This window comes from Methylobacterium sp. 285MFTsu5.1 (assembly GCF_000383455.1).
GTDB lineage: Bacteria > Pseudomonadota > Alphaproteobacteria > Rhizobiales > Beijerinckiaceae > Methylobacterium.
The window spans coordinates 225,137-279,086 of the sequence record NZ_KB911272.1 but is presented as its reverse complement, the minus strand read 5'-3'; the positions used below and the strand labels follow the sequence as shown (position 1 = coordinate 279,086).

The window sequence follows — 53,950 nt, the reverse complement described above, 5'->3', positions numbered from 1 at the left end:
CAGCACCATGGCGAGCGGCATGGCCGCGAGGAGCGCGCCGCCCGCCGCGTACATGCGGCCGGCCGCTCTCATGGACGACCTCTCACGGCGATCCGCCCCCGGGAGCGGCTGCCCTCACTGCATCTGGTGTCCGCGCTTGCCCATCTCGGCACGGACGCGGACCATGACGTATTCGGAGACGTCCTGCGTCCAGTCCTGCATCTCCTGCACCATCTCGTCGAGGAGCTGCGGCTGCGCCTCGACGTAGTGCTTGCCGGCGGGCGAGCGGAAGAAGGTTGCGATCTCCTTCAACTCGGTTTCCGAGAACTTCGACGCGTAGGTGCGCGCCGCGATGTCGATCATGCGCTGCTTCTGCAGTTCCATCTCCGGCTGCAGGGAGGCCAGGACCTCCTCGAGGTCCTTGGACAGCTCGGGACGGGTGACCGCCTGCTTGCGGATCTGGTCGGCGAAGGCCGGCAGCACCGAGTCGAACGACCGGGCGATGCCGGAGCTGAGCATCACCTCGCGGGCCAGGGCGAGGTGGGCCGGCGTGTAGGTGGCCGCGGCCGGGCTGTTGGCCGCGGGGGCGCCGGCGGCCGGCTGCGCCGCCGGCTTGGCCTGCGCGGCCTTCTGCGGCTGCGCGACCGCCGCGTGGGGGAGCGCCGGGAGCGCGAGGCCGAGCGCGAGGCTGAGCGCGAGGCCTGGCACGGCGGTGAGGCGACGGGACATGCTGGACTTTCTTGCGAGGATGGCCGGCGATGGAGGGCGGCGCCTCAGGTGAGGCTGCCGAGAACGGTGACCTCGGCCTGCCCGTCCCGCGCCGCCGCCAGGATCGCGGCGTCGGCGATGCCGAGGAACAGACCGTGCTCGACGACGCCCGGCACGGCCCAGAGGGCGGCGCCGAGGGCCTCCGGATCAGGAATCGCTCCGAGGCGCGCGTCGAGGATGTAATGGCCTCCGTCGGTGACCAGGGGCTTGCCATCCGTCAGGGCGCGCAGCCGGACCTCGCCGGAGCAGCCGGTCCCGGCGATTGCGGCCTCGACGGCCCGGTGCGTGGCCTTGAGGCCGAAGGGATTGACCTCGATCGGGAGCGGGAAGGCGCCCAGCCGCGCCACGTGCTTGGCCGCGTCGGCGATCACCACCATGCGATGGCTCGCGCAGGCGACGATCTTCTCGCGCAGGAGTGCCGCGCCGCCGCCCTTGATCAGGCGCAGCCGGTCGTCGACCTCGTCGGCGCCGTCGATGGTCAGGTCGAGCTCGGGCTGCTCGTCCAGGGTCGCGAGGCGGATGCCCAGGCCCTCGGCCTGCGCGCGCGTGGCCTCGGAGGTCGGGACGCCGACGATGTCGAGGCCGGCGCGGACGCGCTCGCCGAGGAGCGCCACGAAGGCCGCCGCCGTGGAGCCCGTGCCGAGGCCGAGCCGCATGCCCGGTTCGACGAGGTCGAGGGCGCGGGCGGCCGCGGCCCGCCGCAGGTCCGGCCCACTCACCGGGACACGGCCCGGTCGGCGAGGGGGAGCGAGGGAGCGCGGGTCATGGGCAGCCGGTCTTTCCGTGGGCGTCGGGCGGCCCCTAGCACGGGACCGGGCCGACCGGAACGCCCCGCCCGCACGGCCGCGTCACGGACGGCCGCCCTGTGTCGGGGTGGCGCTGGCGCCCGCGCGACCCGGGGCCGGACCGGTCAGCGGCGCGTCGGACGCGCCCTCGGCGCCCGGCTTGCCCTGCTGGGTGCAGACGACCTGCTCCTTCTTCACCAGCACGAAACAGATGCTCATCTCGCCGGTGCGGTAGTTCACCCGGAAGACGCCGGCCTCGCGGGTATGCCGGCTCGCCACCAGCCCGTATTCGGACGGGGTCTGCGGCCCGGCGCCCTCTCCCGATCCGAAGCAGACCGTCTGGCCGATGCCGCCCGCCGATTCCTGGAGGCCGTACTGGCAAGAGGTCACCTCGCCGGTCACCTTGTCGACTCGGTACATCCGGTTCAGGTCGGTCTGCGGGGCGGGCACGAACTCGAAGGAGGTCGCCGCCGCCGGCAGGGCTTGCAGCGCGGCGCAGGCGGCCAGGAGGGGCAGGAAGAGTTTCATCGCGGGTCCCGGGGCTGGTACGCGCTGCCTTTCGCTGCGCTTTCGGGCGAGTCTGGGGCGCCCGGTGAGACGATCCGCGCATCCGCCGTGCTGCGCCGGTCGGCTTGCCCCGGGTGCCCGGCCCCGATAGCGACGCCGTTCGAGATCCCGCCGAGCACGGAACCGCCCAGGCATGTCTACCGAATCGACGCGCAAGCCCCCGATCGCCGTTTTCGACCTGGACGGGACGCTCGCTGAGACCGCGGGCGACCTTATCGGCACCCTCAACGTGCTGATGAAGCGCGAGGGATTGGCCGAGCTGCCCCTCTCGCAGGCGCGCGGGCTGATCGGCGCCGGCGCCCGGGCGCTGATCCGGCGGGGTTTCGAGGCCGAGGGCCGGCCACTCTCGCCGGAGGACCACGACCGGCTGTTCGACGCCTTCATTGCCCATTACGGGGCGCACCTCGCCGACACGTCCCACCTCTTCCCGGGCGTCGTCGAGGCGCTCGACGCCCTCGAGGCGGCGGGTTTCCGGCTCGCGGTCTGCACCAACAAGTACGAGGGGCAGTCGGTCGAGCTGCTGCGCCTCCTCGGCATCGGCCACCGCTTCGCGGCGATCTGCGGTCGGGACACCTTCCCGCAGTCGAAGCCCGACCCCCGCCACCTGACCGGCACCATCGCCCGCGCCGACGGCGATCCGGCCCGCGCCGTGATGGTGGGCGATTCCCGCACCGACATCGACACCGCCAAGGCCGCCGGGATCCCGGTGGTGGCGGTCACCTTCGGCTACACCGACCGCCCGGTCGCCGAGCTCGGGCCCGACCGGGTGATCGAGCACTTCTCGGAGCTGGTCGAGGCGGTCGGCGCGCTCGTGCCGGTGGCCTGACCTGTCAGCGCAGCCACGCCTTCAGGCGCCGCGCCGCCTCGCGGCACTCGGTCTCCGAGCCCGCGAAGGAGAAGCGGACGTGATGGTTGCCCACGTCCGGATCGAAATCGAGGCCCGGCGTCGCCGCGACGTGCGCCTCGTCGAGCATGCGCCGGCAGAAGTCCGAGGCGTCGTTGGTGAGGTTCGAGACGTCCGCGTAGAGGTAGAAGGCGCCGTCGGCCGGGTGGACGCGGCCGAGGCCGAGGGCCGGCAGCGCGTCCAGGAGGATCGCGCGGTTGCGTGCGTAGCCGTCGCGAACGGCGTCGAGTTCGTCCGTCGCATCGAAGGCCGCCAGGGCGCCGACCTGCGACAGGTACGGCGCCGAGATGTAGAGGTTCTGGGCCAGCCGCTCGATCGGGCGGACCAGCGCCTCCGGCACGACCATCCAGCCGACGCGCCAGCCGGTCATGCAGTGGTACTTCGAGAACGAGTTGATCACGACCGCGTCGGGGTCGAAGCGCAGGGCCGTGACGGTGGGCTCGCCGTAGCTGAGGCCGTGATAGATCTCGTCGGAGATCAGCGGCAGGCCGAGGCCGCGCGCCGCCGCGCAGAGATCCTGCAGGGCGCCCTCCGTAATGACTGTGCCGGAGGGGTTCGCCGGGCTCATCACCAGTGCCCCGGAGACTGGCGCGCGGGCGTGGGTCTCGCGCAGCAGGGCGGCGGTCGGCGCGAAGCGGTCCTCGGCGCGCAGCACCATCGGCGCCGGCACGAGGTCGAGGGCGGCCAGGATGCTGCGATAGGCGGGATAGCCGGGCTGCGGGACGGCGACCCGGGCGCCGGAGTCGAACAGGCTCATGAAGGCGAGGATGAAGCCGGCCGAGGATCCGGTGGTGATCACCACGTGCTCCGGGCTCACCGCGACGCCGTGCCGCTCCGCGTAGTCCCGGGCGATGCGGGCGCGCAGGGACGGCAGGCCCAGGGCCTCGGTGTAGGGCACGCGGCCGGTCGCGAGCGCCCCCTGCGCGGCCGCGATGACCGCCCGGGGCGCCGGCGCCGACGGCTGGCCGACCTCCATCCGCACCACGTCGCTGCCGGCCCGCGCCTTGGCGGCGGCGGCGGCCATGACATCCATCGCGAGGAACGGCTGGACGGCGGCGGCGCGCCGGGAGATCGGGATCATGGGGTCTGCTCTGAGCCGGACGACGCTGGAGCCTCCGGGGGTTAGACGCTCCCCCTTCCCGCCTCAAGCCGGCGGCGCACGCCGCCCTCGCCGCGGGAATTGACCGGACGCCGCGAAAACGCCTAACCCAGCCCCTACCGCTCGCGCCACGCGCGGGCCGCCCCGCCGCGCAAGCGAGGATCTATGCCCTTCATCCGCCCCCTGCCCGCGCTGGTCCTGGCGCTCGGCCTCGTCGCCGTCCCGGCCCTCGCGCAGACCGCGACGCCCCCCGCCGCGCCGTTCACCGACGCGCAGCGCGCCGGCATCGAGGCGATCGTCAAGGACTACCTGATCAAGCATCCCGAGGTGCTCCAGGAGGCCCTCGCCGAGGCCGAGAAGCAGCAGGCCGAGACGCAGCGCCTGGCCCAGGCCGCCGCCCTCAAGGAGTCGCGCGAGGCTCTCCACAACGGTCCCCACGACGTCGTTGCCGGCAACCCGTCGGGCGACGTCACGCTGGTCGAGTTCTTCGATTACAATTGCGGCTACTGCCGCAAGGCCCTGGGCGACATCCAGGCGCTGATCAAATCCGACCCGAAGCTGCGGGTGGTCATCAAGGACTTCCCGGTCCTCGGCCCGGAATCGCTGGAGGCCAGCCAGGTCGCCGTCGCGGTGCGCCAGCAGCTGAAGGGCGACAAGCTGTTCGAGTTTCATCAGAAGCTTCTGGAGACCAAGGGCCGGGTGAACGGCGCCCGCGCGATCCAGGTCGCCAAGGACATGGGCGTCGACACGGCCAAGCTGCAGAAGGACATGGCCTCCCCCGAGGTGAAGGCCGCGCTCAGCGAGAACCGCGGCCTCGGCGACCGCCTGGGCCTGTCGGGCACGCCGGCTTTCATCATCGGCGACGAGGTGATCCCGGGCGCCGTCGGCGTCGAGCCGATGCGCAAGACCATCGCCGACGTGCGCCAGTGCGGCCACGCCTCCTGCTGAGCTGACGGATCGGGCCGAGGAACCCCGAAGGCGGTCCGCGCAGCCTTGTCGCGCCGGGGCGCCTTCGTCTAAGAGCCGCCAGCCGCAGGGCCGCGGTGGGGTCCAGGGCCGAGCCCGGATGTACGCACCGACGTGCCGCGAGACGAAGTAGGCCGGATGCCAAAGAACGACGCCATCGATCCCGAGCTCGTGCGCGAGCTCGCCAACCTCGTGACCGAGACCGGCCTGTCCGAGATCGAGGTCGAGAAGGGCGACCTGCGCATCCGCGTGGCGCGGCGGCTCGAGCCCGTGAGCGTGCAGGTCGCGGCGCCCGCGCCGCTCGCGGCCGTCGCCCCGCCTCCGGTTTCCGCGCCCGCCGCGTCGTCTCCCCTCGCCCCGGCCGAGCCGGCCCGCGCGCAGCCCGGCACCGTGCCCTCGCCGATGGTCGGGACCGCCTATCTCCGCCCCTCGCCCGACGCCAAGGCCTTCGTGGATGTCGGCTCGACGGTCGCGGTCGGCGACAAGCTGCTGCTGATCGAGGCGATGAAGACCTTCAACGAGATCGTGGCGCCCCGCGCCGGCACGATCAGCGCCATCTTCGTCGAGGACGGTCAGCCGGTCGAGTTCGGCGAGGCCCTGCTCGTCATCACCTAGGACGTCCGCCGGGCGCCCGCCGCCCAGTCCCGGACGACGCCGCAACACGAGAGGATAGAGCATCCTGCGCGGTCCGGGATCGCCAGGACGCCCTAACGGGTCCGATGTTCGACAAGATCCTGATCGCGAACCGCGGCGAGATCGCCCTGCGCATCCTGCGGGCGGCGAAGGAGCTCGGGATCGCTACCGTGGCGGTCCACTCCACCGCCGACGCGGACGCGATGCACGTGCGCCTCGCCGACGAGAGCGTCTGCATCGGGCCACCGGCCGCCCGCGACAGCTACCTCAACATCCCGTCGATCATCGCGGCCTGCGAGATCACCGGGGCCGATGCCGTGCATCCCGGCTACGGCTTCCTGTCGGAGAATGCCCGCTTCGCCGAGGTTCTGGCCCATCACCAGATCGGCTTCATCGGACCCAAGGCGCAGCACATCCGCACCATGGGCGACAAGATCGAGGCCAAGCGCACGGCGCTGAAGCTCGGCATCCCGTGCGTGCCGGGCTCCGAGGGTGGCGTCGACGACATCGACACGGCCAAGCGCGTGGCTGCCGGGATCGGCTACCCGGTGCTCGTCAAGGCGGCGGCTGGCGGCGGCGGCCGCGGCATGAAGGTCGCGCGCTCCGAGGCCGACCTCGAGCAGGCGATCGGCATGGCCAAGTCCGAGGCCAAGGCCGCCTTCGGCGACGACGCGGTCTATCTCGAGAAATACCTGGAGAAGCCCCGGCACATCGAGGTGCAGGTGCTCGGCGACGGCCGCGGCGGCGCCGTGCACCTCGCCGAGCGCGACTGCTCCCTCCAGCGCCGACACCAGAAGGTCTGGGAGGAAGGCGGCTCGCCGGCCCTCAACGAGTCGATGCGCGCCGAGATCGGCGGCATCTGCGCCAACGCCATGAAGGAGCTCGGCTACCTCGGCGCCGGAACCATCGAGTTCCTCTACGAGGACGGACGCTTCTACTTCATCGAGATGAACACCCGCATCCAGGTCGAGCATCCGGTCACCGAGATGATCACCGGGATCGACCTCGTCATCGAGCAGATCCAGGTCGCCTCGGGCGGCCCGCTGTCGGTGAGCCAGGCGGACATCAAGGTCGAGGGCCACGCCATCGAGTGCCGGATCAACGCCGAGCACCCGGAGACCTTCCGGCCGTCGCCCGGCGAGATCACCCACTACCACACGCCCGGCGGCCTCGGCGTCCGGGTCGATTCGGCCGCGTTCCAGGGCTATCGCATCCCGCCGAACTACGATTCGCTGATCGGCAAGCTGATCGTCCACGGCCGGACCCGCAACGAGTGCCTGATGCGCCTGCGGCGCGCCCTGGACGAGTTCGTCATCGACGGGATCGACACGACGCTGCCGCTGTTCCGGACGCTGGTCCGCAACCCGGACGTGCAAAACGGCCTTTACGACATTCACTGGCTGGAGCATTTCCTGGAAGACGGCGGCATGAAAGCCTGACCGGACCTGGGCGGGGCTGCGGCGAGCGCGGCGCGCGCGGGATCTGGTCTTCGCGCCGTCCGCGCGCGACATTCACGGCATGCACGACACCGCCCGCGTGGACATCACCCCTGAGATCCTGCTGAAGGCCTACGCGGCGGGCATCTTCCCGATGGCGGAGGATGCCGACGATCCCACGCTCTACTGGGTCGAACCCAAGGCGCGCGGCGTTCTGCCCCTCGACACGTTCCGCGTTCCCCGGCGCCTCGCCCGGACGGTGCGGTCCGACCAGTTCGTGGTCCGCTGCGACACCGATTTCGACGGGGTGATCGACGGCTGCGCTGCGCCCCGGCGGGACAGCGAGCGCACCTGGATCAACGGGCGGATCCGCGAGCTCTACGGCGCCCTGTTCGACATCGGCCACGTCCACACGGTCGAGGTCTACGCGGGCGCGGACGGCCGGCTCGTCGGCGGCCTGTACGGCGTCTCGCTGGGGGCGGCCTTCTTCGGCGAGAGCATGTTCCACGAGGTCCGCGACGCCTCGAAGGTCGCCCTCGTCCACCTGATGGCCCGCCTGCGCGCCGGGCGCTACCGGCTCGCCGATACCCAATTCGTCACCGACCACCTGTCGCAGTTCGGTGCCGAGGAGGTGCCGCGCCACGTCTACAAGCGCCGCCTTGCCGAGGCCCTCGATCAGGTCGCCGACTGGAACGTCTGGCCCGGCGACGGTTCGGTTCCGGGTACGCGGGTCCTCGAGGCGCTCGAAGCTCCGGATCGCCGTTAGTGCAGTGACGCGGGCCGGTGGCCGCTAGCGCCGACGCCGGTGGCGATAGCCGGTCGAGAACGAGGCGTATTGACGGCCGCGCACGGACCGGTAGCGTCGACGCCGGCTGGTGCTGGCCTCGACCGTCTCCTCCACCTGCGGGATCGGCTCGGCCATGGCCGCCGCGGGCGTTGCCGCCATGGCGACCGCCGTATCGGCCGAGGCGTAGCCCCCGGCGACGTTCTTGGCCGCCGGTCCGAACATCGCGAGACACTGGTTGTAGGCGAGGTCGTTCTTGAGACGCTCGCATTCACCGATGGAGCGCGGTGTCCCCTGCGCCAGGGCCGGCAGGGGCGCGAGCAGCACGACGAGAGCGGCCAGCGGCTTGAGGCAGAGAGTCGGGCGGTGCACGGAGGGGGTCTCGAGCGGCGACGGCAGGCTTGTGATCCCCGAGTGCGGCGAAATCGAGGGTTGGCCTCAGCGATCGGGTCGCTCCATCCACCGGATCAGCGGCATCAGTGGGAAGATCCACGCGATGCCGAGGATCGAGTAGATCACCGCCTGCACCGCCGCCGGCGTCTCCGAGATGCGGCTATCGGCCAGGGTCATCGCCAGCGGCCCGTAGAGGCAGACGAAGACCAGGATGGCGAGAGTGCCGATCAGGGTCCGGGTGCGGCGGCGCATTGCTGTGTTCCTGGACCGTGCCTTCGGACTGTGCTCCTGGTCCCGCGGGCGGCGCCGCGGGCTCGGACGGGCGACGGCTACCTTCCCGGAACCCGGTTGGCAACGCGCCCGCTGACGCGGGCTGCGGCGCCGGCGCCGTTGATGGGCGACCGGACATCCCCTAACCCGGGCACTGCGGGGGGCATCCCGGCATCCGCGGAAGGGACGTGCATGGACATGAGCGGCGCGGGCGACCGGCGGTCGGGGGCGGTGCGAACCTGGCTCTACGTGGTCGCGGCCCTGGTGGTCGCCATGGTGGCGGTCGGCGGTGCGACGCGGCTGACCGGGTCCGGCCTGTCGATCACCGAGTGGCGCCCCGTCACGGGCGCGATCCCGCCGCTGACGGAGGCAGACTGGGCGGCCGAGTTCGCCAAGTACAGGGACACGCCGCAATACAACATCCTCAACCAGGGGATGGGATTGTCCGCCTTCAAGGTGCTGTACGGCTGGGAATGGGGCCATCGCCTGCTCGGCCGGGTGATCGGCCTCGTGTTCTTCCTGCCGCTGATCGTGTTCTGGTGGCAGGGCCGGATCAGCCGGCGGCTCGGCCTCGGCCTGCTCGGTCTCGGCGCGCTCGGCGGCCTCCAGGGCGCCATCGGCTGGATCATGGTCGCCTCGGGCCTCCAGCCGGGCATGACGGCCGTGGCGCCGCTCAAGCTCGCCCTGCACCTCACCACCGCGAGCCTGATCCTGGCCGGGCTGGTCTGGCTGGCCGCGGGCCAGCGCCCCGGCGTCTTGGCGCCCGCCCCGGCGCGCCTGCGGGCCACGGCCCTGCTGCTGCCGATCCTGGTCCTGGTGCAGATCTTCCTGGGTGGCCTCGTCGCCGGCTCGCATGCCGGCCTCGTCTACAACACATGGCCGACCATGGACGGCCACCTCGTCCCGCCGCTGGACAGCCTGTTCGCGATCCGGCCGTGGATCGAGAATTTCATCGACAACCACGCCTTGGTTCAGTTCGACCACCGAGTGACGGCCTACCTCGTCTTCGTCGTGGCGGTGCTGCACGCCGTCGACGCCCGGCTCACCGGCCCGAAGAGCGCGGCTGGGCGGGCCACGGGGGTCGTCATCCTCGTCCTCGCCCAGATGGCGCTTGGGATCGCGACGCTGCTCCTCGCCGTGCCGCTCTGGGCGGCGCTCGCGCATCAGGTGCTCGCCATGGCGGTGCTCACGATGGCCACCGTCCATGCCCGCCTCGGCCGGGGATCCGGCCTGGTCGAGCCCGCAGCCGCCGAGCCGCCGCTGGGCTTCGAGGGGCTCGCCGCCGGCCGCATCTAGGCTCTCGTGCGGTGCAGCGGCCTTGCTGCGCCGCACGAGACTTTTACCGCTTTCAGTGGAACCTTGGGATAACTCCCCATCAGCAATCTGCACATGGAACGACTAATACTTCTCAAGCTTTAAGCTGCACGCGTTGCAGGAGGCTTCAAGATGTCTCTCGCGGAGGATGGTCGACCGCTCTCCCTGACCTGGCACTACACGCCGCGGGAGATCATGGCGGATGGCGTGATCCACGGTCTCGGCGTGGTGCTCGGCCTCGCCGGTGCCGTTGCCCTGGTGGCGACCGCGGTCACGGCGCATCTCGGGCTCGGCGAACGTGCGGCCGTTGTCGTGTACGCCACGGCCCTCGTCCTGATGCTCGGCGTCTCGGCCGTCTACAATCTCTACCCTGTGAGCCCGCGCAAATGGCTCCTGCGCCGCGCCGATCACGCGCTGATCTACCTGATGATCGCCGGGACCTACACGCCGCTGGTGGCCCTCGTCGGGTCGGGCCCGCGGGCCTACGCGCTCCTGGCGATGATCTGGGTCGTGGCCCTCATCGGGATCGCCGTGAAGCTGTTTCTGCCGGGCCGGTTCGACCGCCTGTCGATCGGGCTCTACCTGTTGCTCGGCTGGAGCGGGTTGTTCGCCTACGAATCAGTGATCGCGGCGCTTCAGCCGACCGCCCTGTGGCTCTTGGGAATGGGCGGAGCGCTCTATTCGATCGGCGTCGTGTTCCACATCTGGCGGACCCTGCCCTTCCAGAACGCGATCTGGCACGGCTTCGTCCTCGCCGCCACGGCCTGCCACTACGGGACGATCTGGGCCAGCCTGAACGGCTCGCCGATGACGTAGCGTTGGGATCGATTGCGATCGTGCGCGTAAAATTCCGGTTACCGTCCTGATGGAAAGGTCGAGACGCGGCGACCTGCTTTAAGTTTCCTGCGACCACGGGTGAACCACAACCTAGGGACTGATATTCCCGGGAGCTGGACCGTGGTCCCGAAGACGAACGACTCTGGCATCGCTCAGCGTTACCGGATCCTGCACGTGTTCCGCGCGCCGGTGGGCGGCTTGTTTCGGCACGTGATGGATCTCGCTCGCCTCCAGGCGGCCGCGGGGCACCATGTCGGTCTCATCTGTGATTCCAGCACCGGCGGCGACCGCGCTGCGGGCGCCCTGGCGGACTTGGTGCCCTGCCTGGACCTCGGCCTTGTCCGGCTGCCGATGCGCCGCAATCCGCATCCGTCGGACTGGTCCTGCCTCCGGGCCGTGGCGCAGAGGGCCGCGGAGGTCGGCGCGGAGGTCCTGCACGGACACGGCGCCAAGGGCGGCGCCTATGCCCGGCTCGCCGCGGCAGGTCCGGCGATCCGCGCCTACACGCCGCACGGCGGCAGCTACAATTACCGGCCAGGCAGCCCGCTGCACCGCCTCTACATGGGTGCCGAGGCGGTGCTCGCCCGCCGCACCGACGCGTTCCTGTTCGAGAGCGAGTACGTCGCCGGCCGCCATCGTAGCTTCGTCGGCGGTCCCGAGCGGGTGACGCGGATCGTGCACAACGGCATCGCCGAGGCCGAGTTCGCGCCGCTGGACCGCGTCGCCGAGCCCTTCGACCTGCTCTACGTCGGCGAGCTGCGGGAGGCCAAGGGCCTGCCCTACCTGCTCGAGGCCCTCGTCCGGCTGCGGGCCGAGGGCCGGGCGCTGCGCCTGCTCCTCGTTGGGTCGGGACCGGATGCCGAGATCCTTCGCGACACTGTGGCGCGGCTCGGCCTCGCCGACGCGGTGGCGTTCGAGCCGCCGCAGGCGATCCGCTCCGTGCTCGCCCGCGGGCGGATCCTCGTCGTCCCGTCGCTCGCGGAGTCGCTGCCCTACGTCGTGCTAGAAGCTGCCGCGGCGGCGCAGCCCCTGGTCGCCACTCGGGTCGGCGGAATCCCGGAGATCTTCGGCGCGGCCGCGCGCGACCTCGTGCCGTCGCGCGACCCGGCGGCGCTCGTGGAGGGGATCCGACGGGTCCTCGACGCCGCGCCGGAGGCCCTGGCCGAGCGGACGCAGAGTCTGAGCGCCTCGATCCGGCAGCGCTTCTCCCTGGAACGCATGGGCAGCGAGGTGATCTCCGGCTACGCCGCGGCCTTCGAGGCCCGCGCGGAGCGCCGCGATCCCGCACCGCGCGCGATCGCCGGAGCCCGGACCGCCTGACGACGAGACCATCAGCAAGAGGAACGGGGGCCTGTGCGCCGCGGTGGAAAAGGCGGCGGCGCCCGCGCTCTTAAATGTTCCCACAATGCCCCGTGCCAGGGTTTCGCCGAGGCAGCGACCGCAAGGCTCGGGGGGAGCCGATCGATGAGCGCGTTCGACATTCGCGATCTTCTTGAGGCCGCCGTCCCGATGGAGGCGTCCTCGACCCCGGCCGCGGGCAGCGTGCCCCTCGCCGAGACCGCCGTCCCCGGCCCGACGGCGATCTCGCCCGTCGTGGTGGCCGGTCTGGTGCGCGGGCTGGAATGCGCGCTCATCTTCGGCTTGGGCGCATTGCTGCACGTGCTGATGCTCCGCGGCCGCGTCCCGTTCGGACTGACCTACGCGGGCGCGATCGGCATGATCGCGGTGATCACCGTGACGCTGATCCAGGCGTCCGGCGGCTACCGGGTCGCTGCCTTCCGGAGCTTCTTCAAGACCGCCGTCCGGCTGATCGCGGCGTGGTCGATGACATTCTTGATGGTCGCCGCCGGCCTCGTGCTGGCCAAGGTCGCCGACCACTACTCGCGCCTCTGGCTCGCGACCTTCTTCGGCACCGGCCTCGCGATGCTGCTGGTCGGCCGCTTCGTCCTGTTCCGCATCATCGATGCCCAGACCCGGGCAGGACGGTTCGACCGGCGCACTGCGATCGTGGGCGGCGGACAGCCCGCGGAGGACCTGATCGCCGCCCTGGAGACGCAGAGCGAGAGCGGCATCCGCATCGTCGGGGTGTTCGACGACCGCAATGCCGATCGCTCTTCGGACGTGGTGGCGGGGCACCCGAAGCTCGGCAACGTCGACGACCTCGTCGCCTACGCGCGGCACGCCCGGCTCGACCTGATCGTCTTCACGATCCCGATCACCGCGGAGGCCCGGATCCTCCAGATGCTCGCCAAGCTCTGGGTCCTGCCGATCGACATCCGCCTCTCGGCGCACGCCGCAAAGCTGCGCCTGCGCCCGCGCAGCTACTCGTATCTGGGCTCCGTCCCGGTGCTGGACGTGTTCGACCGTCCGATCGCCGACTGGGACGTCGTGGTGAAGGCGCTGTTCGACCGCTGCGTCGGCCTGATGATGCTGCTGGCGCTATCGCCGCTCATGCTGGTCATCGCCCTCGCGGTCCGGCTGACATCGCGCGGGCCGGTGCTGTTCCGGCAGAAGCGCCACGGGTTCAACAACGAGCTGATCGAGGTCTACAAGTTCCGCTCGATGTACGTGGATCAGTGCGACGCCGGCGCGGCCAAGATGGTGACACGGGGCGATCCCCGGGTCACGCCGGTCGGGCGCTTCATCCGGAAGACCTCGCTCGACGAGCTGCCGCAGCTGTTCAACGTGCTCAAGGGCGACCTGTCGCTGGTCGGCCCGCGCCCGCACGCGTTGCAGGCCAAAGCCGCCAACACGCTCTACGACCAAGTGGTCGACGGGTACTTCGCGCGCCACAAGGTCAAGCCCGGCATCACCGGATGGGCGCAGGTCAACGGCTGGCGCGGCGAGACCGACACCTCAGAGAAGCTGCAGCGGCGCGTCGAGCACGACCTCTACTACATTGAGAACTGGTCGGTGCTGCTCGACCTGCAGATCCTGCTGACCACGCCGTTCGCGCTGTTCAAGACCGAGAACGCCTACTGAGAGGAAGGGCCGGCACCGGAGCGGTGCCGGCCGGAAGCCCACTACGGCAGCGCGCCGGCCTTCTCCTTGGCCTTCAGGATCGTGTCGCGGCAGCCCTGGGCGTCGCCGGCCTTGTCCTGCTGGCGCGCCTGGGCGACCAGCTTCTTGGCCTCCTCCACGCCCGAGGCGGTGGGCTTCACGGCGGCGTCCGACTTGGTGAGCGCTGGCGGCGTGTCGAGCGCCTTGGGCGAGTTGGAGGACGTGGTGCCGCCGGGCGGGGTCGTGCCGGTCACCGAGGCGGCGCCGGCACTGTCGAGCCGCCGCTGCAGCGTGTCGACCTCGTCGGCGCACGGGGTCGCCAGGGCCGGCGTGGCGGCCGCCAGGGCCAGGGCTGCGACGGCGAAACGGATGATCATCGAGACGAGGCTCCACGGTGTCGGGATGCGGCCGGCGCCGACCCCTCATGCGTGAGCGGGCGGTGATGCGCCGGTGCGGCTACCGGGGAGACGCCGGGCGAACGGGCCCGTTCCCGAGACAGGAGGCCGCATGCGGTAGCGCGGAAACGCGACGGGCGCCCCGCGCGGCCTTCTGGCCGCGGGAGGCGCCCGCCTCTCGACATTGCTGACGGATCAGTACTTCCGGATGATCGGCTCCGGCGACATCGGCACCGGATCGGCACCGAAGGCGTAGCGGATGCCGGCGTAGACCGAGAAGGGCTGCGCCAGGGTCGTGGTCCGCGGATCGCTGATCCGCAGGTTGCCCGCCACCGCGCCCGGCTCGGCGTAGGTGCCGAACGTGGTGTAGCGGTTGTTGGTCAGGTTGGTGATGAGGCCGAAGACCTCGAGGTTCTTCGTCACCTGATACTTCGTCTGGAAGTTCAGAACGTAGTAGGGCGGCAGCTTGCGGTTCAGGTTCGACTCGTCGCCGCGGAAATAGGACGAGGAGAAGGCCTGGAGGTAGAGGCCGAACTGCCAGTTGGGCGTGACGAAGTAGTCGAACCCGGCCTTGATCTGGTGGGTCGGCACCAGCGGCACGACGTTGCCCTTGCGGACCTGGATCGCGCCGTCATCCGCGAGCGGGTTGTTGGGCGACGACAGGGTGCCGTTGAACTGGAAGGTCGCGTCGACCAGCGCGTAGTTGGCGTAGACCCGCAGGTAATCGGCCGTGTACTCGCCGCCGACCTCGATGCCCTGCCGCTGCGTCGACGGCACGTTGACGAAGTAGGCGCGGGCGGTGTTGCCGGGGGTGGCCAGCGACAGGATGTCGTTGGCGAGATCGGTGCGGAAGGCGCCGATCTTGTAGGTGATGATGCCGCCGTCATAGGTGTTCGGCAGCTGGCCGCGGAAGCCGACCTCGTAGGTCCGCCCGGTGACCTGCTTGAGCGGCGGGTCGGCCACCAGCGAGTTCGGCAGCAGGCACGGCCGGTCCGGGTTGGCGCAGGCCAGCTCCAGCGGGGTCGGGGCGCGGTTCGATTCCGAGTAGCTGCCGTAGAGGTTCAGCGCGTCGAAGAACCGGTAGGTGAGGCCGGCGACCGGGTTGATCTTGTTGAAGTAGTGCGTGCCGGTCACGTCCGGCGAGAAGCCGGTCAGATCCTCGCTCTGGATGCGCGCGAAGTTGAGCCGCGCGCCGGCGGTCAGCGACAGCCGGTCGGTCACGTCGAGCGTGTCGAGGGTGTAGAGGCCCATGTAGAGGTTGGAGCCGTTGACCGAGCTCGGCGCGATGCCGAGCGCGCCGGCGGTCCGCAGCTGCGGTGTGCCGAGGCCCGGGACGTTGCCGTAGAACGGGTTGCTCGGGTTGGTTGTGATCGACAGATCCGGGTTGATGACGCCGAGCGTGCTGGACGACTTGAAGCCGTAATTGGCCGCGTCGATGCTGCCGCCGACCACGAAGGTGTTGGACAGGCCGAAGATCCGGTCGCGGTTGGCGGCCTGGAGCGAGCCGCCGAAGCCTGTAGCTTCCGTCCGGGTCGTGTCCAGCGTGCCGTACGGGATGCCCGCCCGGAACGGGATGCGCTGGTTCTGCTGCCCCAGGATCAGGAACTGGTTGCGGAAGGCGAGCTGCGACTGACCGGCCGCCGGGCTGAACCCGTCATCCTCGAAGCAGAGGTTGCCGCGGAAGCTGGAGCGCGTGCTGCAGTTCTCGAAGTTGCCGTCGTTGCCGTCGACGTAGGTCTGGCTGAAGCGGCGGAAATAGGCGTTGCCGGCGAGGTCCCAGGTCGGCGAGATGTCGACCCGGCCGGTCAGCTGGAGCGTGCCGACCTCGGTGGTGGTGGTCTGCGGGAAGGTGAAGATCGCCCGCGGGTCGCGGTGGGTGAAGTCCACCGGCGTGGCCGCGGCCGCGCCGAAGAAGCTGCGGGCGGCGAGCCCGATCAGGTGGAACTCCGCATCCTGCGAGCGGTAGCCGATGTCACCGTAGAGGCGGCCGATCGTGCTCGGGCTCTCGTAGCGCCAGCCGCGGTCGTTCAGGCCGTCGCCGGTGAAGTAGACGCTCCAGGGACCGGAGACCTTACCGTACTCGAGATAGCCGGCGGTGCGCGCGTCCGAGCCGCCCCAGGCCGAGATCTCGGTGCCCTGCCAGGTGAAGCCGTTCTTCATCTGGATGTTGACCGCGCCTCCGAGCGCGTTGAGGCCGAAGACCGGGTTGCCGGTGACCACGTCGATGCGCTGGATCGCCTGCGGCGGGATCAGGTCGAAGTTGACGATGTCGCCGAAGGCCTCGTTGATGCGCACGCCATTCTGATACACGGCGAGGCCCTGCGGCACGCCCTGCACGGGCGAGGCCGTGAAGCCGCGGTAGGTGATGTCGACGCGGTTGTTGTTGCCCTGCGAGTCGGAGACGTTGATGCCGGGCGTGCGCCGGGCCAGCGTCGTGGTCAGGTTGTCGCTGGCGCGATCGATCGTGATATCGCTCGCCGTGACCGATTCGACGGTGCTGGGGATCTTGTAGAGCGGCTGCTCGGAGCCGCGCAGCCGCACGCCGGTGCTCGGTCCCAGGGAGCCGGCCGGCGGCACCGGTCCGGGACCGTTGAAGATCTGCGCCTGGCTCGAATTTCCGCCGCCGGACCCGACCGGCGACGTCGAGACGACGCTGATCTCGCCGAGCGTGACCGATTGCTGAGCCTGCACCGCCGCCGGGAGAACCGTCCCGGCGAGAACCGATGCCGACGCGACCAGGCCGCTCCGAAGCGCCCGAAGTGACATCCCCAACCCCCTCAAACCCAAACACGTGCTCGTGACTGCCGAGCTTGGGTCTTTCTTGGAGGGTGCCGGGAACGCGCACAATTGGTTCAAGAACACGTGAGACGCGTTTCGGCCTCATTTCCGGCCTGCGCCGAGCGAAGCCGCCGCCACGTGGTTAAACAGCAACAGTTTCGGTAAAGATTTCAGCCACTTAAGGATATTTCGGCAATCTACCCGGGATAGTTTGGCAATGATCGCCGGCGCGTGGTCAGAGCCGTGCCTGAATCAGGCGCGCGATCTCGCCGAGCCGCTGCTCGAGCAGCTGCGGAACCTCGCAGACATAGGTCAGCGACTGGCTCCGCTCCTGAAAGATCCGGCGATCCCAGGCGAACTTCGTCTCCAGCTCGGACTGGTCTTTCGGGAGTTCCGTGGCGTCGGAGGCGCTCGGCGCGTCCTTCACCTGACTGATCTTGTCGGCCTCGTCGCGGATCCGCTCGGCCATACGGCGCTGGCCCTGCGCGTAGCGCGCGATGCCGCCGACCACCTTGTTGCGCTCGCCGTTCAGCACCTCGAACACGCCAGAGTAGACGCGGGTCAGGGCCTTGTCCTTCGCGTCCTTGTCGGAGCCGAACTTCTCCGCGAACGTGTCGAGGAGCGGGCCGACCTGCGAGAGGTCGGTGCGGCGCGACGCGATCTTCTGCGCCAGGACGGCGGCGTCGTTGTCGCTGCCCCAGTCGCCGGCGGCCTCCACGTCGGGGCCGGTCCAGAACTGGCCGGGACTGAGTGTGGCGACCTTGCGCTGGACGCAGGGCCAATCCGGATCCTGTTTCGGCTGCGCCAGGGCTGGACCGGCGAGGATCACGAGCCCGAGCGCCGGGCCGACGATGCGGGTCAGGAGGACGTTCATTGGGCGGACTCCATCAGGTGTTGTCGCCGGCCGGGCCGCCGCGCCGGGCCATGATGCCGCGGCCGGGGTCGTAGGCGACCACCGCCATGCCGAAGAAGGCGAGCCCCACGCCCAGCACCACGGCGCAGGCGACCGGCTCGAACTGGAGGTAGAGGGCGTAGCGGACGAGCTGGACCGCGTGGCTGAACGGGTTCAGCTCGCAGATCCAGTAGAGGGTCTCGGAGGATTCCCGGATCCGCCACAGGGGGTAGAGGGCCGACGAGGCGAAGAACATCGGGAAGATCACGAAGTTCATCACGCTGGCGAAGTTCTCGAGCTGGCGGACCAGCGAGGACAGGAACAGCCCGATCGCCCCCAGCATCAGCCCCGTGGCCAGGAAGGCCGGCAGGGCCGCGAGGTAGCCCAGCCACGGGATGTCGCTCTCCCAGAAATACGCCACGGCCAGGAACGCGTAGGCCTGCACGATCGACACGGCGACGCCGGCGATCAGCTTGGCGAGCAGGAGCAGCCACCGCGGATAGGGCGAGGTGAGCAGCACCTTCATCGAGCCGACCTCGCGGTCGTAGACCATGGACAGCGACGATTGCATGCCGTTGAACAGCTGGATCATCACGGCGAGGCCCGGCACCACGTAGACCTCGTAGAGCACGTAGGTCTGGTAGGGCGGCTCGATGGACACGCCGAGTGTGTTGCGGAAGCCGGCCGCGAAGATGAACAGCCAGACCAGCGGCCGGACCAGCGCCGAGAAGAACCGCTCCTTCTGATTGAAGAATCGCAGCAGCTCGCGGCGGACGATGCCGCCGAGGCAGATCAGGTAGCCGACCGCATCGAGGCGGCCGATCCGCGCGGCCTGGCCGCGCGGCGGGGCGGTGCCGATCCGGGTGGCGAGGGGCGTCGGGTTCGTCATGCCGCCGCCCTCCCCGGCTCGGCGACCAAGCGGCGGAACGCGTCGGCGAGGGCCTCGCCGGGCCTGCCGATCCCGCCGGCCCGGCCCCGGGCGACGATCCGGCCCCGGTGCAGCACCACGGCGTCGTCGTCGTCCGCGATCTCCTCGAAGATGTGGGTCGCCCAGAGCACCGACAAGCCCTCCTCCCGCACCAGGGCGCGGACGATCGCCACGATGTCGGCCCGCGACTCGAGGTCGAGGCCGACGGTGGGCTCGTCGAGGAGCAGCAGGTCCGGGCGGTGGATCAGCGAGCGGGCGATCTCGATCCGGCGCGACTGGCCGCCCGAGAGTGTGCGCACCTTGTCGTGGCGGCGGTCCGCGAGTCCGACGCGGTCGAGCAGCTCGCCCACACGGACCTTGGCGGCGCCGCGGGCGATGCCGTGCAGGCTCGCGTGGTAGAGGAGATTCTGCTCGACGGTGAGATCGGTGTCGAGGGTGCGGGCCTGGAACACGACGCCGAGCCGCGCCAGCGCCCGGGACGGCTCGCGATCCAGGGCGTGGCCGAAGATCGAAACCCGCCCGGTCTGGTTGTTGTAGAGCCGGGTGATAACCGAGAACAGCGTCGTCTTGCCGGCGCCGTTCGGCCCCAGCAGCGCGGCGAAGTGGCCACGCTCCACCGTGATCGAGACGTCGTTCAGCGCGGCGCGGGCGCCGAACTTGTGGCCGACATGCTCGATCAGGAGGGCCGCCGGCTCGGTCGCGCTCATCGGCCCAGGACCTTCCGGGCGTCGGAGACGGCGTCGAGGCACTCGTCGAACTCGCCCTCCTTCTGCTCCCGCTCGGCCACCCGCAGGGCCTCCCTGAGCTTCGGCACCGCCGTCTCGGGCGGGTTCAGGGCGAGGGCGTCGCGGATCATCGTGATGCCCTCGGCGCAGGACGAGGCGTCGTCGGCCGCGAGGGCCGGGCCGGCGGCGAGGAGGCAGGCGGAGAGGAGGAGGATGCGCATCACTTCACCGTCAGCGTGCCGGTCATGCCCTTGGACTCCAGGCCGTGCACCGACCACGTGTAGGTGCCGGGCTTGATCGCGACGAACTCGATGGCGATCTCACCGGGATCGTCGAACTCCAGGTGATCGGGTGGGCCGCCGCCGTGGATCTCCTTGTGCTCGATCACGATCTGGTTGAACCAGATGTAGCGGAAGAACTCCGGCGCGTAGAATTTGTATTCCTGGCGCCCCTTGGCGACGATCCGTAGCCGGTAGGCCTTGCCGGATTCCAGCGTGATGTCCTTGTTCTCGACCACGAAGTCGTTGCCCTGATCGTCGCCCAGGACGAGGTCGGGCAGGTTCTCCCGCTTCTTGGTCAGGTCGAGGGCACTGGCCGGTGCCGCGGCGAGCAGCCCTGCCAAGCCGAGGGCCGCCGTTCGAAACATGCGTGTCATGTCGTGTTCCACCCTAGGGCCGCGTCGCGCGCGGCCGTCCTCGCTCGGCGCCCGGAGGTCGCGCGGATCAGTTCGGCGAGATCGCCACGCCCCAAGGCAGGAGCCCGACCGGGATGCTCTTCACCACCTTCTCGGCGGCCACGTCGATCACCGAGACGTCGTTAGAGGTGCCGTTCGTGGTGAAGAGCTGCTTCTGGTCAGGCGTGAAGGCGAGCTGCCAGACCCGCTGGCCGACCGGCAGATACTTCTCGACCGCGTAGGTCTTGGCGTCGATCACGGCGACGCGGTTCGCCGGCCCGAGGGCCACGAAGGCCTTGGATCCGTCCTTGGTGATCCGGATGCCCACCGGCTGGATCGCCTCGTCGTTCACGCCCGGGATCTTGAAGGTGATCTTCCTGATCACGCGGCGCTGGGCGACGTCGATCACGCTCACCGTGCCGCCGACCTCCGCCGAGACCCACAGGAACTTGCCGTCGGCGGTGAACTCGGCGAAGCGCGGCCGGGCGTCGACCAGCACGTTGTCGATGACCTGGAATGTCTTCGTATCGATGAAGTGGGCCATGTTGGTCGTCTCGGAGGTGTTGACGAGGATCTTCCCGTCCGGCGACAGGCCCATGCCCTCCGGCTCGACGCCCACCGGTACCTCGGCGAGCACCTTGTTCTTCTCGATGTCGATGATCGTGACCTGGCTGTCGTCCTCGTTGGCCACGTAGAGCGGGTTCCCGGAGGCGTCGAGGATGAACTGCTCCGGATCCGGCCCGGAGCGCAGCGAGCGCACCACCTTTCCGGAACTGGTGTCGAGCACGTCGATCCGGTCGTCGTCGCTCGCGCAGACGAACAGCTCCTTGCCATCCTTGGAGACGGTCACACCGCGCGGGCGCCGCCCGACCTTCCACGTCGCCGTCACCGCCATCGTGTTGGTGTCGATGACGCTGACCGAGTTGCCCTTCTCGTTCGTCACGTAGGCGGTGAAGGCGGCGGCCGGCCCGCACAGGGCGAACCACGCACCGAGGGCGACCCCACTCAGACATGCCTCGACGCGGCGGCTCATACGGTTTCCTTCCCTTGCGACGGCCCGGCGCCCTGGGCGGACGTTCTCGGGGGACGTTTGTAGTGCGATTTCCGCGCGTTGCGAGGGCCTTGGCCGCTCGCCATCGCCGCAGGCCGCGGGTTCACTTGAACTTGCAGGTGGTCTCGGGGAGGTCGACGCCCAGCGTGTCGAGGGGCGTGCGCTGGTGCAGGAAACCCTGCTCCGGCGCGACGGAGACCAGCGCCTTCGGCTGTACCACGATGATCGCCTGCCGGAGCTGGTGGTCCCAGGGCCGGAAGCTCAGCGGCACGCCCTTGTAGGCCGGCAGCGTGAAGGCGGGCTCGACGAGGTACGGGGCGATCACGGCCGGGTCGTTGGTCTTCTTGGCCGTCACGGCCTCGCCCACCGTCCGCACCGCGGCCCAGACCTGATAGTCCAGCGGGCGCATCAGCCGGGAGGCGAGCCGCCGGAACCGGTTCTGGGCCTGCGCGGCGCCCCAGGTCTCCAGCACGGGGGACCAGGTCGTCGGCGTCAGCGCCTGCGTGCCGCCGACGGGGCGCGGATCGACGGTGCGGTAGGGCACGTAGTCGCCCCAGTCGCCCTCCTCGTCGGCCACGATGGCCATGTCGTAGTCGAGGCCCCGGGTGAAGACCATCGCCTCGGCGCGGGTCGGCGTGTCGCCGCGCGCCTTGGCGAGGGGGCCGAAGGTCCAGGGCTTCTCGGCGGTGATCTTCAGCGCGAACTTCCGCGCCGAGTTGCGCATCGCGTCGGCGTAGGCCTTGTCGGCGTCGGTCGGGCCGACGATCAGGAAGAGCTTCCGCCAGCGCATCACGGTCAGGTACTGCGCCAGGGCGTCGGTGAGCATCGCCCGCGACGGCAGGATGTGGAACACGTTGGCGCGGCACTCGGCGCCGCGCAGACGATCGTCGGGCGCCCCCGCGTTGAGCACGACCGCGCCCGTGTCCTTGACGGCGTCGGCCACGGCCAGAACCGCGTCGGCGGGGAGCGCCAGGACCAAGTAGCGCACGCCCTTGCCGATCAGCTCCTTGGCCGCCGCCACGGCGTCCGGCTTGTCGTCGGTCAGGGCGACTTCGTCCAGGACGTAGGTCTGCTTGGTGAAGCGGCCGGTGGTGTTGTTGTCGGCGATGCCCATCTTGGCGCCGGCCAGGCCCTCGTCCTCCGGCGCCGCCTCGGCATCGTACGAGGACGGGGCGGACTGCGGCCGGTAGATCAGGCCGACATGGGTCTCGAGCGTCTGCGGAGCGGCGGCCTGGGCCGGCTGCGCCGCCGCGGCCGGCGCCGGGTCCTCGGCCCGCGCCGCCGCCGGGGCGATGGCGAGCGCGACGGCGGCCGCGCGCAGCCAGGACGGGCGCGTCTTGTGCCGGAGGGCCGTGTCGGGTGCAGGATGGTGCATGCGCGCGGCCTCTATCAGCTTCCGCTCAGGCCGCTCAACCGCGGCGTCTCGTCCCGACGTTCACGTTACCGTCGTGGGATAGGCGGGCGCGGAAGTACATTGCCAAATTGTCCCTTCGCCCGACCTATGGCGGGAACGATGCCGCCGCCTCGGGCGGTCGAACGCCTCGAGAGGAAGCTCCCGCCGATGCGCCACACGTCTCTCCGCGCCGCGCTCGCCTGCGGCGTCGTCCTGTGGACCACCCTGCCCGGTGCGGCCGGCGCCGCCGAGAAGGCCGCCGTCTTCCCGGTCGAGCTGTTCGATCCCGGTGCCGCCTACGGATCCCGGACGCGGCCGGTGGACGCCCGGAAGCTCGCCCTCGTCACCGACGAGTTGCGCAACGCCCTGCGCGACAAGGCCGGTCTGGAGATCGTCGATACCGCGCCCAAGGCCGACGTCGTGGCCAAGGAGGGGCCGCTCTACAAATGCAACGGCTGCGCGGCCGACATCGCCAAGAGCCTGGGTGCGGACCTCGTCGTGACCGGTTATGTGGAGAAGGGGTCCGGCCAGATCTTCAACCTGAGCGTCGCGATCGCCGAAGCCGATACCGGCAAGGTGGTGCGCGGCGGGCAGGTGACGATCCGGGCCGACACCGACGATACCTGGGCGCATGCGATGCGTTGGGTGGTCAAGAACCGCCTGCTCGCCGAGCCGCTGCCCGGGAAGTCCTGAGACGGCCCGTTCAAGTTCGAGTGTTTCGTGCCCGCGTCCACCATCCAGCAAGACCCCCTGCCCCGGCTCCTCGTCAGCGTTCGCGATCCGGCCGAGGCCGAGGCAGCCCGCCTCGCCGGCGCCGACCTGATCGACGCCAAGGACCCGGAGCGCGGGGCGCTCGGCGCCCTGGACGAGGACGTCGTGCGGGAGATCGTCGCCCGCGTGTCCGGCGGTGCCGCGACGAGCGCGGTGGCCGATCCGGCGGCCGGATCCGTCGCCGCCCTGGCCCGGACCGGCGTCGACTGGGTGAAGGTCGGTCTACGTCCTGCCGAGATCCGGGACGCGGCGACGCTGGCCGATCGCGTCGCGGCCGCGCCGGGCCGGCTGATCGCCGTGCTGTTCGCCGAGGACGGGCCGGCGGCCCCGCATGTGCCCGCCCTGGCGGCGGCCGGCTTTGCCGGCGCCATGATCGACACCGCCGGCAAGACCGGCGCCCGCCTGCCCGACCTCGCCGCGCCCTCGGACCTCTCGGCCTTCACCACCGCCTGCCGGGCGAACGGCCTGATGAGCGGCCTCGCCGGGTCGCTGCGGGTCATCGACATCCCCGGCCTCTGCGCGCATCGGCCGGATTACCTCGGCTTCCGCGGCGGCCTGTGCCGGGACTTCGACCGCCGCAACGGCATCGATCCGCTGCGCGTGGCCGAGGCCCTGCGCGCCCTGCGGCCGAGCCGGCAGGACGCGGCGTGACGAGCGTCATCAAGATCGGCGGCAGCCTCGAGGCGGATCCGCATCGCCGCCGCGCCCTGCTGGAAGCGATCGGCGACGGCACGCACGGGCGCTGCATTGTGGTGCCGGGCGGCGGCGCCTTCGCGGACGCCGTCCGGGCCGCGCAGGCGCGGGAGCGCTTCGGCGACGCCGAGGCCCATCGCCGGGCGCTCGACGCCATGAGCGACGCGGCCGGCATCTTCCGCGGGATCGAGCCGCGGCTCGTGCAGAGCCTGGAGCCCTGGGCTGAGACGGCGCCCGCGCGGATTCGGGTCTGGAACCCGCGCGCTCTCCGAGCCGGCCACCCGGACATCCCGGAGACCTGGGACGTCACCTCGGACAGCCTCGCCCTCTGGCTCGCCGCGCGGGTCGGGGCGGAGCGCTGCGTCCTGGTGAAATCCGTCGATGCGCCGCCGGGCGTCGACCCCGCCGCGCTGGCGCGGGACCGGATCGTGGATGCCGCCTTCCCGGGCTTCGCGGCATGTTTCGGGGGGACGATCGAGGTCTGGGGACCGCACCGCCGCGTCGCGGTCGAGACGAGGGCCGCCGCGTGAGCACCGCCGAGCACATCGTCTTCGTCACCGGCCGCCTCGCCCGGGCGCGGCTCGAGAAGGTCGCGGCGGGGCTCCCGCAGACCCTCCACTGGAGCATCGCGGATGCCGGCGTGAAGGTCGCGGCGCTGATGACCGAGGAGATCATCCGCCGGCGGGTCGTGCTGCCCGAGGGCGCCACGCGGATCGTCCTGCCGGGCCGGTGCCGGGCCAATCCCGAGCACCTCGCGGCGCATTTCGGCGTCCCCGTGGAGCGCGGCCCCGACGAGGTGGTCGACCTGCCGGCCTGGCTCGGCCTGACCGCCCGCAAGGTCGACCTGTCCCGGCACGACCTCCGGATCTTCTCGGAGATCGTAGACGCGTCGAAGATGAGCGTCGACCAGATCCTCGCCAAGGGGCTCGATCTCGCCGGGCGCGGCGCGGACGTCATCGATCTCGGCGGTCTGCCCGATACCTCGTTCCCGCACCTCGAGGATTCCGTGCGGGCCCTGAAGGGCGCCGGCCTGAGGGTCAGCGTCGATTCCTTCTCCCGCGAGGAACTGGTCCGGGGCGCCGGCGCCGGCGCCGACTTCCTGCTGAGCCTGAACGAGGAGACCCTCGATCTCGCCTTCGAGACCGACGCGATGCCGATCCTCGTGCCGATGCGGCCGGACGACCTGCCCTCCCTCGATCGCGCGATCGAGCGCATGCTCAAGGCGGGGCGGCCGTTCCTGGCCGACCCGATCCTCGAGCCGATCCACCACGGCTTCGTCGACTCGATCGCGCGCTACCGCGACACCCGCGTCCGCTGGCCCGAGATCGACATGATGATGGGCACCGGCAACCTCACCGAGCTGACCGAGGCCGATTCCCTGGGCGTCACGGCGCTGCTCGTCGGGATGTGCTCGGAGCTGTCGATCCGCAACGTGCTGATCGTGCAGGTCTCCAACCACACCCGCCGCACCGTCGAGGAGCACGACGCCGCCCGGCGGGTCATGTACGCGGCCAAGGCCGATTCGGCGCTGCCGAAGGGCTACGGCCGGGCGCTCCTCGCCCTTCACGACAAGCGCCCGTTCGTGCAGACCGCCGACGAGATCGCCCAGGCCGCCGCCGAGGTGCGTGACCCAAATTACCGGATCGTGATCGCCGAGGACGGGATCCACCTCTACAACCGCGACATCCACAGGGTCGGCACCGACGCGATGGCCTTCTTCCCCGACCTCGACGTGGCGAGCGACGGCGCCCACGCCTTCTATCTCGGCGCCGAACTCGCCAAGGCCGAGACGGCGTGGCGGCTCGGCAAGCGCTACGTTCAGGACGAGGCCCTCGACTGGGGCTGCGCGGCCGACGCCGACATCGAGGATGCCACCGCCTTCAAGAAGGCCGGCCACACCCGCCATTCCGGACCCGACGCGCCCCCGCCCGGGACCCGCGACGCGCGCCTGGCCGGGCCCGAGGCCGGCGCGAGCCCGCCCGAGACCGTCCCGGAGGCCGCGGCGCGCGCCGCGGTCGCGCCCGAGCGCCCGCAGGATCCGCCGTCGAAGCTGGTCTGCGGGCGCCTCGTCCCCGCCGACAAGGCGTGAGGCCATGCCGCTGATTCTCGAGACCATCGTCACCACCTTGTCCCCGGCGGGCGAGCTGCACCTCGTCCCGTTCGGGCTGATCGGCGAGGATGAGGGCTACGTCCTCGCGCCGTTCCGGCCATCGCCGACGATCGTCAACCTGGAGGCCAATCCCTGCTTCGCGGCCTCGAGCCCGCGCGACATCCGGGTGATCGCCGGCGCGGTGACGGGCCGGCGCGAGTGGCCGACGCTGCCGTGCGCGGCGATCGAGGGCCGCCGCCTCGCCGACAGTTTCGGCCACGCGGAATTCGCGGTCGCCTCCGTCGAAGCCCACGAGACTCGGCCTCGCTTCCGTGGCCGGATGGTCCACAGCGCCGCGCATTCGCCGTTCATCGGCTTCAACCGCGCGCAGGCGGCGGTCCTCGAGGCCGCCATTCTTTCGACCCGGCTCCACATGCTGGAGCCCGAGAAGGTGTTGACGGAGATGGCCTACCTCGCCATCGCCATTGGCAAGACCGCGGGACCGCGCGAGCGCGAGGCCTGGGGTTGGATCGAGGACAAGGTCGCGGCGGCCCTCGGCCCCGAGGCGCGCGTCCTCGATCGCGACGACCGCTGAGGGCGGGAGGAGAAGGACAAGATGAAGAAAATCACCCTGGCCCTGGCGGCCACGGCGGCCCTGGTGGCGGCGACCGCGCAGGCCCACGGCCCGACCCGGCGCAAGATCACCGAGTCGATCGAGATCAACGCCCCCGCCGACAAGGTCTGGGCCGTGGTCGGCGACCTGAAGAATTCCGACTGGATGCAGAACGTCACCAAGACGGAGCTCAACGGCGACCCGGCCGGCAAGTTCAAGCGTGTGCTGACGCTCAAGAACGGGAATCAGATCTCCGAGACCAGCAACAAGTACAAGCCGGAGGACAAGCTGTTCTCCTACTACATCGACAAGGTCGACGTGAAGGATCTTCCGGCGAACGACTACTCGGCGACCATCACGGTCGAGCCCGAGGGCAACGCCAAGTCGAAGGTCGAGTGGAAGGCGGCGTTCTATCGCGGCTACATGAACAACGACCCGCCGCCGGATCTGAACGACGAGGCCTCCGAGAAGGGCGTCGGCGACTGGATCAAGGCGAGCCTCGCCAACCTGAAGGCCAAGGTCGAGAAGGGCTCGTGAGCCCGGCTCGGGGCCGCGCGACCCTCGTCGCCGGCCTCGTCCTCGTGGCGACCGCCTCCCGCGCCGAACCGGCCCGGGAGGCCATCGTCACCGCCCAGCTCGGCGGCGCGGTCGAGATCGTCGACCTGGCCGCCGGGAAGGTGGTGCGCCGCATCCCCGTCGACGGGGCCCCGGCTGGGATCGCCCTGTCGCCCGATCGCCGGCGGGCCTACGTCACGCGGCCGGAGGGGCACGGCCTCGCGATCCTCGACCTCGACGCCGGCAAGGTCCTGTCCGAGGTGCCGCTGCCCGGCGGCCCGCTCGGCGTCGCTTCCGACCCGCGGGGCGGCGCGGTCTACGTGGCCGACTGGTACGGGCACCGCCTGTTCGTGCTGACCGAGCGCGACGGCACCCTGGTTCCGGACGGCGAGATCGCCGTCGGCGCTTCGCCCTCGGGGATCGCCGTCAGCCCCGACGGGGCGACGCTCTACGTCGCCAACCGCGAGGCCGACACGGTCTCGGTCGTGGACGCCGCGACCCGGCGGGAGACCAAGGTCATCCCGGTGGGGCAGCATCCGTTCGGAATCACGCTCGATGCCGCGGCGGGGCGCGCCTACACGGCCAACGTGACCGGCGACGACGTCTCGGTGCTGGATCTGAAGACAGGGCGCGAGATCGGCCGCATCCCGACCGGCCGCCGGCCCTACGTCATCGCCCTCGCCGGCGGGCGCGGCTTCGTGACGGACCAGTATGCCGGCAGCGTCACGGCGTTCGACCTCGCCACGCTCAAGCCGATCGCCGATGTCGATGTCGGCGACCACCCTGAAGGGATCGCCGCGGATCCCGACGGACGCCTCTACGTCGCCAACTGGGGCGACAACACGCTGAGCGTTCTCGATTCGAAGACGCTCAAGGTGCTGGCGACCATCCCGACGGGCAACGGCCCACGCTCGTTCGGCGCGTTCCTGCGCTGAGCGTCAGCCCGGTCGGCGCTGGGGCGCCCGCCGGTAGGCCGCCCGGGCCATCAGGAGCGCACCGCCGACCTGCAGGAAGCCGGTCTCGCCGAGATCCGAGGGGGCGATATGCGCCTGGATCAGCAGCCGTGTCAGCGCGTTCAGCGCGAGCAACGTCAGGCAGAAGGCCGCGGCGGCGAGCAGGCTGGCGACGAACTCGGGCATGATCTCCCTCCCGTGTCGAACGGGGAGAGATTAGCAAGCCGCGCGCCAAGGCCAAGCTGCCGGGCCGTCCGACCTCAGCGCTTGCGTCCGGCGGGTGCCGGCGCCGGCGTCCCGGCCTGCGCGGCCGGCGTGGGCCGCGGCGTCTCGACGGCGAGCCGCTTCACCGGCCAGCCGTCGCTCCAGCGCTCCATGTCGGCGAGGCGCGGATTGTTCTTCAGCGCCGTCGCGTCCGATCCGGCGAAGGCCGCCGCGGCGGCGAGGTCGAAGGTCTTCCAGAAACCGAGATAATCGAGTGCGTCGACCCGGGCGAGGTTGATCTGCGAGACCAGGGTCTGCTGCTCGCCGGACAGCGCCATGTCGGCGGACCAGCGGAACGGCGGCGGCTTCGTCGCGTCCTTGGGCGCGTCCTTCGGCTCAGGGCCCGGCTTGATGGCGCCGCCGTCGTAGGCCGTGTCCACGCCGGCCGGGGCCGCCAGGGTCGCCGTCAGGGCCGGGAAGCCGTGATCGTCCGACAGCGCCCGCACGAAGAGCTTGCGCTCCAGCGGCACGGCACTCGCCTCGCGCAGGAGGCGCTTGGCCGCGAGATCGGCGGCCCGCGTGTCCTTGTCGCCGACCATGGTCACGATCAGCGTCGCGGGATCGATCGCCGACAGGTCGTTGAGGGCGATGCCGCGGGATTTCGGCCCGCTGGCGATGCCGCCAGGCATCACCGCGAAGATCAGCTTCGGCACCGGCAGGCCCTGGGCCTTGGCCGCGGCAGCCAGATCCATGGCGAGCGGAGCCCCGGCGAGGTGGCCGATCATCGCGACGCGGCCGAGGTCGGGCTTCGCCTCGCCGTCCGTCGCGATCTCGGCGAGGGCCGCCTTGACGAGGGATTCCGCGATGGCCGGGGCGTCGGCCGGGCGGGTCCGGTTCACCTCCTGAAATCGTGGATACAAGATGAGCCAGCCCTGGCGGGCGAGATGATCGATCCAGCCGCCGTAGCTCTGCGGATTGACCGCGCCCCACCCGTGCAGGACGATCGCGACCGGCCGGCCCTTCTCGGGGGCCGCGCCCGCGGCGTAGAACGCGTAAGTCGAGGCCGTGCCGCGCCCGAGCAGCCGCTTGGTCACCGTCGCCTTGCGGTCACCCACACCGCCCGCGCCGTCGGCGGGCTGGGCCGGCGGGGTCGCCGCCTGAACGGACGCGAGACCGGCCAGGGTCAGGATCGCGGCGGCGGTGAGCGATCCGCGAAGAACTGTGAGACGCATCCGGGACTCGACTGAGAGACGCACTGCGTCGGCAGGTCAGAATGCGCTGAATAGCAGATTCTCTCGTCTTGGCGACCCGCTGGCGCAGTCTCCTGTCAAGGTTCCGCGGCGGAAGCTAGGTCGGGCCGCAGCCCGCGGGACCCGGACGGTCGAGCTGCCGCGCCAGCGCCGCCAATTCCGCCGGCAGGTCGCGATCCGCCGTGCCGTAGACACTGAGCAGCCCCTCCCGGACCGTGTCGAGAACGGCGGATTCCGCCGAATCCCGCGAACCGGGGCGTCGGAGTGAATCGGCGTGGTTGGTTGCGACAATCTTCATGGCGGCGTCGGGGATCGGTTGTACTGCGGAAGTCCGGGCGCGGCGCGCTCCGGAGTGGCGTACAACTGTGCGGCCGCCTCAGGTTTCCAAGCCGGACGGGATTATTTTGCCGCCCGGTCCGATAACGGACGGTCCCGACCCGGCCGAGGGTCGCCCGGCCGCCTGCTCCACCCAGGCGAGGATGTCTTCGGCGCGCCACGGCTTCGGGATGAAGGTCGCCGAGACGCGCAGGTCGCTCGGCTGGTCGCCCGCGTCGCCCGAGGTCAGCAGGACCCGCACGCGCGGCCAAGTCACGCCGATGATCCGCGCGAGCTCGAAGCCGCCGATCGGTCCGGGCGTGCGGACGTCCGAGAACACGACACTGACCTCGTCCGCGCGATCGTTGAGGATCGCCAGGGCGCGATCGGCGGTCTCGGCCTCGATCACCCTGAAGCCGGTATCCTCCAGCAGCGTGGCCGCGAGGAAGCGCTCGTCGGGCTGGTCCTCCACGACGAGGATCACGGGCTTCTGGCCAGGCTGTACCGAATCGCTCATAGACCAGGACACTCTACAGGGGCTGAACGACGGTCGCTTCGATCGGTTCAACGCCCGAGCGCCGCGAAGGGCCAGACCCGCGCGGGCACAGATCCTCCTTGGATCCTTGCACGATTGTGAAGTTGTGGCCGTGTCTTGGGTAACACAGCCACCCCGGAACGCGCCCGATCGGGCGTCCTGGGCCGACTATTCAGCCGACGCCGTGCGATTTCAGGAAGGCCAGCGCGCGCTTCCAGCCGTCCTCCGCCGCCTCGCGGCGGTAGCTCGGACGATAATCCGCGTGGAAGCCGTGCGGCGCGTCCGGGTAGACCACGAGTTCGACGCTCTTGCCGGCCGCCCTGGCGCGGTCGCGCGCCTCCTCGACCGCCGCTACGGGGATGCCGGTATCGGCCCCGCCGTAGAGGGCGAGGAGCGGCGCGTGGATCTCGGCCGCCACGTCGCCGGCGGTGCGTGGCTGGATGTCGGTCCGCTCGCCACCGACCGGCCCGTACCAGGCGACGGCCGCCTTCAGGTCGCGACGATGCGCCGCGTAGAGCCACGTGGCGCGCCCGCCGCGGCACCATCCCATGACGCCGAGGCGGTTCGGGTCGCCTTTCGCCGCCGAGGCCGCCCAGGCCACCGTCGCGTCGAGATCGCCGATCCACTGCGCGTCCGGCGTCTTCGCGATGACGTCGCGGATGATCTGCTTCGGATCCGACATGGTCGAGAGGTCGCCCTGGCGGGCGTAGAGCTCGGGGGCCACGGCGCAGTAGCCAGCCTTCGCGAGCCTGCGGCAGATGTCCTTGATGTAGTCGTGGACGCCGAAGATCTCCTCGATCACCAGGACGATCGGGAACGGGCCCGCGCCCTCCGGAACCGCGCGGTAGGCCGGCATCGGCCCGTCCGCGGCCGGGATCTTCACCTCGCCGGCCTCGATGCCCGCACTGTCGGTGTGGATCACCTGGGCCTCGACGCGGGTGGTCGCGAGCGTCAGCCCGCTCATCAGGCTCGTCATCACGAAGCCCCGTCGCGACAGGGGCGGCGTGATCAACCCGTCGAGTCCGGCCCGGTCGTGATCCGCCATCGTGCTCTCTCCCTCGTTCCGAGGCTGAGGGCTATCCGCGGGCGGCCGCCCGGGTCAAATCGGCCGCCGTCGCCGGGTCCTCAGGCGCCAGCGGCCGCCAGGGCCCGGACGGGCCGCGGGCTGGCGGCGCGCGCCGGCTCGGCGATCTCGCGGGGCTTCAGCATGTCGCCCAGGCTCACGAAGGTCTCGGCGGCCGGCGAGATCACGGCGCGGATGCCGTAGCCCAGCGCGAAGGAGCGGATCAGCTCGGCGTCCCGCGGGATGCCGAACCGGTCGAGAGCGGCGAGGAACGCCTCGCGGAACAGGCTCGGCCGGCACCAGCGCTTCTCGGCCATCTGCAGCGGCCAGTCCCACAGGCCCTCCGCCCGGCGCGTCGCGAGCGCGGAGCGGGCGATGAAGTAGCCGGTCTGGCGGTGCTCGATTCCGTCCGCCTGCACCGACCAGTCGTCGTTGCCGAACAGTTCGACCTCAGCCGCGTCGCCCATCGGGTCCTCCGCCCTGAACCAGCCTTCCGGCGCGCCGGAACATTGCCGGAACACTGGAGCGGAAATCGGCGGTGGTCAAGGCGCTTGTTCCCGGTGCGTTCGCGAATCGCGCGGGCGCGCCTCAGCGGGCCTTGAACATGGCGTGCTCGATCCGGTCGCCCGGGGCGATCCCGAGCTTCGCCGCGGTGCCGGCGTTCAGCTCAAGTACCGCCACCACCGGGCCGCCCGACGGGATGATCGCCGTGGAGAGCGGCTCGGTGTCGGCGGCGATCCGGCTGATCGTCCCATCGGGCCGGATGAACACCATGTCGAGCGGCAGGTAGGTGTTCTTCATCCACATCGTGACGGGCTGGTTCTGCTCGAAGTCGAACAGCATGCCGTGGTCGGCCGCCATGTGCCGGCGGAACATGAGGCCGCGGGCGCGGGCGGCGTCGTCGCGCATCACCTCGACGTCGAAGCGCTTCGGCCCGGCCTTCGTGACGATCGTCAGCGGCTCCGACTTGGTCGCGGCGGCCCGGGCGGCCGCCTGCGCCACGACGGCGGGCGCCGGGGCGATCGCGGTCAGGGCGAGGCAGGCGATGGCGGCCGCCCGGGCGGTGCGAAGGAGGGGTCTCACAGGCTCATGCCTCTCGTGGGATGGCGCGCGGACCGTGAGGCCCGTCGCCCGGTGATAGACCAGGACATGCCGAAGGGAAATCCGGCTCCGGATTTTCCGAGCATCGGCAAGGAGATAGGACGGGGTATGCCGGGCCGGGGAAACGCGGCCTCAATGGGACGCGGGCATCGTCCCGTCGATCAGCCGCACCTCCGCCGCCATCACGCCCTTCGAGCCGTCGCCGTAGCGCACCAGGACGGAGTCGCCGGGCTTCAGCTCGGCGATCCCGTAGCGCCGCAGCGTCTCCATATGCACGAAGATGTCCGGCGTCCCGTCGCCGCGGGTCAGGAATCCGAACCCGCGCAGGCGGTTGAACCACTTCACGACGGCGGTCTCGAGCCCGCTGGTCGGCGTCACGGTGACGTGCGTGCGCGGCATCGGCAGCTCGGAGGGATGCACCGCCGTCGCCTGATCGAGGGAGATGACCCGGAAGGCCTGCCAGCCGCGGGGCCGCTCGACGGCCTCCACGACGATGCGGGCGCCCTCGCTGGCCGCCTGGTAGCCGTCGCGCCGCAGGCACGTGACGTGGAGCAGGATGTCGGGCGCACCGTCGTCGGGCACGATGAACCCGAAACCCTTGGAGACGTCGAACCACTTGATGCGGCCGGCCACCTCGACGAGGTCGAGCGCCTCATCCTCGTGCTGATCCAGTTCGCCGGTTCGGGCGACAATCCCCCGCTCGGGGTTCTCCGGCCCGGATCCGCGTTCGTCAGACATGGCCGAGCAACCTACACCGAATCACGCCGCGCGCTCTCCCAGCAAGATTAACGAAGTCCTGATGTCCGGGAAGCCCATTTGGCCGGCAGAACAGTGACGCCAAGTTGCAATCTTGGCGCAAGGAGGCGGGGCCGCAACAGTCGATCGGTCGCAGGCTCGGGCGAAACCGGCGTTTAAGCGTCGGGGCTGCCGAGGGGTTTTCCGGATGCCGGCTCTCCCTCCCGGCACTCCCGCGCACGCCGCGTCGGCGTTCACGTTTCCGAGAGCCGACGTACCCGCTTCGGGCTCGGTCGGAGCGTCCGTCGCACGGCGCGATGGAAAGGGCGGCCCCGACATGGTTTGGGTGCACCATCATGTCCGTTGACGTCACCCTCGACCGTCCCGTCGCCGCCTCCCCGGTCGCGCCCGCCTCGCAGCGGCGCCGCCTGCCGATCATCGACGCGGCGCGGGCGGCCGCCCTGCTGGCGATGGCGAGCTACCACACGCTCTGGGATCTCGGTCACCTGCGGCTGACCGCGGAGAACTACGCGCTGACGCCGACGGGGCGGCACGCCGCCGAGACGATTGCCGGCACCTTCCTGGTCCTGGTCGGCGTCGGCCTCGTGCTGATGAACGGGCGCGGGGTCCGGCTTCGACCGACGCTGCTGCGGTTCGCGCGGATCGGCGGGGCGGCGCTCCTCGTGACTCTCGGCACCTGGGTCATGTTCCCGGACGCCTTCGTGTTCTTCGGCGTGCTCCACTGCATCGCCGTCTCGAGCCTGCTCGGGCTGCCGTTCCTGTTCCTGCCGGTCCTGGTCACCGCCGTCGCGGCCGCGGCCGTGCTCGCCGCGCCGCACGTGGTGCACGCGCCCGTCCTCGACGCGCCGGCCCTGTTCTTCCTCGGCCTCGGCTCGGTGTTGCCGCGGACGAACGACTACGTGCCGCTCTTCCCCTGGTTCGGGCTGGTGCTGGCCGGCATCGTCCTGGGTCGTCTGGCCCTGCCGCGGCTCGCCCGGTCGCGGCTGGGAGCCTGGGCGCCGCGCACGCGGCTCGGCCGCGCCGCCACCTTCGCGGGCCGGCACAGCCTCGCGATCTACCTCATCCACCAGCCGCTGCTGCTGGCGCTGCTGACCGGGCTCGTCACGGTGGTCGGCGTCAATCCGCGTGCCGGGCTGCGGGCGTTCCGCGCCGATTACGTGACGATCTGCGCGCGCACCGGCGGCGAGCCGCCGCTCTGCCGCATCGCCGCCCGCTGCACCTCGGAGGCGCTGCTCCGCGAGGACCTGTTCCGGGAGGATGGCCGTCCCTTCAGCGGGACGGAGCGCCTGCGCGCGCAGGCGATCTCGCAGGGCTGCTACGCCACCCTGGAGGCCGCCACGCGATCCGCGCGCTGAACGCGGCGACCGACCTCGCAGGGTTGGTCGCCGGCGCGGACCGGATCAGTCCTTGGCGCGCTCGACGTAGGATCCGTCGGCCGTCATGACGACGACGCGGGTGCCGGCGGCGATGTGGGGCGGCACGGTCGTGCGCACGCCGTTCGACAGGGTCGCGGGCTTGTAGGACGACGAGGCGGTCTGGCCCTTCAGGACCGGCTCGGTCTCGGCGACCTCGAGCGTGACACGCTGGGGCAGCTCGATGGTCAGCGGGACGCCGTTATGGACGGAGAGCATCACCGCCATGCCCTCCTGAAGGTACGGGGCGGCGTCGCCGACCACGTCCTGCGGCACCGCGATCTGCTCGTAGTTCTCGGGGTTCATGAAATGGAACCCCTCGCCGTCGCTGTAGAGGAAGGTGTGCTCGCGATCCTCCACGAAGGCGCGCTCGACCTGCTCGGTCGTCCGGTAGCGCTCGGACACCTTCACGCCGTCCGTGATCCGGCGCATGTCGAGCTGGGTCACCGGGGTGCCCTTGCCGGGGTGGATGTTCTCGGCGAACAGGATCACGTAGAGCTTGCCGTCCTTCTCGACGACGTTGCCCTTGCGGAGCGTTGAGGCGATCACCTTCACGGAATTGCGTCCTGCATTGACATGGGGGCCGGCACGCGCCAAGCGCGGGCGCTGCATCTCGGACCCCGCCACTATCGCATCTGCGCCGCGGTTGCCAGCGGGCGGGCGCGGACCGTCGATGGCAACCGGCATCGGCCGCGGCGCGTCTCCGCGGCCCGGAGCCAGTCAGGTCCGAGGATGAGAGTGCTCCAGAACGCGACGCGTCCCGGTTGGAGCCGGCCGGTCCCGATCCGGCGCGGAGGCCGGTCGTGAGCGGACCCGCCTCCCCCTGGTGGTCGGCCGGCCGCCACGCCGACCGGCGCCCGGCGCTGCTCCTGCGCAACCGCGTCCTCGCGGCGTTCCGCGCGTGGTTCGCGGACCGCGACTTCGTCGAGGCCGAGGCCGCCTGCCTGCAGGTCTCGCCCGGCAACGAGGCGCACCTGTCCGCCTTCGCCACCGAGGCCGTCGGTGCGAGCGGCGCCCGCACGTCCCTCTACCTGCACACCTCGCCGGAATTCGCCTGCAAGAAGCTGCTGGCGGCGGGCGAGCCACGACTGTTCAGCGTCGCCCGGGTGTTCCGAAACCGCGAGCGCGGGCCGCTGCACCATCCCGAATTCACGATGCTCGAGTGGTACCGGGCCGGCGCCCCCTACACGGCGCTGATGGCGGATTGCGCCGACCTGCTCGCCGGCGCGGCCGAGACCGCCGGCGCCCGCCGCTTCACCTTCCGCGACCGGGAGACGGATCCCTTCGCCGAGCCGGAGCGCCTCACCCTGGCCGAGGCCTTCGACCGCTTCGCCGGGATCGACCTGCTGGCGAGCGTCGCGCCGGGCGGCGAGACGGACCGCGAGACTCTGGCCGCCGCCGTCGCGGCCTCCGGCCTCCGGGTCGCCCCGGACGATACCTGGGCCGACCTGTTCTCCCGCGTCCTCGTCGCGCGGATCGAGCCGCATCTCGGCCTCGGCCGCCCGACCATCCTGTGCGAGTACCCGGTCAGCGAGGCCGCCCTCGCCCGTCCGGCGCCGCACGACCCGCGGGTGGCCGAGCGGTTCGAACTCTACGCCTGCGGCGTCGAGCTGGCCAACGCGTTCGGCGAGCTGACCGACCCGGCGGAGCAGCGCCGCCGGTTCGAGGCCGAGATGGCCGAGAAGCAGCGGGTCTACGGCGAGCGCTACCCGATCGACGACGAGTTCCTCGCGGCGCTGGCCGTCATGCCGGAGGCGTCGGGAGTCGCCCTGGGCTTCGACCGCCTGGCGATGCTGGCCTGCGGGGCTACCCGGGTCGAGGACGTGATCTGGACTCCCGTGGCGGAGACGCGGCCATGAACCGGGTCCTGCGCAGCGCGGACGACCTCCTCACCGGCGGCCTGATCTCGGGGGCGGAGGCCGAGGCCCTCGGCGCCGTCCTCGCGCGCTACGCGGTCTCGGTGACGCCCGACATGGCCGAGCTGATCGACCCGCAGGACCCCGACGACCCGATCGGCCGCCAGTTCGTGCCCCGCGCCGCGGAAGCCGTGGCGACGCCGGAGGAGCGCGCCGACCCGATCGGCGACGCCGCCCACGCCCCGGTGACGGGGATCGTGCACCGCTACCCGGACCGCGTGCTGCTGAAGCCGCTCCACATCTGCCCTGTCTACTGCCGCTTCTGCTTCCGCCGGGAGATGGTCGGACCCGACGGGCTCGGGACCCTCACCGACGCCGAACTCGACGCCGCCCTCGCCTACATCGCGCAGGATCCGCGGATCTGGGAGGTGGTGCTCACCGGCGGCGACCCGTTCGCGCTCTCGCCGCGCCGCCTCGGCGCCATCGCGGAGCGCCTCGCCGCCATCCCCCATGTCCGGGTCATGCGGGTCCACACGCGCGTGCCCGTGGTGAAGCCCGATCTCGTCTCCGATGCCCTGGTCCAGGCGCTCAAGCGGTTCGGGCGGGCGGTCTTCGTCGCCGTGCACGCGAACCATCCGCGGGAATTCACCGCCGCCGCCAGCGCCGCCTGCGCCCGGCTGGTCGATGCCGGCATTCCCCTGGTCAGCCAGTCGGTGCTCCTGCGCGGCGTCAACGACGAGGCCGCGACCCTCGAGGCGCTGATGCGGATCCTCGTCGAGAACCGGATCAAACCGTACTATCTCCACCACGGCGACTTGGCCCCCGGGACGGCCCACCTGCGCACGGACGTGCCCAAGGGGCAGGCGCTGATGCGCGCCCTGCGCGGCCGCCTCTCCGGCCTCGCCCAGCCGACCTACGTGCTCGACATTCCCGGCGGCCACGGCAAGGTGCCGATCGGACCGGGCTACCTGCACGACACCCCCGACGGGGTGCGCGTGACCGATCCGGGCGGGCAGGACCACGCCTACCCGCCGAAGGCGTGACGGAGACTCTTCGATTATGCGCAGGCTTTGGGGCCGCCTCACCTCGGTGAACGTGCAGAAGGCGGTGTGGGGACTCGACGAGACGGGCCTGCCGTACGAGCGGGTCGAGGCCGGCGGCGCCCACGGGGTCGTCGACGACCCCGGCTACCGCGCGATGAACCCGAACGGCCTCGTCCCGACCTTGGAGGAGGACGGCTTCGTCCTGTGGGAATCCAACGCGATCCTCCGCTACCTGGCGGCGGTGAGCCCGGCCCTGGCCCTGCCGGCTGACCCCCGGGCGCGCGCCCACGCGGAGCAGTGGCTCGACTGGCAGGCCACGAGCTTCACGCCGGCCATGCGCGACGCCTTCTGGCAGCTCTACCGCGCGGCCGATCCGGACCGCGGCCTGATCGCCGCATCGCTGAAGAAGAGCGAGGCCATGGCGGAGATCCTCGACCGCCATCTCGCGGACCGGACCTACGCGGTCGGCGACAGCTTCGGCATCGCTGACATCGCCCTCGGCTGCGCGGCGCATCGCTGGCTGAACCTTCCGGCCGAGCGGATCGAGCGCCCGGCGCTGCGGCGCTGGTACGACCGGATCGCCGTCCGGCCCGGTGCCGCCCGGGCGCTCGGCGAGCCCATCGCCTGACGGCCGCCGCGGGCGCCCGGAGCCTTGCCGGCACGCCCGCGCGATCCACCTTCCCCGACCGCGCCGCCCGGACCGGGACCGGCCTTTCACGGAGCCCCCGATGGCGATCGACCCAACCCTGCGCGACGCGCTCTCCGCCGTGACACCGGCGAGCCTCGCCCGCGCCCTTGCGCGGGCCGGGGTGAAGGCCTGCACGCCACACGGGCTCTCGGCGCGGGGGAGCGGAACCGTGGTCGGGCCCGCCTACACGATGCGGATGATCCCGGCCCGCGACGACGCCGCGGGCGATCTCGCCGCGGCCATCGATGCCGTCCCCGAAGGCGCTGTGGTCGTGATCGATGCCGCGGCCTCCGCCCTCGCCCTGCCATTCGGAGCGATCCTGGCGGCACGCCTCGCCCAGCGCGGCGCCGTCGGTCTGATCACCGACGCGGCCCTGCCCGAGGAGATCGGCCTCCCCGCCTGGTGCCGGCCGGCCGCGGCCACAGGGGCCCTGGCCCTGGTCGGCACGCAGGAGCGCGTCGCCTGCGGCGGCGCCGCCATCCATCCCGGCGATATCCTGGTCGGCGACTCGAGCGGCCTCGTCGCCGTGCCGGCGGCGCTCGCCGAGCGGGTCGCCCTGGAGGCCGTCGAGCAGCAGCGCCTCGATCTCTGGATCCAGCGCGAGGTCGAGCGCGGCGCCGACCTCGCGAGTCTCCTTCCGCCGGACGCCGCGGCGCTCGCCCGGTTCGAGGCCGAGACGAAGCCGGCCTGAGCACCGTGTTCTTCCCCGTCTCGAAGGTGATCTTCTTCCTGATCACCCCGTCGAACTTCTGCATCTTCGCGATCCTGCTCGGGATCGCCGTCGCGGCGGTGACGCGGTGGCGGAGGGCCGGCCTCGGTCTGGCGCTGCTCGGCACCCTGCTGCTCGGCGCGGCCGGGCTGGCGCCCCTGTCGGACGTGGCCCTGATCCCCCTCGAGCAGCGCTTCCCCGCCTATCCGGATGACGGGCCGGCCCCGGCCGGGATCATCGTGCTGGGCGGCGGCATCGAGACGGGCCTCTCGGAGGCGCGTCGCCAGATCGTCGTCAACGATGCCGGCGAGCGGCCGATCTATCTCGCCGACCTCGCCCGGCGCTACCCGGCGGCGCGGCTGGTCTTCTCCGGCGGCAGCGGCTTCATCGCGGGCGGCATGGCCGAAGCCGACATCGTGAGCCGGCAGGCGGACGTGATCGGCGTTCCGCGGACGCGCCTTATCCTGGAGAACCGCTCGCGCAACACCCACGAGAACGCCGCCTTCTCGGCGGCCCTGGTGCAGCCGAAGCCCGGCGAGCGCTGGCTGCTCGTGACCTCGGCCTGGCACATGCCCCGGGCGGTCGGCTGCTTCCGCCAGGCCGGATTCGCGGTGGACGCGTTCCCGGTGGATTACCGGACCCGCGGCTGGGGCGACGTCGCGCATTTCCACGGCTTCGCGTCGGACGGGCTGCTCCAGTTCGACCTGGCCGTGAAGGAGTGGATCGGCCTCGTCGCCTATCGCCTGTCCGGCTACACGCCGGACTGGCTGCCGGGACCGGATTCCAGGGGGGCTTCCGAGGCCGCATCGGAGGTCGGCAGCGACAGGCGGTAGATCCCGCGGAAATCGTCCGGGTCGACGGGCTTCCCCTTCCGCAGGATCGCGATCCGCCCGGCATGGGCGAGCCGCACCGCGACCCGGCGCACAGGCTGCATCAGCGGGCCCCAGCCGTCCGGGTGCGGGCCGCCGAGGGCGCGGGCGACCTCCGAGGGGCAGACGGTCTTGTCGGCGCCGCGCTCGGCCACGAGGCGCAGCATCGCCGTCTCGATCGCGGCGTCGTCGGGTCGTGGGTCGGTCATGTGCGGGCCTCTTCGGCGGGCGACAGGAGCGGCGCCTCGAGCGGTCCCTCGTGGGGCCCCTCCCCGGCTTCGAGGAGAGCCTTGCGGATCTCCGAGGCAAACTGGCGGCGCCACATGATGATCACGACGGCCGTCGTCGAGACGAACAGCACGTAGGGGCTGATGAACCAGCCGAGATAGGCCAGCGCGAAAAAGAACGCGCGCTGACCGCGGGCGAAGTGCCGCCCGGCGCTGACGTTCATGGCCGCGAGCCGCCGCACCGCCCGCAGCATCTCGACGTCGCTCGTGCCGGACCCCTTGTGCGGCACGGCGCCCAGCAGGATCGCCGTGTAATTGAACAGCCTGTAGGCCCAGGCGAATTTGAAGAACGCGTAGACGAAGATCAGCGCGAGGCCGGCGACCTTCAGCTCCCAGGTCAGGCGATTGGCCACCGTCCCGAAGGGCAGCGTGGCGAACAGGTTCAGGACGTCGTCCCCGGAGCGCGACAGGGTCAGGACGGAACCCAGCGCGATGAGCGAAGTCGAGGCGAAGAAGGCCGTACCGTTCTGCAGCGAGGCGTTGATCTGCGTGTCGACCACCCGGTTGTCGCGGCCGATGACCTGGCGCGCCCAGTTGGCCCGGTGGCCGTTCATGATCTGGCTGAGGGAGACCATCCTGCCGCGCAGCCGGCCGACGGACAGGCCGTAGGCGATCCAGGCGAGGACGAAGTAGAGCAGCGCCGCGAGATCGAGATGCGAGAAGGCGGCGCTGCCGGCGGACAGGTCGGTCATGGTCTCCGGATGGCGGATACGCGAAGGGGCCGTCCGCCATACCAGTCCGCGGGCGCGCGCTGAACCCGCCGCGGCGATCTCAGTCGCGCAGGATCCGGAATTCGCCGTCGCGCGGCACGTCGCCGCCGTCCCGCGCGGCCACGTCGGTCACGCGCGCACCCGGCGGACCCGACCGGCACAGGGCCGCCATCTCCGCCACGGCCTCCGGCGCGCCGCTGAAGACCGCCTCGACCGTGCCGTCGTCGCGGTTGCGCACGGAGCCGGCGAGGCCGCGGGCGCGGGCCTCGGACTGCGTCCAGGCCCGGTAGGACACGCCCTGGACGCGACCGGTGACGATGACGGAGATCGTCCGGGTCTCGCTCATGCGGGCGCGGTCTCGCCTGGATGGGCCCGCGCCGGCGGCGCGGGCCGGGATGGCCTCACTCGGCCGCGATCGGGCGACGCATGCCGGCACCGAGGGCCGGGGTCCGCGTCGCGCCGGTGCGGACATGCGTGGAGTAGAGCATCAGGCCCGTGAAGGCGATGCCGCCCACGATGTTCCCGATCAGCGTCGGGATCTCGTTCCAGAGCAGGTAGTCCATCACCGTGAGGTGGCCGCCCATGAGGATCGCCGACGGGAACAGGAACATGTTCACCACCGAGTGCTCGAAGGTCATGAAGAAGAACACCGTGATCGGCATCCACATCGCGATGACCTTGCCGGGCACCGAGGTCGACAGCATGGCGCCGATGACGCCGGTCGAGACCATCCAGTTGCACAGCATGGCGCGGACGAAGAGCGTCAGCATCCCCGAGGCGCCGTACTTCTCGTAGCCGAGGGTGCGCGCCTCGCCGATCCCGGCGATGAGCTTGCCGACGGCGTTCGGCTCGGTGGCGAAGCCGAAGGTGAAGACGATCGACATCATCACCGCGGTGGTCAGGGCGCCCGCGAAGTTGCCGAAGAAGACCAGCACCCAGTTGCGGGCGACGCCGGCCACGGTGACGCCGGGGCGCTTGTCGATGAGGGCGAGCGGCGTGAGCACGCAGACGCCGGTGAACAGGTCGTAGCCGAGCAGGTACAGCATCGAGAAGCCGACCGGGAACAGCAGCGCCGCGACCAGCGGCTGGCCGGTCGCCTGGTTGACGCTCACCGCGAAGGCGGCGGCGAGCGCCAGGATCGCGCCGGCCATGTAGGCCCGGATGAACGTGTCCTTGGTAGCCATGAAGACCTTCGCCTCACCGGCATCGACGGCCTTCTTCACGAAATCGGCGGGCGCCAGATACGACATGCACAACTCTCCCTCGCGAACGCACGCCGATCGTCGTTGACCGACGGGCGCGCCGCGCAATCACGGATGGCCGGACGGGCGCGGTGCTGCCGCTCGCCCTCCAGCTCGCTCGTGGGCAAGCATGTCGCGTACCAACTGCGCGACGCTCAAGCGGGCAGGCCGCGGGTCCAGGTGCCGAGTTCCCGAAGATAGGCGGGCGGCAGCTGCGCCGCGCGCGCCGCCGCGACGACCGCCTCCAGGTACCCGGGCCTCGGACGCCCGGGCGCGGTCGAGCATCCGCGATAGATCAGGGCGCGCTTGACGCCCTCCCCGGTGCGGATCGGCAGCGCCGCCTTGGTGTAGAGCCCCCCGGCGACGCCCTCGTAGCGGTCGAGGGCCGGGATGTCGTCGGGAGCGAGTTCCCACAGGACGCCCCAGACGGTGCGCCTTCGATCGGGCACGACCGACGCGTAGCCCTCGCGCATGATGATGAAGCGGTGGTTCGGCAGATGTCCGCCGCCGATCAGCCGCGAAACCGGGCAGCGCAGCGCCATCGCGGCGGCATCCATGTTGGCGCCGTAGGCGAAATAGAGGGGCATGCCGGAGCTGTGAGAGCCTACTCGCCCGCTGGGGGATCGAGGCGCTGCGCGGCCCGCTCGTTCGCGCGCACGGCCGCGTAGGCGATCGCCAGCGTGATCGCCGGAATGCCGAACGTTACGAAGATCCAGTCGTAGTTCACGGCTTCAGGCTCCGGAGGGCACGCCTCGCACCGTAACAGTACTGCGCAGCCGGTCCCCAGCCAAACGAGCGTGAAGATCGCGTTCTCGACGCGCAGCGCCGGTGCACTCGGCACACCGAAGCTCGCGGCCGTCATCGGCGTGACGAAGCCGATGACGACGTAGGCAACCGCGATGTTGTTCAGCGCCGTCGCCAGCAGCTTGGTCTGCTCATTGTGAACCGTAGTCACGGCCGCGAGCGCGACGCGTGCCCCGCGATCAGGCGAATTCCAGGATCACCGCGTCGACCGCGAGGCTGTCGCCCTCCTTGGCGTGGATCTTCCCCACCGTCGCGTCGCGCTCGGCGCGGAGGACGTTCTCCATCTTCATGGCCTCGACGACCGCGATCGGCTCGCCGTTCTTCACCTCCTGGCCCTCGGTGACGAGGATCTGCTTCACGAGGCCGGGCATCGGGCAGAGCACCTGCTTGCCCGAGCCGGCCTGCTCCTTCACCGGCATCAGGGCGGCGAGCTCCGCCTCGCGGCGGGTGTAGACCCGGGCCTCGGCGGCCGCGCCGGCGTGCTGCAGGAACACGCCGTTGAGCAGGCTGCGCACCTGGATCGCCACGCGCTCCGAGCCGATCGTGCCGATCCAGACCGGCTCGCCCGGGCGCCAGGCGCTCGCCACCGTGAGCGCCGTGCCGTCGTCGCGGGTGACGAGGATGTCCTCGCCCTCCGGCTCGACCGTCACCGGGAAGGATTGACCCGCCAGGATCACCACGCGCTCACGCTCGAAGGCGAAGAGGCCGGGCGCGCGCATCTGCCCGGAGATGCCGCGCTTGCGCTGGTTGAGCTTGTGGTCGATCGCCGCCGCCGCCGCCATCATGCGGATCGCCACCGGGCCGGCGGGCTCCGGAGCCGTGAAACCCTCGGGGAATTCCTCGGCGATGAAGCCTGTGGACAGCCGACCCTCCTGCCAGCGCGGATGGGCCATCAGCGCCGAGAGGAACGGGATGTTGTGGCGGATGCCGTCGATGGCGAAGGCGTCGAGGGCCTCGCCCTGCGCGGCGATCGCCTCGGCCCGGGTCGGCGCCCAGGAGACCAGCTTGGCGATCATCGGGTCGTAGTGGATGGCGATCTCGCCGCCCTCCTCCACGCCGGTATCGTTGCGGATGATCGCCGTGCCCTGCTGGCCCTCCTCCGGCGGACGGTAGGTGGTCAGCCGACCGATCGAGGGCAGGAAGTTGCGGGTCGGGTCCTCGGCGTAGACGCGGCTCTCGACCGCCCAGCCGTTCAGCTTCACGTCGTCCTGGGTGATCGGCAGCTTCTCGCCGGCCGCGACGCGGATCATCAGCTCGACGAGGTCGAGGCCGGTGATCATCTCGGTGACCGGATGCTCGACCTGCAGACGGGTGTTCATCTCCAGGAAGTAGAAGGACTTGTCCTGCCCGGCGACGAACTCGACCGTGCCGGCCGAATCGTAGTTCACCGCCTTGGCGAGCGCGACGGCCTGCTCGCCCATCTTGCGGCGGGTCTTCTTGTCGAGGAGCGGCGACGGCGCCTCCTCGATCACTTTCTGGTTACGGCGCTGGATCGAGCACTCGCGCTCGCCGAGGTAGACGACGTTGCCGTGCTTGTCGCCGATCAGCTGGATCTCGATGTGGCGCGGGTCGGTGATGAACTTCTCGATGAAGACGCGGTCGTCGCCGAAGGAGGAGGCCGCCTCCGACTTGGCGCGGGCGAAGCCCTCCGCCACTTCCTCGCCCGAGTAGGCGATGCGCATCCCCTTGCCGCCGCCGCCCGCGGAGGCCTTGATCATCACCGGGTAACCGATCTCGTCGGCGATCTTCCTGGCGTGCTCGGGTGATTCGATCACGCCGAGGAAGCCCGGAACCGTCGAGACCTCGGCGGCGGCCGCCGCCTTCTTCGACTCGATCTTGTCGCCCATGGCGGCGATGGCCCCCGGGTTGGGGCCGATGAACACGATGCCGGCGGCCTCGAGCGCCTTCGGGAAGGCCTCGCGCTCGGAGAGGAAGCCGTATCCCGGATGGACGGCCTGGGCGCCGGTCTTCTTGCAGGCCTCGACGATCTTCTCGATCACGAGGTACGATTCGGAGGCGGCAGCGGGCCCGATATGCACGGCCTCGTCGGCCATGGCGACGTGCACGGCGTCGCGATCGGCATCCGAGTAGACCGCTACGGTCTTGATGCCCATCCTCCGGGCCGTCTTGATCACCCGGCAGGCGATCTCACCCCGGTTGGCAATCAGGATCTTGTCGAACATCGCTGGCGCACTGCTTTCGAGATCGCCGGATTGCGCACCGGCTTGACTGTCCCGATAGATCAGTTGCGCCGCCGACGGAAGCTGCGCCTTGGTCTGAGGCTCAGGCGGCCAGGGCGAAGGTCATGCGCGGGGCCTGGACCGTGTCGCGGGCGCGACGGTTGGCCTCGAGGGCGAAGGCCACCAGTGATTCGGCGCTGCTCTCGGCCTCGCGGACGACTTCCATGGCGATCCGGGCACCCACCGCGCTCGGGCCGTCGCGGCCGCTGAGCGAGGCGGCGAGCCACGCGGCGACGTCGCGGTCGATGTAGCCGGTCGGGCGCGAGCCCCACACGGCGAAGTCGACGACCGAGGCGACCAGGAAGTCGGCGAAGGCGTCGGAACCGATCACCGCCCGCTCGAGGGCGATCAGGAGGTCGGCCTCCTCGCGGTTCATGAGGCCGTCCGGGAGAACCTCGCGCTTCAGGACGAGCAGGTCCTCGTCGCTGATCGTGCCGGCCGAGACAGCATGGTTGCAGAACTGTTGAACGGAAATGGTGGTCATGATCGCCTGCCTCCCCGACCTTTGTTGCGGTCGGCTCTAGTCCCTGTGTGTCTTCAACTTACGGGACCGCTCCCCTTCCAGAGGTTAATGGCGAGATCTGAACGGAAGTTCAGGTAAACACCCCCCGAGCAAGCAGGCTTATTGGGACGTTGACCGGTTGCGTTACCGGACGATGACCGTGGCTCCCACGGGCACCCGGTTGTAGAGGTCGACCACGTCGATGTTGCGCATTCGGATGCAGCCCGAGGAGACCGCCTGGCCGATCTTCTCGGGCTCGTTCGTGCCGTGGATCCGGTAGAGCGTGTCCCGACCGCGATCCGACAGGTACAGGGCGCGGGCGCCGAGCGGGTTCATCGGGCCGCCCTGCATGGCGTGGACGTGCGGCCAGCGCCGGATCATCTCGGCCGGCGGGTTCCAGGCCGGCCACTCCGCCTTGCGGTCGATCCGGGCCGTGCCGGTCCAGCCATACGCCTCGTCGCCCACCGACACGCCGTAGCGCATCGCCCGGCCGTTCGGCAGGACGAGGTAGAGCTGGCGCTCCTTGGTCTCGACGACGATCGTGCCGGGCGCTTCCCGGGTCGGGTCGGCGATCTCGTAGCGGGCGAAGTGCGGATCGAACTCGGCCTCGGGCACCAGGGCCATGTACTCGGCGTCGCGGGCCGAGAGCGCCGGATCGGGCACGCCCTTGAAGGTGCAGCCCGCCAGCAGCAGGGCGCAGCCGAGTCCCGAGATAATGCGCATATCCCCGCCTCGAAGGTCGTCGCGGCCGCGGACGGGGCGCGCGGATCGCCGATCCGGGTCCGTCCCGTGGAAGAATCACGCAACCATAAGGGGGCAACGGCACCCCGCCGTAGTCCGCGCGTTGGGCCCGTGGCACATTGCCGGCTCCTGTTGCCGGTGCGCGACAGGCGAGCATCCCGGGAGCGACCCTCGTGACCACCCTGTACGTGAGCCATCCCGCCAGCTTCGATCACGAGGTCCCCGAGGGGCATCCGGAGCGACCGGCCCGGATGCGCGCGGTGGAGCGGGCCCTGGAGGACGAGCGCTTCGCGGGCCTCGTGCGGGCCACGGCGCCCCGGGGCGAGATCGAGGCCGTCACCCTCGCGCACCCGCGCGAGTACGTGGACGCGCTGGTGGCGGCGGTGCCCGAGCACGGCATGGTCGGCATCGATTCCGACACGATCCTGTCGGCGGGCAGCCTCGAGGCGACGCTGCGGGCCGTGGGCGGCGGGATGCACGCCGTCGACGCCGTCGTCGGCGGCGAGTGCCGCAACGCCTTCGTGGCCATGCGCCCGCCCGGCCACCACGCGGAGCGGACCCGCGCGATGGGCTTCTGCCTGTTCAACCACGCCGCCATCGCGGCCCTGCACGCCCGGAAGAAGCACGGCGCCGAGCGGGTGGCGCTCGTGGACTGGGACGTCCACCACGGCAACGGCAGCCAGGACATCTTCTGGAACGACGCCTCGGTGCTCTACTGCTCGACCCACCAGATGCCGCTCTATCCCGGGACCGGATCGCCGTCCGAGCGGGGCGAGAAGGACACGATCGTCAACGTGCCGCTGCGGCCGAACGACGACGGCGAGGTGTTCCGCGAGGCGTTCGAGACCGGCATCCTCTCCCGCCTGGAGGCGTTCCGGCCGGACGTGATCGTGATCTCCGCCGGCTTCGACGCGCACCGGCTGGACCCGCTCGCCAATCTGCGGCTGGAGGCCGAGGATTTCGGCTGGGCGACCCGCCGCCTGATGGACCTGGCCGAGCGCTGCGCGGGCGGCCGGGTCGTCTCGATCCTCGAGGGCGGCTACAGCCTCGAGGGCCTCGGCAAGTCGGTGGCCGCCCACGTCGACGCGCTGATGGGCCGCTGACGGCGGCTGCGTTGCGGTCGTCCGGCGGCAGGCGATAATCGGCGTCTCGGAGGAGATCGCCGCCATGCCGCCACGGAGCCGTCTGCGCCCACCCCTGCGGAGCATTCCCGTCCCGGCCGCGGGCACCGCTCGATGACGCTCGCGGGCTTCCTGACCTACGCGCTGGCCCTCGGGGTCGCTGCCGCGATCCCCGGGCCCGGCGTCGTCGCCCTCGTCGCCCGGGCCCTGGGCGCCGGTTTCGGCGCCGCGATGGCCTTCTCGCTCGGCCTGATCCTCGGCGACCTGACCTATCTCGCCGCCGCGATCTTCGGCCTGTCGCTGATCGCAGAGGCGCTCGGGGCGGTCTTCGTCGTCGTCCGCTACGGCGCGGCGCTCTACCTGGCCTACCTGGCGTTCCGGCTCTGGCGCGCGGCCGGAGCCGCAGCCCGGGTCGAGGGGGAATCGCGGGACCGGCCGTGGACCAGCTTCGTCGCCGGGCTGACCATCACCTTGGGCAATCCGAAGACGATCGTCTTCTACCTCGCGATCCTGCCAACGCTCGTCGATCTGCGGGGCGTGACGGCGGCGGATTGCGTCACCCTCGTCGTCATCACGGCCGCGATCCTCTTCGCCGTGATGACGCCCTACGCGGCGCTGGCGGCGCGGGCGCGCGAGTCTCTCCGGCGGCCGGCCTTTCGCGCGCGGCTGAACCGCGGCGCCGCGGCGATCATGGCCGGCGCGGCTTTCTGGACCGTCCTGCGCCGCGCCTGACCGGGGCGCTCTTCCGGGCCTCAGCCCTCCAGGGGCTCGTCGCCGAGGAGCTCGATACCGAAGCCCGAGAGGCCGACATAGGAGCGGGACGAGGTGGCGAGGTTGCGGATCGAGACCACGCCGAGATCGCGCAGGATCTGGGCGCCGAGCCCGACCTCGCGCCACTGCCGCGCCCGCAGCGCCTCCGTTCCCTCGTCGGTGACGCTCTTGACCGGGACACCCGCGGTGCCGTCGCGGAGATAGACCAGCACGCCGCGCCCGGCCGCCGCGAAGCGCTTGAGCACGGCGTCGATCTGCTTGCCGCCGCCGATCACGTCGGCAGCGACGTTGGAGCGGTGCAGGCGCACCAGCACGTCGCGGCCGTCGCCGATCTCGCCCATCACGAACGCGAATTGCTGGATCGACTCGAAGGGCGTCGAGAAGACGTAAGCGTTCAGGTCGCCGTGGTTCGAGCGCACCGGGAAGTGTCCGACCCGCTCCACCAGACGATCGCGGGCCTGCCGATAGGCGATCAGGTCAGCCACCGAGACCTGCTTGAGGCCGTGCTTCTCGGCGAAGGTCTCGATCTGCGGCCCCTTCATGACGGTGCCGTCGTCGTTGGCGAGCTCGCAGATCACGCCTACGGGCGGCAGCTCGGCGAGGCGGCACAGGTCGACGGCGGCCTCGGTGTGGCCCGAGCGCATGAGCACGCCGCCGTCGCGGGCGATCAGCGGGAAGACGTGGCCGGGCCGCACGAAGTCGCCGGCGCCCATGTTGCCGTTGGCCAGCGCCCGCACGGTGTTGCAGCGCTGCTCCGCCGAGATGCCGGTCGTCAGCCCGTGCTTGACGTCGACCGTGACCGTGAAGGCGGTGCCCAGCGGTGCGTCGTTCGACGCCACCATCGGCGCGAGGTGCAGGCGCCGGGCCTCGGCCTGCGTGATCGGCGCGCAGACGATGCCGCAGGTGTTGCGGATGATGAACGCCATCTTCTCCGGCGTGCAGAGCGAGGCGGCGACGACGAGGTCGCCCTCGTTCTCGCGGTCGTCGTCGTCGGTGACGACCACGATCTCGCCGCGGGCGAAGGCCGCGATGGCCTCGGTGACGGTGCAGTGGGGCACGGGCATTCTCGAATCGTTGGGACGGGCCCGGATCAGGGCTGGGATCCGACCTGTCCGCGATGGCGCAGATAGTGATCAGCCAGCACGCAGGCCATCATGGCCTCCGCGACCGGCACGGCGCGGATGCCGACACAGGGATCGTGCCGGCCCTTGGTGACGAGATCGACCTCGCCGCCGTCGCGGGTGACGGAGCGGCGCGGGGTCAGGATCGAGGAGGTCGGCTTCACGGCGAACCGCACCACGACCGGCTCGCCGTTGGAGATGCCGCCCAGGATGCCGCCCGCGTGGTTCGCCAGGAAGCGCGGCCGGCCGCCGTTGCCGGCCCGCATCTCGTCCGCGTTGTCCTCGCCGCGCAGGGCCGCCGCCGCGAACCCGTCGCCGATCTCGACGCCCTTCACGGCGTTGATCGACATCATCGCGGCGGCCAGGTCCGCGTCCAGCTTGCCGTAGACCGGTGCGCCGAGACCGGGCGGCACGCCCTCGGCGACGACCTCGATGACAGCGCCGACCGACGAGCCGTCCTTCCGGAGCCCGTCGAGATAGGTCTCGTAGAAGGACGCCGTCTCGGCATCGGGGCAGAAGAACGGGTTGTTGCCGACCGCGTCCCAGTCCCAGCGGGACCGGTCGATGGCGTGCGGGCCCATCTGCACGAGGGCCGCCCGAATAGTCACGCCCGGGATGACCTTGCGCGCCACCGCGCCGGCCGCGACCCGCGCGGCGGTCTCCCGCGCCGAGGACCGGCCGCCGCCGCGGTAGTCGCGGATGCCGTACTTCACGTCGTAGGTGTAGTCGGCGTGGCCGGGGCGGTAGCTGTCGCGGATCTCCGAGTAGTCCTTCGAGCGCTGATCCGTGTTCTCGATCATCAGCGCGATCGGGGTGCCGGTGGTGAGCTGGCGGCCGCCGGTGCGGTCGTCCGCGAAGACGCCGGACAGGATCTTGACCTGATCGGGCTCGCGGCGCTGCGTCGTGAAGCGCGACTGGCCGGGCTTCCGGCGATCCAGCTCGGCCTGGATCTCCTCGGCCTCCAGGGGCAGGCCGGGCGGGCAGCCGTCGACGACGCAGCCGAGCGCGATCCCGTGGCTCTCGCCGAAGGTCGTGACGCGGAACAGGTGGCCGAAGGTGTTGTGCGACATGGCGCGGCTGCCTTAGCGCGGGAGCGGCGGGGGCACAAACGCGGCCCGTGCAGGGCGGCCGGGCAGACCCGCGCGCGGTGACGGGTCGGAGCGCCCGGCAGCCTCACCGGGCCTTCGGCGAACAGGGCAGATCGAGCCCGCCCCGCGCCTTGAGCGCCCGGTACGCCGCGACCGCCGCCGCGAGATCCCGGCGCAGCCGGCGCTCGTCGCCGAGATCGGCGAGGGCGTAGGTGAGGCCGAGGATGTGGGCGGCCTCGTAGCCCTCCGGCAATTCGCCCGCGCTGCCGAGGGCGATCGCCGCGTTCGGCAGCGCGTCGGCGAAGTCCGACAGCCGAGTCCTGAGCGCGGCGCCGCTGGCGCGAAGATGGGCACCGGCCGCCGGACCGTGGCTGCGGATCGCCGCCACCGTTCCCTGCGCCAGCGACAGGTGCACCGCCTCGCGGTTCGCCGGAAACAGGTAGACGAGGTAGTAGCCCCGCGTGGCGCTGGTGGTGACGGCGGGATCGAACACGGCGATCCAGGGGATCGCGGCCCAGTGGCTCCCGCGCCCCGGGCTGCCCTTCACCAGGAACGGCCCGTCGATCGGCTCCAGGGCGGCGCGCAGCTCGTCCGGCGCACCCCTGCGGATGACGGCGGCGAGCGGGTGGCCGGCCGGCGGGTCGAGCCGGGCGAGCGGGTATTCCTCGACGATCCGCCGGAGGGCGTAGCCGAGGCTCACGGCCGCGCCAGCACCCCGCCGGTGATGGCCTCGCGTACCCCGGTGGTCGCCGGGAAGGTGATCGGCAGGCCCTTGAGCGAGCGCACCGCGAGGTACGCGAAGGCCTGCGCCTCCAGATAGGCGGAGGACCAGCCGATCGCGTCCGCGGTCGTGATCTCGGCGCGCAGGTGGTAGTTCAGGAGCCGCACCAGCTCGCCGTTGCGGGCGCCGCCGCCGGCCACGATCCAGCGGGTCGGGACCTCCGGGGCGTGGTCAAGGGCGCGGGCCACGGCCCGGGCCGTGAAGGCCGTGAGCGTCGCGGCGCCGTCCTCGGTCGAGAGTTGCCCGGCGAGCTTGTGCGAGAACCAGTTCCGGTCCAGCGACTTCGGCGGTTTGCGGAAGAAGAACGGGTGCGTCAGGAGCCAGGCAAGCAGCTGCTCGTCCGGGCGGCCGCGGGCCGCCGTGCGGCCGCCATCGTCGAGGTTCTTGCCCTCGCGCTCCTGCATCCACTCGTCGATCAGGGCGTTGCCGGGACCGGTGTCGAAGGCGATGACGCCGCCCTTCGAGTCGATCAGCGTCGCGTTGGCGACGCCGCCGATGTTGAGGATGCCGAAGGGCCCGTCGAAGCCCGACGCCTCGGCGAGCGCCTTGTGGAAGACCGGCACCAGCGGCGCCCCCTGCCCGCCCGCCTCGATATCGGCCCGGCGCAGGTCCGAGACGACCGGGATGCCGAGCCGGGTCGCCAGCGCCTGCCCGTCGCCGATCTGGATCGAGATCCGCTGGTCCGGGCGGTGGATCACGGTCTGGCCGTGGAAGCCGATCACGTCGATCTCGGAGGCATTCAGGCCGTGCTCCTCCAGGAAGCGCTCCACGGCCTCGGCATGGGCGAGGGTGACGAAGGCCTCGGCCTCCGGCAGACGCCCCGGCCGGTCGGCGGGATGGAGGACGGATTCGGCGTCCTTGGTGGCCGCGCGCAGCAGCGCCTTCTCGTCGTCGGCGTAGCCGCGGTAGCCGGTGGGGCCCAGCGGCTCGAGGAAGTTGTTGTGGCCCTTGACCACGTGGACGCGCTCGCCGTCGGTCTCGATCAGCGCGATGTCGACGCCGTCCAGCGAGGTGCCGCTCATCAGTCCGATCGCGCGCATCATCGCCATGCCGTGCTGCCCCGTGCCTTTCGGCCAACGCCCTGCTAAGAGCGCGCCGTATCCTGAACCCAGCGCGAGCTAGCATGCGGGGCCTCGGCCTGTCGCGCCAGCGCGCGACCCGAGATGGCATCCATGACCGCCGAGAGCTTCGCGCCGAAATCCGACTTCCTGCGGATCCTGACCGAGCGCGGCTATATCCACCAGACCTCGGACCTCGCCGGCATCGACGCCGCGGCCCTCGAGGGCCGGCTGACCACCTATGTCGGCTACGACTGCACGGCGCCCTCGCTCCATGTCGGGCACCTCCTGTCGATCATGATGCTGCACTGGCTGCAGGCCACCGGGGGCAGGCCCATCGCCCTGATGGGCGGCGGCACGACCCGGGTCGGCGACCCGTCCGGCCGCGACGAGACCCGCAAGATCCTCACCGTCGAGCAGATCGACGCCAACAAGGCCGAGATCCGCAAGACCTTCGACCGGTTCCTCCGCTTCGGCGACGCGGCCGGCGACGCCGTGATGGTCGACAACGCCGAGTGGCTGACCAAGCTCAATTACATCGAGATGCTGCGCGACGTCGGCCGGCATTTCTCGGTGAACCGCATGCTGTCGATGGACAGCGTGCGCCTGCGCCTGGAGCGCGACCAGGAACTCTCGTTCCTGGAATTCAACTACATGATCCTCCAGTCCTACGACTTCGTGGAACTGAATCGCCGCTACGGCTGCGTCATGCAGATGGGCGGATCGGACCAGTGGGGCAACATCGTCAACGGCATCGATCTCGGCCGCCGCATGGGCACGCCGCAGCTCTACGCCCTGACCTGCCCGCTGCTGACCACGTCGTCCGGCGCCAAGATGGGCAAGACCGCGGCCGGCGCCGTCTGGCTCAACCCGGACATGCTGAAGCCCTACGAGTACTGGCAGTTCTGGCGGAACACCGAGGACGCGGACGTGGCCCGCTTCCTCAAGCTGTTCACCCTGCTGCCCATGGAGGAGATCGCGCGCCTCTCCGCCCTCGCCGGCTCCGAGATCAACGCGGCCAAGACGGTGCTGGCCACGGAGGCGACCGCGCTGATGCACGGCCGCGAGGCCGCCGAGGCCGCCGCCGAGACCGCCCGCAAGACCTTCGTCGAGGGGACGCTTGCCGCCGACCTCCCGAGCGTCACCGTGCCGTCCGCCGCCCTGGAGGCGGGCCTCGGCGTGCTCACCGCCTTCGGGCCGGAGGTCGCCAAGCTCGTGCCGTCCACCAGCGAGGCGCGCCGTCAGATCAAGGGCGGCGGCCTGCGGGTCAACGACGTGCCGGTCACGGATGAGAAGGCTGTCCTCGGCCGCGGCGACGTGACCGCGGACGGGGTGATCAAGCTCTCCTTCGGCAAGAAGCGGCACGTGCTGTTGCGGCCCGAATAGGCCGCCCGAGACCGCCACGAGGGACGGAACGCGTGAGCATAGCCCGCATCCTGG

64 protein-coding genes (2 of these 64 cut by a window edge) are annotated in these 53,950 nt (G+C 71.0%); 26 read left to right on the top strand and 38 right to left on the bottom strand.

The features are described from left to right. The 4 genes from H288_RS0108180 to H288_RS0108165 all read right to left on the bottom strand — a co-directional run. Positions 1-72, bottom strand: the 5' end (the start) of a protein-coding gene (locus H288_RS0108180) for an O-antigen ligase family protein (RefSeq protein ID WP_026604770.1). Its footprint begins 1,149 nt before the window's first position; the window shows 72 of its 1,221 coding nt (coding positions 1-72); its start codon is at positions 70-72; its stop codon lies off the left edge, out of view. 42 nt (positions 73-114) lie between these two features. Beyond that, on the bottom strand, positions 115-708 hold the full coding sequence (locus H288_RS0108175) for a DUF2059 domain-containing protein (RefSeq protein WP_020092106.1): 594 nt from the start codon (positions 706-708) through the stop codon (positions 115-117). Between the two features lie 44 nt (positions 709-752). Then, entirely contained in the window at positions 753-1,466 is a 714-nt protein-coding gene (gene rpiA, locus H288_RS0108170) for a ribose-5-phosphate isomerase RpiA (protein WP_020092105.1), read from the bottom strand. 129 nt (positions 1,467-1,595) lie between these two features. Beyond that, the gene (locus tag H288_RS0108165; RefSeq protein WP_020092104.1) at positions 1,596-2,060 is read right to left on the bottom strand and encodes a hypothetical protein; all 465 of its coding nucleotides are present in this window, start codon (positions 2,058-2,060) and stop codon (positions 1,596-1,598) included. A 172-nt stretch (positions 2,061-2,232) separates the two neighbouring features. On the opposite strand from H288_RS0108165, the gene gph reads away from it, so the two are divergent. After that, positions 2,233-2,925, top strand: a complete 693-nt coding sequence (gene gph, locus H288_RS0108160) for a phosphoglycolate phosphatase (protein ID WP_020092103.1) — start codon at positions 2,233-2,235, stop codon at positions 2,923-2,925. A 4-nt stretch (positions 2,926-2,929) separates the two neighbouring features. On the opposite strand, the gene H288_RS0108155 is transcribed toward gph, so the two are convergent. Next, positions 2,930-4,084 (bottom strand): aminotransferase class I/II-fold pyridoxal phosphate-dependent enzyme, encoded by a 1,155-nt coding sequence (locus H288_RS0108155; protein WP_020092102.1) that lies wholly within the window; start codon positions 4,082-4,084, stop codon positions 2,930-2,932. A gap of 183 nt (positions 4,085-4,267) precedes the next feature. Here H288_RS0108155 and H288_RS0108150 point away from each other — a divergent pair, with 183 nt between their 5' ends. From H288_RS0108150 to aat, 4 genes are all read left to right on the top strand, one after another. Then, positions 4,268-5,050 (top strand): DsbA family protein, encoded by a 783-nt coding sequence (locus H288_RS0108150; protein WP_020092101.1) that lies wholly within the window; start codon positions 4,268-4,270, stop codon positions 5,048-5,050. A 156-nt stretch (positions 5,051-5,206) separates the two neighbouring features. After that, positions 5,207-5,683 carry an acetyl-CoA carboxylase biotin carboxyl carrier protein gene (gene accB, locus H288_RS0108145; protein WP_020092100.1) on the top strand — a complete coding sequence of 159 codons (477 nt, stop codon included), beginning with the start codon at positions 5,207-5,209 and terminating at the stop codon, positions 5,681-5,683. A gap of 104 nt (positions 5,684-5,787) precedes the next feature. Further along, positions 5,788-7,140, top strand: a complete 1,353-nt coding sequence (gene accC / locus H288_RS0108140) for an acetyl-CoA carboxylase biotin carboxylase subunit (protein ID WP_020092099.1) — start codon at positions 5,788-5,790, stop codon at positions 7,138-7,140. Between the two features lie 79 nt (positions 7,141-7,219). Next, on the top strand, positions 7,220-7,903 hold the full coding sequence (gene aat, locus H288_RS0108135) for a leucyl/phenylalanyl-tRNA--protein transferase (protein ID WP_020092098.1): 684 nt from the start codon (positions 7,220-7,222) through the stop codon (positions 7,901-7,903). A 24-nt stretch (positions 7,904-7,927) separates the two neighbouring features. On the opposite strand, the gene H288_RS0108130 is transcribed toward aat, so the two are convergent. After that, the gene (locus H288_RS0108130; protein ID WP_020092097.1) at positions 7,928-8,293 is read right to left on the bottom strand and encodes a hypothetical protein; all 366 of its coding nucleotides are present in this window, start codon (positions 8,291-8,293) and stop codon (positions 7,928-7,930) included. Positions 8,294-8,359: 66 nt separating this feature from the next. After that, the gene (locus H288_RS0108125) at positions 8,360-8,566 is read right to left on the bottom strand and encodes a DUF2842 domain-containing protein (protein WP_012319661.1); all 207 of its coding nucleotides are present in this window, start codon (positions 8,564-8,566) and stop codon (positions 8,360-8,362) included. A 210-nt stretch (positions 8,567-8,776) separates the two neighbouring features. On the opposite strand from H288_RS0108125, the gene H288_RS0108120 reads away from it, so the two are divergent. The 4 genes from H288_RS0108120 to H288_RS0108105 all read left to right on the top strand — a co-directional run bounded on the left by H288_RS0108120 (position 8,777) and on the right by H288_RS0108105 (position 13,717). Then, entirely contained in the window at positions 8,777-9,880 is a 1,104-nt protein-coding gene (locus tag H288_RS0108120) for a COX15/CtaA family protein (RefSeq protein ID WP_020092096.1), read from the top strand. Positions 9,881-10,030: 150 nt separating this feature from the next. After that, the gene (locus H288_RS0108115) at positions 10,031-10,714 is read left to right on the top strand and encodes a hemolysin III family protein (protein ID WP_020092095.1); all 684 of its coding nucleotides are present in this window, start codon (positions 10,031-10,033) and stop codon (positions 10,712-10,714) included. A 141-nt stretch (positions 10,715-10,855) separates the two neighbouring features. After that, positions 10,856-12,055 (top strand): glycosyltransferase family 4 protein, encoded by a 1,200-nt coding sequence (locus tag H288_RS0108110; protein WP_020092094.1) that lies wholly within the window; start codon positions 10,856-10,858, stop codon positions 12,053-12,055. Between the two features lie 144 nt (positions 12,056-12,199). Next, positions 12,200-13,717: an undecaprenyl-phosphate glucose phosphotransferase gene (locus tag H288_RS0108105; protein ID WP_020092093.1), complete on the top strand. Its 1,518-nt coding sequence runs from the start codon at positions 12,200-12,202 to the stop codon at positions 13,715-13,717. A 41-nt stretch (positions 13,718-13,758) separates the two neighbouring features. On the opposite strand, the gene H288_RS0108100 is transcribed toward H288_RS0108105, so the two are convergent. From H288_RS0108100 to H288_RS0108060, 9 genes are all read right to left on the bottom strand, one after another. Continuing rightward, on the bottom strand, positions 13,759-14,112 hold the full coding sequence (locus H288_RS0108100) for a hypothetical protein (RefSeq protein WP_020092092.1): 354 nt from the start codon (positions 14,110-14,112) through the stop codon (positions 13,759-13,761). A gap of 213 nt (positions 14,113-14,325) precedes the next feature. Continuing rightward, positions 14,326-16,896, bottom strand: a complete 2,571-nt coding sequence (locus H288_RS0108095) for a TonB-dependent receptor (RefSeq protein ID WP_020092091.1) — start codon at positions 16,894-16,896, stop codon at positions 14,326-14,328. Between the two features lie 247 nt (positions 16,897-17,143). After that, a complete protein-coding gene (locus tag H288_RS0108090) occupies positions 17,144-17,782 on the bottom strand; it encodes a hypothetical protein (RefSeq protein WP_020092090.1) in 639 nt (212 codons plus the stop codon). Positions 17,783-17,795: 13 nt separating this feature from the next. Beyond that, a complete protein-coding gene (locus H288_RS0108085) occupies positions 17,796-18,689 on the bottom strand; it encodes an ABC transporter permease (protein WP_020092089.1) in 894 nt (297 codons plus the stop codon). Further along, positions 18,686-19,435, bottom strand: coding sequence for an ABC transporter ATP-binding protein (locus H288_RS0108080; RefSeq protein WP_020092088.1), 750 nt, complete (start codon positions 19,433-19,435; stop codon positions 18,686-18,688). The genes H288_RS0108085 and H288_RS0108080 overlap by 4 nt, the downstream gene beginning before the upstream one ends. Next, positions 19,432-19,674, bottom strand: coding sequence for a hypothetical protein (locus tag H288_RS0108075; protein WP_020092087.1), 243 nt, complete (start codon positions 19,672-19,674; stop codon positions 19,432-19,434). The genes H288_RS0108080 and H288_RS0108075 overlap by 4 nt, the downstream gene beginning before the upstream one ends. Beyond that, the gene (locus H288_RS0108070; protein ID WP_081636452.1) at positions 19,674-20,108 is read right to left on the bottom strand and encodes a hypothetical protein; all 435 of its coding nucleotides are present in this window, start codon (positions 20,106-20,108) and stop codon (positions 19,674-19,676) included. Before H288_RS0108070 ends, H288_RS0108075 begins: the two co-directional genes overlap by 1 nt. Positions 20,109-20,175: 67 nt before the next feature. After that, positions 20,176-21,159, bottom strand: a complete 984-nt coding sequence (locus H288_RS0108065; RefSeq protein ID WP_020092085.1) for a YVTN family beta-propeller repeat protein — start codon at positions 21,157-21,159, stop codon at positions 20,176-20,178. 121 nt (positions 21,160-21,280) lie between these two features. Beyond that, positions 21,281-22,552, bottom strand: a complete 1,272-nt coding sequence (locus H288_RS0108060; RefSeq protein ID WP_020092084.1) for an ABC transporter substrate-binding protein — start codon at positions 22,550-22,552, stop codon at positions 21,281-21,283. Between the two features lie 186 nt (positions 22,553-22,738). On the opposite strand from H288_RS0108060, the gene H288_RS0108055 reads away from it, so the two are divergent. Genes H288_RS0108055 through H288_RS0108025 form a run of 7 tightly spaced genes read left to right on the top strand, consistent with a single transcriptional unit; the run spans position 22,739 to position 28,226 of the window. Next, positions 22,739-23,263, top strand: a complete 525-nt coding sequence (locus H288_RS0108055) for a DUF3280 domain-containing protein (protein ID WP_026604768.1) — start codon at positions 22,739-22,741, stop codon at positions 23,261-23,263. Positions 23,264-23,290: 27 nt separating this feature from the next. Further along, a complete protein-coding gene (locus tag H288_RS0108050; RefSeq protein ID WP_020092082.1) occupies positions 23,291-23,992 on the top strand; it encodes a (5-formylfuran-3-yl)methyl phosphate synthase in 702 nt (233 codons plus the stop codon). Continuing rightward, positions 23,989-24,564 (top strand): uridylate kinase, encoded by a 576-nt coding sequence (locus tag H288_RS0108045; RefSeq protein ID WP_020092081.1) that lies wholly within the window; start codon positions 23,989-23,991, stop codon positions 24,562-24,564. The genes H288_RS0108050 and H288_RS0108045 overlap by 4 nt, the downstream gene beginning before the upstream one ends. Next, a complete protein-coding gene (locus tag H288_RS0108040) occupies positions 24,561-26,123 on the top strand; it encodes a DUF6513 domain-containing protein (protein WP_020092080.1) in 1,563 nt (520 codons plus the stop codon). The genes H288_RS0108045 and H288_RS0108040 overlap by 4 nt, the downstream gene beginning before the upstream one ends. Positions 26,124-26,127: 4 nt before the next feature. Continuing rightward, a complete protein-coding gene (locus tag H288_RS0108035) occupies positions 26,128-26,718 on the top strand; it encodes a DUF447 domain-containing protein (RefSeq protein WP_020092079.1) in 591 nt (196 codons plus the stop codon). Between the two features lie 21 nt (positions 26,719-26,739). Further along, entirely contained in the window at positions 26,740-27,273 is a 534-nt protein-coding gene (locus tag H288_RS0108030; protein WP_020092078.1) for an SRPBCC family protein, read from the top strand. Next, positions 27,270-28,226 (top strand): YncE family protein, encoded by a 957-nt coding sequence (locus tag H288_RS0108025; protein ID WP_020092077.1) that lies wholly within the window; start codon positions 27,270-27,272, stop codon positions 28,224-28,226. Before H288_RS0108030 ends, H288_RS0108025 begins: the two co-directional genes overlap by 4 nt. 3 nt (positions 28,227-28,229) lie before the next feature. Here the strand turns inward: H288_RS0108025 and H288_RS0108020 are convergent, their stop codons facing one another. The 8 genes from H288_RS0108020 to H288_RS0107985 all read right to left on the bottom strand — a co-directional run bounded on the left by H288_RS0108020 (position 28,230) and on the right by H288_RS0107985 (position 33,450). Beyond that, positions 28,230-28,430: a hypothetical protein gene (locus H288_RS0108020; protein WP_020092076.1), complete on the bottom strand. Its 201-nt coding sequence runs from the start codon at positions 28,428-28,430 to the stop codon at positions 28,230-28,232. A 74-nt stretch (positions 28,431-28,504) separates the two neighbouring features. Further along, on the bottom strand, positions 28,505-29,680 hold the full coding sequence (locus H288_RS0108015; protein ID WP_020092075.1) for an alpha/beta hydrolase: 1,176 nt from the start codon (positions 29,678-29,680) through the stop codon (positions 28,505-28,507). Between the two features lie 115 nt (positions 29,681-29,795). Continuing rightward, positions 29,796-29,996 (bottom strand): hypothetical protein, encoded by a 201-nt coding sequence (locus H288_RS0108010; protein WP_020092074.1) that lies wholly within the window; start codon positions 29,994-29,996, stop codon positions 29,796-29,798. 78 nt (positions 29,997-30,074) lie between these two features. After that, on the bottom strand, positions 30,075-30,530 hold the full coding sequence (locus H288_RS0108005) for a response regulator (protein ID WP_026604767.1): 456 nt from the start codon (positions 30,528-30,530) through the stop codon (positions 30,075-30,077). Between the two features lie 190 nt (positions 30,531-30,720). Then, the gene (locus H288_RS0108000) at positions 30,721-31,593 is read right to left on the bottom strand and encodes a dienelactone hydrolase family protein (RefSeq protein ID WP_020092072.1); all 873 of its coding nucleotides are present in this window, start codon (positions 31,591-31,593) and stop codon (positions 30,721-30,723) included. Between the two features lie 80 nt (positions 31,594-31,673). After that, positions 31,674-32,078 (bottom strand): hypothetical protein, encoded by a 405-nt coding sequence (locus H288_RS0107995; RefSeq protein WP_020092071.1) that lies wholly within the window; start codon positions 32,076-32,078, stop codon positions 31,674-31,676. 121 nt (positions 32,079-32,199) lie between these two features. Then, positions 32,200-32,634 (bottom strand): DUF192 domain-containing protein, encoded by a 435-nt coding sequence (locus tag H288_RS0107990; protein WP_081636457.1) that lies wholly within the window; start codon positions 32,632-32,634, stop codon positions 32,200-32,202. 210 nt (positions 32,635-32,844) lie between these two features. Next, positions 32,845-33,450, bottom strand: coding sequence for a cold-shock protein (locus H288_RS0107985; RefSeq protein ID WP_020092069.1), 606 nt, complete (start codon positions 33,448-33,450; stop codon positions 32,845-32,847). A gap of 353 nt (positions 33,451-33,803) precedes the next feature. On the opposite strand from H288_RS0107985, the gene H288_RS0107980 reads away from it, so the two are divergent. Further along, positions 33,804-34,823, top strand: coding sequence for a heparan-alpha-glucosaminide N-acetyltransferase (locus H288_RS0107980; protein ID WP_020092068.1), 1,020 nt, complete (start codon positions 33,804-33,806; stop codon positions 34,821-34,823). Positions 34,824-34,868: 45 nt separating this feature from the next. Here H288_RS0107980 and efp read toward each other — a convergent pair whose 3' ends face one another. Continuing rightward, positions 34,869-35,492, bottom strand: a complete 624-nt coding sequence (gene efp / locus H288_RS0107975) for an elongation factor P (protein ID WP_199778764.1) — start codon at positions 35,490-35,492, stop codon at positions 34,869-34,871. Positions 35,493-35,683: 191 nt separating this feature from the next. On the opposite strand from efp, the gene epmA reads away from it, so the two are divergent. The 5 genes from epmA to H288_RS0107950 all read left to right on the top strand — a co-directional run bounded on the left by epmA (position 35,684) and on the right by H288_RS0107950 (position 40,009). Further along, complete coding sequence (epmA, locus tag H288_RS0107970) at positions 35,684-36,739, top strand: EF-P lysine aminoacylase EpmA (protein WP_026604766.1); 1,056 nt, start codon at positions 35,684-35,686, stop codon at positions 36,737-36,739. Continuing rightward, positions 36,736-37,779, top strand: coding sequence for a lysine-2,3-aminomutase-like protein (locus tag H288_RS0107965; RefSeq protein WP_020092065.1), 1,044 nt, complete (start codon positions 36,736-36,738; stop codon positions 37,777-37,779). The genes epmA and H288_RS0107965 overlap by 4 nt, the downstream gene beginning before the upstream one ends. Before the next feature lie 16 nt (positions 37,780-37,795). Continuing rightward, a complete protein-coding gene (locus tag H288_RS0107960) occupies positions 37,796-38,407 on the top strand; it encodes a glutathione S-transferase family protein (protein WP_020092064.1) in 612 nt (203 codons plus the stop codon). 100 nt (positions 38,408-38,507) lie between these two features. Beyond that, a complete protein-coding gene (locus H288_RS0107955) occupies positions 38,508-39,158 on the top strand; it encodes a dimethylmenaquinone methyltransferase (RefSeq protein WP_020092063.1) in 651 nt (216 codons plus the stop codon). Between the two features lie 5 nt (positions 39,159-39,163). Next, positions 39,164-40,009 carry a YdcF family protein gene (locus H288_RS0107950; protein WP_020092062.1) on the top strand — a complete coding sequence of 282 codons (846 nt, stop codon included), beginning with the start codon at positions 39,164-39,166 and terminating at the stop codon, positions 40,007-40,009. Here H288_RS0107950 and H288_RS0107945 read toward each other — a convergent pair. The 9 genes from H288_RS0107945 to H288_RS0107905 form a co-directional block, all read right to left on the bottom strand. After that, a complete protein-coding gene (locus H288_RS0107945; protein ID WP_020092061.1) occupies positions 39,928-40,254 on the bottom strand; it encodes a DUF3253 domain-containing protein in 327 nt (108 codons plus the stop codon). The genes H288_RS0107950 and H288_RS0107945 overlap by 82 nt on opposite strands. Then, on the bottom strand, positions 40,251-41,024 hold the full coding sequence (locus tag H288_RS0107940; RefSeq protein WP_020092060.1) for a DUF599 domain-containing protein: 774 nt from the start codon (positions 41,022-41,024) through the stop codon (positions 40,251-40,253). The genes H288_RS0107945 and H288_RS0107940 overlap by 4 nt, the downstream gene beginning before the upstream one ends. A 79-nt stretch (positions 41,025-41,103) precedes the next feature. Next, positions 41,104-41,388, bottom strand: coding sequence for an acylphosphatase (locus H288_RS0107935; protein ID WP_020092059.1), 285 nt, complete (start codon positions 41,386-41,388; stop codon positions 41,104-41,106). A gap of 55 nt (positions 41,389-41,443) precedes the next feature. Continuing rightward, complete coding sequence (locus H288_RS0107930; RefSeq protein ID WP_020092058.1) at positions 41,444-42,292, bottom strand: formate/nitrite transporter family protein; 849 nt, start codon at positions 42,290-42,292, stop codon at positions 41,444-41,446. A gap of 146 nt (positions 42,293-42,438) precedes the next feature. Continuing rightward, a complete protein-coding gene (locus H288_RS0107925) occupies positions 42,439-42,870 on the bottom strand; it encodes a gamma-glutamylcyclotransferase family protein (protein ID WP_020092057.1) in 432 nt (143 codons plus the stop codon). Positions 42,871-42,887: 17 nt separating this feature from the next. After that, positions 42,888-43,238 (bottom strand): hypothetical protein, encoded by a 351-nt coding sequence (locus H288_RS32180; RefSeq protein ID WP_020092056.1) that lies wholly within the window; start codon positions 43,236-43,238, stop codon positions 42,888-42,890. 28 nt (positions 43,239-43,266) lie between these two features. Beyond that, complete coding sequence (locus H288_RS0107915; protein ID WP_020092055.1) at positions 43,267-45,270, bottom strand: acetyl/propionyl/methylcrotonyl-CoA carboxylase subunit alpha; 2,004 nt, start codon at positions 45,268-45,270, stop codon at positions 43,267-43,269. Positions 45,271-45,370: 100 nt separating this feature from the next. Continuing rightward, positions 45,371-45,811, bottom strand: a complete 441-nt coding sequence (locus H288_RS0107910; protein WP_020092054.1) for a hypothetical protein — start codon at positions 45,809-45,811, stop codon at positions 45,371-45,373. A 162-nt stretch (positions 45,812-45,973) separates the two neighbouring features. Beyond that, positions 45,974-46,552, bottom strand: coding sequence for a L,D-transpeptidase (locus tag H288_RS0107905; protein WP_020092053.1), 579 nt, complete (start codon positions 46,550-46,552; stop codon positions 45,974-45,976). A 191-nt stretch (positions 46,553-46,743) separates the two neighbouring features. Between H288_RS0107905 and H288_RS0107900 the strand changes: the two genes are divergently transcribed. After that, positions 46,744-47,673: a histone deacetylase family protein gene (locus H288_RS0107900; protein WP_020092052.1), complete on the top strand. Its 930-nt coding sequence runs from the start codon at positions 46,744-46,746 to the stop codon at positions 47,671-47,673. 132 nt (positions 47,674-47,805) lie between these two features. Continuing rightward, positions 47,806-48,423: a LysE family translocator gene (locus H288_RS0107895; protein WP_020092051.1), complete on the top strand. Its 618-nt coding sequence runs from the start codon at positions 47,806-47,808 to the stop codon at positions 48,421-48,423. A 20-nt stretch (positions 48,424-48,443) separates the two neighbouring features. On the opposite strand, the gene ribB is transcribed toward H288_RS0107895, so the two are convergent. From ribB to H288_RS0107875, 4 genes are all read right to left on the bottom strand, one after another. After that, positions 48,444-49,520 carry a 3,4-dihydroxy-2-butanone-4-phosphate synthase gene (gene ribB / locus H288_RS0107890; RefSeq protein ID WP_026604765.1) on the bottom strand — a complete coding sequence of 359 codons (1,077 nt, stop codon included), beginning with the start codon at positions 49,518-49,520 and terminating at the stop codon, positions 48,444-48,446. 32 nt (positions 49,521-49,552) lie between these two features. Beyond that, the gene (gene aroC, locus H288_RS0107885; protein WP_020092049.1) at positions 49,553-50,653 is read right to left on the bottom strand and encodes a chorismate synthase; all 1,101 of its coding nucleotides are present in this window, start codon (positions 50,651-50,653) and stop codon (positions 49,553-49,555) included. Positions 50,654-50,756: 103 nt separating this feature from the next. Next, a complete protein-coding gene (locus H288_RS0107880) occupies positions 50,757-51,371 on the bottom strand; it encodes a DUF3578 domain-containing protein (RefSeq protein ID WP_020092048.1) in 615 nt (204 codons plus the stop codon). Continuing rightward, on the bottom strand, positions 51,368-52,501 hold the full coding sequence (locus H288_RS0107875; RefSeq protein ID WP_020092047.1) for an anhydro-N-acetylmuramic acid kinase: 1,134 nt from the start codon (positions 52,499-52,501) through the stop codon (positions 51,368-51,370). The genes H288_RS0107880 and H288_RS0107875 overlap by 4 nt, the downstream gene beginning before the upstream one ends. A gap of 123 nt (positions 52,502-52,624) precedes the next feature. Here H288_RS0107875 and tyrS point away from each other — a divergent pair, with 123 nt between their 5' ends. Beyond that, complete coding sequence (gene tyrS, locus H288_RS0107870) at positions 52,625-53,896, top strand: tyrosine--tRNA ligase (protein WP_020092046.1); 1,272 nt, start codon at positions 52,625-52,627, stop codon at positions 53,894-53,896. A gap of 32 nt (positions 53,897-53,928) precedes the next feature. Further along, positions 53,929-53,950 carry the beginning of a response regulator transcription factor gene (locus H288_RS0107865; protein ID WP_020092045.1) on the top strand. 662 nt of this gene lie beyond the right edge of the window, so 22 of the gene's 684 nt are visible here — the first part of the coding sequence; the start codon lies at positions 53,929-53,931; its stop codon lies off the right edge, out of view.

Coding starts and splice junctions, on each gene's coding strand:
- tyrS (WP_020092046.1), top strand. CDS start 52,625: ATGACCGCCGAGAGCTTCGCGCCGAAATCCGACTTCCTGCGGATCCTG.
- H288_RS0108065 (WP_020092085.1), bottom strand. CDS start 21,159: ATGAGCCGCCGCGTCGAGGCATGTCTGAGTGGGGTCGCCCTCGGTGCG.
- H288_RS0107915 (WP_020092055.1), bottom strand. CDS start 45,270: ATGTTCGACAAGATCCTGATTGCCAACCGGGGTGAGATCGCCTGCCGG.
- H288_RS0108070 (WP_081636452.1), bottom strand. CDS start 20,108: ATGACACGCATGTTTCGAACGGCGGCCCTCGGCTTGGCAGGGCTGCTC.
- H288_RS0107945 (WP_020092061.1), bottom strand. CDS start 40,254: ATGACCGACCCACGACCCGACGACGCCGCGATCGAGACGGCGATGCTG.
- H288_RS0107925 (WP_020092057.1), bottom strand. CDS start 42,870: ATGCCCCTCTATTTCGCCTACGGCGCCAACATGGATGCCGCCGCGATG.
- H288_RS0107940 (WP_020092060.1), bottom strand. CDS start 41,024: ATGACCGACCTGTCCGCCGGCAGCGCCGCCTTCTCGCATCTCGATCTC.
- H288_RS0108125 (WP_012319661.1), bottom strand. CDS start 8,566: ATGCGCCGCCGCACCCGGACCCTGATCGGCACTCTCGCCATCCTGGTC.
- H288_RS0107930 (WP_020092058.1), bottom strand. CDS start 42,292: ATGTCGTATCTGGCGCCCGCCGATTTCGTGAAGAAGGCCGTCGATGCC.
- H288_RS0108155 (WP_020092102.1), bottom strand. CDS start 4,084: ATGATCCCGATCTCCCGGCGCGCCGCCGCCGTCCAGCCGTTCCTCGCG.
- H288_RS0107910 (WP_020092054.1), bottom strand. CDS start 45,811: ATGACCACCATTTCCGTTCAACAGTTCTGCAACCATGCTGTCTCGGCC.
- aroC (WP_020092049.1), bottom strand. CDS start 50,653: ATGTCGCACAACACCTTCGGCCACCTGTTCCGCGTCACGACCTTCGGC.
- H288_RS0107935 (WP_020092059.1), bottom strand. CDS start 41,388: ATGAGCGAGACCCGGACGATCTCCGTCATCGTCACCGGTCGCGTCCAG.
- H288_RS0107895 (WP_020092051.1), top strand. CDS start 47,806: ATGACGCTCGCGGGCTTCCTGACCTACGCGCTGGCCCTCGGGGTCGCT.
- accC (WP_020092099.1), top strand. CDS start 5,788: ATGTTCGACAAGATCCTGATCGCGAACCGCGGCGAGATCGCCCTGCGC.
- H288_RS0108005 (WP_026604767.1), bottom strand. CDS start 30,530: ATGAGCGATTCGGTACAGCCTGGCCAGAAGCCCGTGATCCTCGTCGTG.
- H288_RS0108010 (WP_020092074.1), bottom strand. CDS start 29,996: ATGAAGATTGTCGCAACCAACCACGCCGATTCACTCCGACGCCCCGGT.
- H288_RS0108090 (WP_020092090.1), bottom strand. CDS start 17,782: ATGAACGTCCTCCTGACCCGCATCGTCGGCCCGGCGCTCGGGCTCGTG.
- H288_RS0108095 (WP_020092091.1), bottom strand. CDS start 16,896: ATGTCACTTCGGGCGCTTCGGAGCGGCCTGGTCGCGTCGGCATCGGTT.
- H288_RS0107995 (WP_020092071.1), bottom strand. CDS start 32,078: ATGGGCGACGCGGCTGAGGTCGAACTGTTCGGCAACGACGACTGGTCG.
- H288_RS0108120 (WP_020092096.1), top strand. CDS start 8,777: ATGGACATGAGCGGCGCGGGCGACCGGCGGTCGGGGGCGGTGCGAACC.
- H288_RS0108100 (WP_020092092.1), bottom strand. CDS start 14,112: ATGATCATCCGTTTCGCCGTCGCAGCCCTGGCCCTGGCGGCCGCCACG.
- H288_RS0108020 (WP_020092076.1), bottom strand. CDS start 28,430: ATGCCCGAGTTCGTCGCCAGCCTGCTCGCCGCCGCGGCCTTCTGCCTG.
- H288_RS0107875 (WP_020092047.1), bottom strand. CDS start 52,501: ATGGCGATGATGCGCGCGATCGGACTGATGAGCGGCACCTCGCTGGAC.
- H288_RS0108015 (WP_020092075.1), bottom strand. CDS start 29,680: ATGCGTCTCACAGTTCTTCGCGGATCGCTCACCGCCGCCGCGATCCTG.
- H288_RS0108175 (WP_020092106.1), bottom strand. CDS start 708: ATGTCCCGTCGCCTCACCGCCGTGCCAGGCCTCGCGCTCAGCCTCGCG.
- H288_RS0108115 (WP_020092095.1), top strand. CDS start 10,031: ATGTCTCTCGCGGAGGATGGTCGACCGCTCTCCCTGACCTGGCACTAC.
- H288_RS0108055 (WP_026604768.1), top strand. CDS start 22,739: ATGCGCCACACGTCTCTCCGCGCCGCGCTCGCCTGCGGCGTCGTCCTG.
- H288_RS0107955 (WP_020092063.1), top strand. CDS start 38,508: ATGGCGATCGACCCAACCCTGCGCGACGCGCTCTCCGCCGTGACACCG.
- H288_RS0107980 (WP_020092068.1), top strand. CDS start 33,804: ATGTCCGTTGACGTCACCCTCGACCGTCCCGTCGCCGCCTCCCCGGTC.
- H288_RS0108150 (WP_020092101.1), top strand. CDS start 4,268: ATGCCCTTCATCCGCCCCCTGCCCGCGCTGGTCCTGGCGCTCGGCCTC.
- H288_RS0107960 (WP_020092064.1), top strand. CDS start 37,796: ATGCGCAGGCTTTGGGGCCGCCTCACCTCGGTGAACGTGCAGAAGGCG.
- H288_RS0108165 (WP_020092104.1), bottom strand. CDS start 2,060: ATGAAACTCTTCCTGCCCCTCCTGGCCGCCTGCGCCGCGCTGCAAGCC.
- H288_RS0107985 (WP_020092069.1), bottom strand. CDS start 33,450: ATGTCTGACGAACGCGGATCCGGGCCGGAGAACCCCGAGCGGGGGATT.
- H288_RS0108075 (WP_020092087.1), bottom strand. CDS start 19,674: ATGCGCATCCTCCTCCTCTCCGCCTGCCTCCTCGCCGCCGGCCCGGCC.
- H288_RS0108080 (WP_020092088.1), bottom strand. CDS start 19,435: ATGAGCGCGACCGAGCCGGCGGCCCTCCTGATCGAGCATGTCGGCCAC.
- efp (WP_199778764.1), bottom strand. CDS start 35,492: ATGCAGCGCCCGCGCTTGGCGCGTGCCGGCCCCCATGTCAATGCAGGA.
- H288_RS0107965 (WP_020092065.1), top strand. CDS start 36,736: ATGAACCGGGTCCTGCGCAGCGCGGACGACCTCCTCACCGGCGGCCTG.
- H288_RS0107905 (WP_020092053.1), bottom strand. CDS start 46,552: ATGCGCATTATCTCGGGACTCGGCTGCGCCCTGCTGCTGGCGGGCTGC.
- accB (WP_020092100.1), top strand. CDS start 5,207: ATGCCAAAGAACGACGCCATCGATCCCGAGCTCGTGCGCGAGCTCGCC.
- H288_RS0108105 (WP_020092093.1), top strand. CDS start 12,200: ATGAGCGCGTTCGACATTCGCGATCTTCTTGAGGCCGCCGTCCCGATG.
- gph (WP_020092103.1), top strand. CDS start 2,233: ATGTCTACCGAATCGACGCGCAAGCCCCCGATCGCCGTTTTCGACCTG.
- aat (WP_020092098.1), top strand. CDS start 7,220: ATGCACGACACCGCCCGCGTGGACATCACCCCTGAGATCCTGCTGAAG.
- H288_RS0108060 (WP_020092084.1), bottom strand. CDS start 22,552: ATGCACCATCCTGCACCCGACACGGCCCTCCGGCACAAGACGCGCCCG.
- H288_RS0108035 (WP_020092079.1), top strand. CDS start 26,128: ATGCCGCTGATTCTCGAGACCATCGTCACCACCTTGTCCCCGGCGGGC.
- H288_RS0108000 (WP_020092072.1), bottom strand. CDS start 31,593: ATGGCGGATCACGACCGGGCCGGACTCGACGGGTTGATCACGCCGCCC.
- H288_RS0108030 (WP_020092078.1), top strand. CDS start 26,740: ATGAAGAAAATCACCCTGGCCCTGGCGGCCACGGCGGCCCTGGTGGCG.
- H288_RS0108085 (WP_020092089.1), bottom strand. CDS start 18,689: ATGACGAACCCGACGCCCCTCGCCACCCGGATCGGCACCGCCCCGCCG.